52 protein-coding genes and 1 pseudogene (2 of these 53 only partly in view) are annotated in these 57,671 nt (G+C 37.8%); 42 read left to right on the top strand and 11 right to left on the bottom strand.

Annotated elements, in window-relative coordinates:
- Nucleotides 1-409: the 3' end of a glycoside hydrolase family 5 protein gene (locus AC1TO5_RS11965; protein ID WP_482063028.1), read on the top strand. The gene continues 1,151 nt to the left of window position 1, outside the view; 409 of the gene's 1,560 nt are visible here — the last part of the coding sequence; its start codon lies beyond the left edge, outside the window; its stop codon occupies nucleotides 407-409.
- Between the two features lie 141 nt (nucleotides 410-550).
- Here AC1TO5_RS11965 and AC1TO5_RS11960 read toward each other — a convergent pair whose 3' ends face one another.
- Together AC1TO5_RS11960 and AC1TO5_RS11955 are read right to left on the bottom strand one after the other, a co-directional pair.
- Nucleotides 551-1,741: an NAD(P)/FAD-dependent oxidoreductase gene (locus tag AC1TO5_RS11960; RefSeq protein ID WP_482063027.1), complete on the bottom strand. Its 1,191-nt coding sequence runs from the start codon at nucleotides 1,739-1,741 to the stop codon at nucleotides 551-553.
- A gap of 41 nt (nucleotides 1,742-1,782) precedes the next feature.
- Entirely contained in the window at nucleotides 1,783-2,208 is a 426-nt protein-coding gene (locus AC1TO5_RS11955; protein WP_482063026.1) for a helical membrane plugin domain-containing protein, read from the bottom strand.
- 739 nt (nucleotides 2,209-2,947) lie between these two features.
- On the opposite strand from AC1TO5_RS11955, the gene AC1TO5_RS11950 reads away from it, so the two are divergent.
- The 9 genes from AC1TO5_RS11950 to AC1TO5_RS11910 all read left to right on the top strand — a co-directional run bounded on the left by AC1TO5_RS11950 (nucleotide 2,948) and on the right by AC1TO5_RS11910 (nucleotide 18,018).
- Entirely contained in the window at nucleotides 2,948-5,608 is a 2,661-nt protein-coding gene (locus tag AC1TO5_RS11950) for a choice-of-anchor Q domain-containing protein (RefSeq protein WP_482063025.1), read from the top strand.
- Between the two features lie 201 nt (nucleotides 5,609-5,809).
- The gene (locus tag AC1TO5_RS11945; protein ID WP_482063024.1) at nucleotides 5,810-7,990 is read left to right on the top strand and encodes an NAD-dependent epimerase/dehydratase family protein; all 2,181 of its coding nucleotides are present in this window, start codon (nucleotides 5,810-5,812) and stop codon (nucleotides 7,988-7,990) included.
- Between the two features lie 5 nt (nucleotides 7,991-7,995).
- The gene (locus AC1TO5_RS11940) at nucleotides 7,996-8,889 is read left to right on the top strand and encodes a hypothetical protein (RefSeq protein WP_482063023.1); all 894 of its coding nucleotides are present in this window, start codon (nucleotides 7,996-7,998) and stop codon (nucleotides 8,887-8,889) included.
- Nucleotide 8,890: 1 nt separating this feature from the next.
- Nucleotides 8,891-10,726, top strand: a complete 1,836-nt coding sequence (locus AC1TO5_RS11935; protein ID WP_482063022.1) for a DUF2194 domain-containing protein — start codon at nucleotides 8,891-8,893, stop codon at nucleotides 10,724-10,726.
- An 8-nt stretch (nucleotides 10,727-10,734) separates the two neighbouring features.
- Complete coding sequence (gene pelF / locus AC1TO5_RS11930) at nucleotides 10,735-12,147, top strand: GT4 family glycosyltransferase PelF (RefSeq protein WP_482063021.1); 1,413 nt, start codon at nucleotides 10,735-10,737, stop codon at nucleotides 12,145-12,147.
- Nucleotides 12,148-15,255, top strand: coding sequence for an exopolysaccharide Pel transporter PelG (gene pelG / locus AC1TO5_RS11925; protein ID WP_482063020.1), 3,108 nt, complete (start codon nucleotides 12,148-12,150; stop codon nucleotides 15,253-15,255). It begins immediately after the preceding gene.
- On the top strand, nucleotides 15,256-15,966 hold the full coding sequence (locus AC1TO5_RS11920; protein WP_482063019.1) for a polyphosphate polymerase domain-containing protein: 711 nt from the start codon (nucleotides 15,256-15,258) through the stop codon (nucleotides 15,964-15,966).
- A gap of 36 nt (nucleotides 15,967-16,002) precedes the next feature.
- Nucleotides 16,003-16,671: a DUF4956 domain-containing protein gene (locus AC1TO5_RS11915; protein ID WP_482063018.1), complete on the top strand. Its 669-nt coding sequence runs from the start codon at nucleotides 16,003-16,005 to the stop codon at nucleotides 16,669-16,671.
- A 462-nt stretch (nucleotides 16,672-17,133) separates the two neighbouring features.
- The gene (locus AC1TO5_RS11910; protein WP_482063017.1) at nucleotides 17,134-18,018 is read left to right on the top strand and encodes an HAD family hydrolase; all 885 of its coding nucleotides are present in this window, start codon (nucleotides 17,134-17,136) and stop codon (nucleotides 18,016-18,018) included.
- A gap of 125 nt (nucleotides 18,019-18,143) precedes the next feature.
- Here the strand turns inward: AC1TO5_RS11910 and AC1TO5_RS11905 are convergent, their stop codons facing one another.
- The 3 genes from AC1TO5_RS11905 to AC1TO5_RS11895 all read right to left on the bottom strand — a co-directional run bounded on the left by AC1TO5_RS11905 (nucleotide 18,144) and on the right by AC1TO5_RS11895 (nucleotide 20,435).
- Nucleotides 18,144-18,476 carry an AzlD domain-containing protein gene (locus tag AC1TO5_RS11905; RefSeq protein WP_482063016.1) on the bottom strand — a complete coding sequence of 111 codons (333 nt, stop codon included), beginning with the start codon at nucleotides 18,474-18,476 and terminating at the stop codon, nucleotides 18,144-18,146.
- The gene (locus AC1TO5_RS11900; protein WP_482063015.1) at nucleotides 18,473-19,195 is read right to left on the bottom strand and encodes an AzlC family ABC transporter permease; all 723 of its coding nucleotides are present in this window, start codon (nucleotides 19,193-19,195) and stop codon (nucleotides 18,473-18,475) included. The genes AC1TO5_RS11905 and AC1TO5_RS11900 overlap by 4 nt, the downstream gene beginning before the upstream one ends.
- Before the next feature lie 79 nt (nucleotides 19,196-19,274).
- Entirely contained in the window at nucleotides 19,275-20,435 is a 1,161-nt protein-coding gene (locus tag AC1TO5_RS11895; protein ID WP_482063014.1) for an MFS transporter, read from the bottom strand.
- Nucleotides 20,436-20,570: 135 nt separating this feature from the next.
- On the opposite strand from AC1TO5_RS11895, the gene AC1TO5_RS11890 reads away from it, so the two are divergent.
- From AC1TO5_RS11890 to AC1TO5_RS11870, 5 genes are all read left to right on the top strand, one after another.
- Nucleotides 20,571-21,272, top strand: a complete 702-nt coding sequence (locus AC1TO5_RS11890; protein ID WP_482063013.1) for a Crp/Fnr family transcriptional regulator — start codon at nucleotides 20,571-20,573, stop codon at nucleotides 21,270-21,272.
- Nucleotides 21,273-21,320: 48 nt separating this feature from the next.
- Entirely contained in the window at nucleotides 21,321-21,758 is a 438-nt protein-coding gene (locus tag AC1TO5_RS11885) for an Rrf2 family transcriptional regulator (protein ID WP_482063012.1), read from the top strand.
- Between the two features lie 365 nt (nucleotides 21,759-22,123).
- Complete coding sequence (locus tag AC1TO5_RS11880; RefSeq protein ID WP_482063011.1) at nucleotides 22,124-22,594, top strand: GNAT family N-acetyltransferase; 471 nt, start codon at nucleotides 22,124-22,126, stop codon at nucleotides 22,592-22,594.
- A 10-nt stretch (nucleotides 22,595-22,604) separates the two neighbouring features.
- Nucleotides 22,605-22,829, top strand: coding sequence for an S-layer homology domain-containing protein (locus AC1TO5_RS11875; protein WP_482063119.1), 225 nt, complete (start codon nucleotides 22,605-22,607; stop codon nucleotides 22,827-22,829).
- Between the two features lie 447 nt (nucleotides 22,830-23,276).
- Entirely contained in the window at nucleotides 23,277-23,930 is a 654-nt protein-coding gene (locus AC1TO5_RS11870; RefSeq protein WP_482063010.1) for an SGNH/GDSL hydrolase family protein, read from the top strand.
- Between the two features lie 162 nt (nucleotides 23,931-24,092).
- On the opposite strand, the gene AC1TO5_RS11865 is transcribed toward AC1TO5_RS11870, so the two are convergent.
- Nucleotides 24,093-24,845, bottom strand: coding sequence for a MerR family transcriptional regulator (locus AC1TO5_RS11865; RefSeq protein ID WP_482063009.1), 753 nt, complete (start codon nucleotides 24,843-24,845; stop codon nucleotides 24,093-24,095).
- Between the two features lie 119 nt (nucleotides 24,846-24,964).
- On the opposite strand from AC1TO5_RS11865, the gene AC1TO5_RS11860 reads away from it, so the two are divergent.
- The 8 genes from AC1TO5_RS11860 to AC1TO5_RS11825 all read left to right on the top strand — a co-directional run bounded on the left by AC1TO5_RS11860 (nucleotide 24,965) and on the right by AC1TO5_RS11825 (nucleotide 34,195).
- Nucleotides 24,965-25,930 (top strand): ABC transporter ATP-binding protein, encoded by a 966-nt coding sequence (locus AC1TO5_RS11860; RefSeq protein ID WP_482063008.1) that lies wholly within the window; start codon nucleotides 24,965-24,967, stop codon nucleotides 25,928-25,930.
- A gap of 162 nt (nucleotides 25,931-26,092) precedes the next feature.
- The gene (locus AC1TO5_RS11855) at nucleotides 26,093-27,304 is read left to right on the top strand and encodes an ABC transporter permease (protein ID WP_482063007.1); all 1,212 of its coding nucleotides are present in this window, start codon (nucleotides 26,093-26,095) and stop codon (nucleotides 27,302-27,304) included.
- A 1-nt stretch (nucleotide 27,305) separates the two neighbouring features.
- The gene (locus tag AC1TO5_RS11850) at nucleotides 27,306-28,508 is read left to right on the top strand and encodes an ABC transporter permease (RefSeq protein ID WP_482063006.1); all 1,203 of its coding nucleotides are present in this window, start codon (nucleotides 27,306-27,308) and stop codon (nucleotides 28,506-28,508) included.
- Complete coding sequence (locus tag AC1TO5_RS11845; RefSeq protein WP_482063005.1) at nucleotides 28,509-29,198, top strand: response regulator transcription factor; 690 nt, start codon at nucleotides 28,509-28,511, stop codon at nucleotides 29,196-29,198.
- A 107-nt stretch (nucleotides 29,199-29,305) separates the two neighbouring features.
- Nucleotides 29,306-30,334 carry a sensor histidine kinase gene (locus tag AC1TO5_RS11840; protein WP_482063004.1) on the top strand — a complete coding sequence of 343 codons (1,029 nt, stop codon included), beginning with the start codon at nucleotides 29,306-29,308 and terminating at the stop codon, nucleotides 30,332-30,334.
- A gap of 256 nt (nucleotides 30,335-30,590) precedes the next feature.
- On the top strand, nucleotides 30,591-31,274 hold the full coding sequence (locus tag AC1TO5_RS11835) for an ABC transporter ATP-binding protein (protein WP_482063003.1): 684 nt from the start codon (nucleotides 30,591-30,593) through the stop codon (nucleotides 31,272-31,274).
- Nucleotides 31,271-33,931: an ABC transporter permease gene (locus AC1TO5_RS11830; RefSeq protein ID WP_482063002.1), complete on the top strand. Its 2,661-nt coding sequence runs from the start codon at nucleotides 31,271-31,273 to the stop codon at nucleotides 33,929-33,931. The genes AC1TO5_RS11835 and AC1TO5_RS11830 overlap by 4 nt, the downstream gene beginning before the upstream one ends.
- Before the next feature lie 39 nt (nucleotides 33,932-33,970).
- On the top strand, nucleotides 33,971-34,195 hold the full coding sequence (locus AC1TO5_RS11825; RefSeq protein ID WP_482063001.1) for a hypothetical protein: 225 nt from the start codon (nucleotides 33,971-33,973) through the stop codon (nucleotides 34,193-34,195).
- A gap of 401 nt (nucleotides 34,196-34,596) precedes the next feature.
- Here AC1TO5_RS11825 and AC1TO5_RS11820 read toward each other — a convergent pair whose 3' ends face one another.
- Nucleotides 34,597-34,893, bottom strand: a complete 297-nt coding sequence (locus AC1TO5_RS11820) for a hypothetical protein (RefSeq protein ID WP_482063000.1) — start codon at nucleotides 34,891-34,893, stop codon at nucleotides 34,597-34,599.
- Nucleotides 34,894-35,023: 130 nt separating this feature from the next.
- Here AC1TO5_RS11820 and pepV point away from each other — a divergent pair, with 130 nt between their 5' ends.
- The 4 genes from pepV to AC1TO5_RS11800 all read left to right on the top strand — a co-directional run bounded on the left by pepV (nucleotide 35,024) and on the right by AC1TO5_RS11800 (nucleotide 39,677).
- On the top strand, nucleotides 35,024-36,445 hold the full coding sequence (gene pepV, locus AC1TO5_RS11815; RefSeq protein ID WP_482062999.1) for a dipeptidase PepV: 1,422 nt from the start codon (nucleotides 35,024-35,026) through the stop codon (nucleotides 36,443-36,445).
- 302 nt (nucleotides 36,446-36,747) lie between these two features.
- Complete coding sequence (locus AC1TO5_RS11810; protein WP_482062998.1) at nucleotides 36,748-37,203, top strand: MarR family winged helix-turn-helix transcriptional regulator; 456 nt, start codon at nucleotides 36,748-36,750, stop codon at nucleotides 37,201-37,203.
- A gap of 41 nt (nucleotides 37,204-37,244) precedes the next feature.
- Entirely contained in the window at nucleotides 37,245-38,552 is a 1,308-nt protein-coding gene (locus AC1TO5_RS11805) for an MFS transporter (protein WP_482062997.1), read from the top strand.
- Nucleotides 38,553-38,768: 216 nt separating this feature from the next.
- Nucleotides 38,769-39,677 (top strand): nicotianamine synthase family protein, encoded by a 909-nt coding sequence (locus tag AC1TO5_RS11800; protein ID WP_482062996.1) that lies wholly within the window; start codon nucleotides 38,769-38,771, stop codon nucleotides 39,675-39,677.
- Between the two features lie 275 nt (nucleotides 39,678-39,952).
- On the opposite strand, the pseudogene AC1TO5_RS11795 reads toward AC1TO5_RS11800, so the two are convergent.
- Nucleotides 39,953-40,456 (bottom strand): annotated as a pseudogene (locus AC1TO5_RS11795) (DUF2179 domain-containing protein); the annotation flags it as partial.
- A gap of 455 nt (nucleotides 40,457-40,911) precedes the next feature.
- Here AC1TO5_RS11795 and AC1TO5_RS11790 point away from each other — a divergent pair.
- Nucleotides 40,912-41,151, top strand: coding sequence for a hypothetical protein (locus AC1TO5_RS11790; RefSeq protein WP_482062995.1), 240 nt, complete (start codon nucleotides 40,912-40,914; stop codon nucleotides 41,149-41,151).
- 330 nt (nucleotides 41,152-41,481) lie between these two features.
- Here the strand turns inward: AC1TO5_RS11790 and AC1TO5_RS11785 are convergent, their stop codons facing one another.
- Entirely contained in the window at nucleotides 41,482-42,582 is a 1,101-nt protein-coding gene (locus tag AC1TO5_RS11785) for a collagen-like protein (RefSeq protein WP_482062994.1), read from the bottom strand.
- Between the two features lie 203 nt (nucleotides 42,583-42,785).
- Between AC1TO5_RS11785 and AC1TO5_RS11780 the strand changes: the two genes are divergently transcribed.
- From AC1TO5_RS11780 to AC1TO5_RS11735, 10 genes are all read left to right on the top strand, one after another.
- A complete protein-coding gene (locus tag AC1TO5_RS11780) occupies nucleotides 42,786-43,595 on the top strand; it encodes a DUF4097 family beta strand repeat-containing protein (RefSeq protein WP_482062993.1) in 810 nt (269 codons plus the stop codon).
- Between the two features lie 158 nt (nucleotides 43,596-43,753).
- Nucleotides 43,754-44,608 (top strand): alpha/beta fold hydrolase, encoded by an 855-nt coding sequence (locus AC1TO5_RS11775; protein WP_482062992.1) that lies wholly within the window; start codon nucleotides 43,754-43,756, stop codon nucleotides 44,606-44,608.
- Between the two features lie 391 nt (nucleotides 44,609-44,999).
- Complete coding sequence (locus AC1TO5_RS11770) at nucleotides 45,000-45,707, top strand: DNA alkylation repair protein (RefSeq protein WP_482062991.1); 708 nt, start codon at nucleotides 45,000-45,002, stop codon at nucleotides 45,705-45,707.
- A 110-nt stretch (nucleotides 45,708-45,817) separates the two neighbouring features.
- A complete protein-coding gene (locus AC1TO5_RS11765; protein ID WP_482062990.1) occupies nucleotides 45,818-46,780 on the top strand; it encodes a helix-turn-helix transcriptional regulator in 963 nt (320 codons plus the stop codon).
- Nucleotides 46,781-46,893: 113 nt separating this feature from the next.
- Entirely contained in the window at nucleotides 46,894-47,517 is a 624-nt protein-coding gene (locus tag AC1TO5_RS11760; protein ID WP_482062989.1) for a type 1 glutamine amidotransferase family protein, read from the top strand.
- 32 nt (nucleotides 47,518-47,549) lie between these two features.
- Nucleotides 47,550-47,843, top strand: coding sequence for an ArsR/SmtB family transcription factor (locus AC1TO5_RS11755; protein WP_482062988.1), 294 nt, complete (start codon nucleotides 47,550-47,552; stop codon nucleotides 47,841-47,843).
- A 117-nt stretch (nucleotides 47,844-47,960) separates the two neighbouring features.
- On the top strand, nucleotides 47,961-48,977 hold the full coding sequence (locus tag AC1TO5_RS11750) for an NADP-dependent oxidoreductase (RefSeq protein ID WP_482062987.1): 1,017 nt from the start codon (nucleotides 47,961-47,963) through the stop codon (nucleotides 48,975-48,977).
- 246 nt (nucleotides 48,978-49,223) lie between these two features.
- Nucleotides 49,224-49,415, top strand: a complete 192-nt coding sequence (locus tag AC1TO5_RS11745) for a cysteine-rich CWC family protein (RefSeq protein WP_482062986.1) — start codon at nucleotides 49,224-49,226, stop codon at nucleotides 49,413-49,415.
- Between the two features lie 74 nt (nucleotides 49,416-49,489).
- Nucleotides 49,490-49,693 (top strand): hypothetical protein, encoded by a 204-nt coding sequence (locus tag AC1TO5_RS11740; protein WP_482062985.1) that lies wholly within the window; start codon nucleotides 49,490-49,492, stop codon nucleotides 49,691-49,693.
- 220 nt (nucleotides 49,694-49,913) lie between these two features.
- On the top strand, nucleotides 49,914-50,222 hold the full coding sequence (locus tag AC1TO5_RS11735; protein WP_482062984.1) for a hypothetical protein: 309 nt from the start codon (nucleotides 49,914-49,916) through the stop codon (nucleotides 50,220-50,222).
- A 19-nt stretch (nucleotides 50,223-50,241) separates the two neighbouring features.
- On the opposite strand, the gene AC1TO5_RS11730 is transcribed toward AC1TO5_RS11735, so the two are convergent.
- Entirely contained in the window at nucleotides 50,242-51,018 is a 777-nt protein-coding gene (locus AC1TO5_RS11730) for a CPBP family intramembrane glutamic endopeptidase (protein WP_482062983.1), read from the bottom strand.
- 111 nt (nucleotides 51,019-51,129) lie between these two features.
- On the bottom strand, nucleotides 51,130-51,939 hold the full coding sequence (locus tag AC1TO5_RS11725) for a MerR family transcriptional regulator (protein WP_482062982.1): 810 nt from the start codon (nucleotides 51,937-51,939) through the stop codon (nucleotides 51,130-51,132).
- Between the two features lie 351 nt (nucleotides 51,940-52,290).
- Here AC1TO5_RS11725 and AC1TO5_RS11720 point away from each other — a divergent pair, with 351 nt between their 5' ends.
- From AC1TO5_RS11720 to AC1TO5_RS11705, 4 genes are all read left to right on the top strand, one after another.
- The gene (locus AC1TO5_RS11720; RefSeq protein ID WP_482062981.1) at nucleotides 52,291-54,027 is read left to right on the top strand and encodes a sensor histidine kinase; all 1,737 of its coding nucleotides are present in this window, start codon (nucleotides 52,291-52,293) and stop codon (nucleotides 54,025-54,027) included.
- Nucleotides 54,024-55,586, top strand: coding sequence for a response regulator transcription factor (locus AC1TO5_RS11715; RefSeq protein ID WP_482062980.1), 1,563 nt, complete (start codon nucleotides 54,024-54,026; stop codon nucleotides 55,584-55,586). The genes AC1TO5_RS11720 and AC1TO5_RS11715 overlap by 4 nt, the downstream gene beginning before the upstream one ends.
- Nucleotides 55,587-55,731: 145 nt before the next feature.
- Nucleotides 55,732-57,081: an ABC transporter substrate-binding protein gene (locus tag AC1TO5_RS11710; protein WP_482062979.1), complete on the top strand. Its 1,350-nt coding sequence runs from the start codon at nucleotides 55,732-55,734 to the stop codon at nucleotides 57,079-57,081.
- Between the two features lie 33 nt (nucleotides 57,082-57,114).
- Nucleotides 57,115-57,671, top strand: partial view of a carbohydrate ABC transporter permease gene (locus AC1TO5_RS11705; RefSeq protein WP_482062978.1) — the 5' portion only. 355 nt of this gene lie beyond the right edge of the window; 557 of the gene's 912 nt are visible here — the first part of the coding sequence; it begins with the start codon at nucleotides 57,115-57,117; the stop codon falls past the right edge of the window.

Below are 57,671 nucleotides of genomic sequence, written 5' to 3'. Positions count from 1 at the left end.
TGTTAATACTTATGCGGCAAGCGCAGAGGAACAAGAAATTAAGAATTTTGTCTTACCGAAGGATAAAATAAAACATAGATTAATTGTACAAGTTCATTATTATGGTTCTAGTCAGAAAGGAATATTGGCTGTAGTAGAGCGATTGAGTAAAAGCTTTGTTAGTAAAGGAATACCTGTAATCATAGGTGAGTCCGGAATGAATCACAAAAGTTCTCAAGCAGATAGAATTAAATATGCAAAGTTTTTAGTATCTACCGCTAGAGAGAAAAATATAACGGTATTTTGGTGGGATGATGGCAATTATGCAAATAAAGCAGGAGCATTAAGTAACTATGGTTTATACGATAGATTTGCAATGAGATGGTATTATCCGAAAATTGTTAAGGCTTTGGTGAGCGCTTCACAGTAAAAGCCCTCTTTTCGAAGTTCCGGACTGACGAGAAGCTCAAATAACTTTGGGCTTCTCGTCAGTCTTTTTTTGTTCCTGAAAATCAATTTGAGTAACAAAAAGACCGCCTTATTAATAATAAGACGGTCTTCCATATAACTACTACAGCTTAGTATGAACTGCTGTACGTAGAGAGTGGATGTGAGACAGGTAACGAATGTTACTTGCTTCTTTCATCAATGTTGCAGAAATACCTTTAAGTGCAGTGTTGCTAGCACCTACAGTTGCAACTGCGTCTTTACGACCAAGTGATGCAAGAGTACCAGAGTTAACTGGGTGGAATTCATCCATAGCCTTACCATTGAAGTAAGCATAAAGATTGAAGCCTACCAACTCACCCATTTGCCAAGCATTTTGTGCAGTTGGAGCATGAGGGCGTCCGCCGTCAGCAGGGAAAGCAAGCGCAGAGTCACCAACTACGAATACATCAGCATGTGATTTGGATTGTAGGAATTCGTTAACAGCAGCTTTACCGCGGTCACATTCAAGACCAGAATCAGCTACTACTGGAAGAGCAGCTACGCCACCAGTCCATACGAATGTATTAGCTTCAATTGTTTCGCCAGTTTTAAGCTCGATTTTGTTACCAACAACGCCAGTAACAGGAACGCCAGTGATGAACTCTACACCACGAGCGGCTAAGCTTTCTGTCGCACGCTCGATCAAATGATCTGGAAGAACAGGAAGAATTTTCGGTCCTGCTTCGATCAACTTAATTTTAAGATCTTTAGCGCTTAAGCCATATTGTTTCGCGATTTTAGGGAAGTTATCCGCAATTTCACCAACAAGCTCAACACCTGTAAGACCGCCACCGCCAATAACGATTGTAGCATCAGCTTCGTTTTTAGTTTTAGCATAAGCTTTAATACGGTCTTCGATATGTTTGTAAATTTGGTTAGCGTCATTAACTGATTTCAGAACCATACTGTTTTCTTCAAGACCAGGGATACCGAAGTAACCAGTTTGGCTACCAAGACTTACTACTAGAGCATCGTAAGAAAGAGTAGTGCCATCAGCAAGTTTAATTTCTTTGTTTTCAACAGAGAAAGATTCAACTTTAGAAATTTTCAAGTTAACGTCAAGACCTTCGAAAATTTTCTTTAAAGGAATAGCAATAGCCTCTTCATTTAAAGTACCGCCAGCTAGGCGATGTAGTTCCGTAATAATTTGATGTGTTGCGAATTGGTTGATTACCGTTACTTTTGCTTGACTTTTGTCCATGTATTTGCGAACAGTTTGAGCAGTAAGTACGCCACCGTAACCTGCACCCAATATGACAATGTGTTTAGACATAGCTAGTCCTCCGTCCATTACTTTAGATTAATTCAATTATTTTATTTGGAACGTTCGTTGCTCACTTCAAGGTATGCATTAATAAAACGGAACATTTTTTGTGCTTGAGGGTCTTTAAGCATTTTCATAAGTCCGAAAATACCAATAACTTCTTGACTTGTTGCAGCGCGATCTTTAGCTTCAATCGCATTGATTGCCATTGATCTTGCGCCTTCAATAACTGGACCAACAATTTCTGTAGTCGCGCTTATGATGTCATTTTTGAAAACTTCATCAGTAGCTAAAGTTTTAGTGACATCGTAAGACTTTGTTAAGCAACTTACTAATTCGGTTAACTTTGGCAATTGTTCTACTAAAGTAGAAAGTGATGCTTGTACTTCCGGCTGCAACAATTGCTCAAGTAGAGCTTGCTGCTGTTGACTCGGAGTTACCGCTTCAGATTGCGCTTGTGTGTTTGTTTCTGACATATCCAGGTCTCCTTTGAATAGAACTACTTTTGACCGATTAATGATCGGCATGAAGCGATTCCAGATTTCTTGTTTTAATTATACTACGTGCTTGGATGAAAGTATTGTGATAAATTTCACCTAACTCGAAAGTATGTGACATGACTGCTATTTATAAGCAATCTAACAGATTCTAACTTTGCTCACACGAAATTAGCAAATGCTAAATTGCAATTGCCTATAACGAAAAATGAGTGAAAATAGAATCGAAATCCAAAAGGGCTTAAGTTGTTATTTATATTATAGCCTAATATTATGAAATCGTCTCTATACTTACACAATATTTCTCGTTATTACTTGTAATTCACGGAACTGCTCCAAATTCATCAAGAATTGAATAATCGTTTCATATTAGGAAAGGAGATGACTTTTGGCACATCCTAAGTGATGAGAAGGTCATTGTTCAAGTGAAATTATCCTGAAGTCGACGATAGTATATGCAAAATCGTTACATATTATTAACAATAAGAGTGTAAAAAGTCGCAGTTAATTAACAAATGACTATCTATGCTAAATAATCATGTGGTAAAATGTAGCAAATAAGGCTAGAGAATTAAATTCCCTTCGTTATACGTTTGTCCATTTTCATACCATATTCTTAATGTTAAACTCAAAATATGGAATGAAAACTCTTGTAGACAATGGCTGTAGCGATTGTTATACGGGGCCAAATTAAATACGGAGGGGGCTGCTCTTTGCTATGAATACACAGGAAAAGCATGTGAGGATCATAAAAAGAGTGAAATTCAGTTTTCTTTCATTTCTAAGTGTTATGATTTTATTTACGTACCTACCAATAGGCGCCAGCTCAACGGATCATTTCCCTGGTAAAGTATTTTATGTCTCAACAAGCGGTTCGAATGATAATGATGGGTCTGTCGACACACCATGGCGTACCATTCAGTATGCAGCAGATACGATGAAAGCAGGGGAAACTGTACTAGTACGTGATGGCATATATGAAGAAGCTATTACAATTACTAGCTCTGGTTCAGCAAGTGCAGGACATATTACGTTCCAGGCTTATCCTGGGGAACTACCGGTTATTGATGTATCTAACGTACCAGATATTTCACATATTGTTCAGTTCACCAATTCACATTATGTTGTGTTCGATGGTTTTGAGCTAACTGGACTAGTATCCGATAGTTCTTCGAAGTATTTGGCTGGTATAAAAGTAACAAAGAGTGGATCCAATCTTTATATTATGAATAACCATTTGCACGATATTGCAAATTATAATGTAAAAGGCAATGCAAACGGTATTATTGTATATGGTAATGGAGCTCAAGCAATAAAGAACATTACAATTTCAGGTAATAAAATTCATGACTTAATACTTGGATCAAGTGAAACAGTAACTGTTGTTGGTAATGTAGATGGATTTACGATTTCGAACAATCTTATATACAACGTGAACAATATTGGGATTGATGTAGCGGGTCATTATGGTACTTGTTCAAGTCCATGTATTGACCAAGCAAGAAATGGGGTAGTAAGCGACAATATCGTGCATAGTGTCGATACAATTACTAACCCGGCCTATCGAGGGGTCCGCGCTGCAGCAGCAATTTATGTTGATGGCGGGACAAATACAATCATCGAACGTAACGAAGTATACAATAATAATTATGGTATAGAGATTGCGAGCGAGAAATTCAATAAAACGACGAGTAACATCGTCGTAAGGAATAATTACATTTATAATAATCATCAATCAGGACTTATTATGGGCGGATCGTCTACAAAAAACGGCGCTGCATCTAATAATATTATTATGAACAATACATTCTATTTCAATAACACTCTTAAAACTGGTGATGGAGAAATTACATTCCAAAATCAAGTGACAAATAATTCTTATCACAATAACATATTTTATGCAGACTCAATGACGCCATTTTTCTATGATAATCGAACAGGAAATAACGGGAATTTTGTAGATTATAATATGTATTATGTATCGGGAGCTATTTCTAATCATTGGAGAGTGAATGGGACCAAATATAACTCATTCGAACAGTATGTAGCCGCGACAAAAAGAGATGTGCATTCCATATTTGCAGATCCATTATTCACAGATGCCCAATCAGGTGAACTTTCAATACAAGAAAACTCTCCAGCAATTGATGCGGGCACAATAGTATACGGTTCAGGTGGAAATCTCGACATTAGATCGCAACAGCGAATAGTCGGAGTAAATATCGATTTAGGTGCATTCGAACAGAATGAACTAGTAGAGAATATTCCACCTGATGTTCCGGAGTTAACGCCAACACCAGAAGTTCCAGTGATAACACCGAAACCATCTGCTCCCGATGAAGCTGGTATTAATATTACAATTGATGGATTAACTGATGACTGGACTTCTTACTCAGAATTAGCAAATAGTGCATCTAATGTGAAAACATTGCAGGGGATTATTGCAAATGACACATTATATGTATTAATAACAGGAAATTTATTAACTGAGAAAGGTCAATTGTATATCGATACGGGTTCGGGTGATGCTACTTCATTTGCATCTACTCACTGGTCTAATCAGTTTGCATCGTATTTGCTAGAGAATGGAGCGCTGTATCAATATGCAGGGAAAGGTAAAAACTGGGATTGGAGCAGGGTTACTGCCTACAAAAAAACTAATATAGCGATTTACTCATCAGTAGTTGAATTAGCGATTCCTTTAGAATTGCTTAATGCAAAAGATAGTAGCAGTATTGAGATTGGGTATATTTGGAAGGATTCCTCGAGTAATCAACTGCCATCAGGCGGGTCAATGGCTACAGTAACTACTGTGGCAGAAACACCAGAGCCAACACCGGAGCCAACGCCGGTAGCAACGCCGGAGCCAACACCAACACCAGAGCCAACACTAACACCAACAGTAGATAAAATAACTGTGGATGGTAAAGTTAAGGATTGGTCAGATATCGGAACGATTGCTACAAGTAGTAAAAATATAAAGAGTGTGAAAGTAACCAATGATGATGCTAACTTGTATATCTTGTTGGAGGGAAGTAAGTTAGGTGGTAAGGATCAAATTTACTTTAATTCTGATAATGATAGTAACACTGGTTATAAGATTTCAAAATGGAGCTCATCTGGAGTAGATTACTTGCTCGAAGATGGTAGATTGTATAGTTATAGCGGGGATGGGAAGTCCTGGTCGTTTACAATAAGTGAAAATTTGATAACGAGTAATAGGTACTATACTTCCGCAAAAGTAATTGAAATCGCTATTCCGTTAGACACGCTCAACCTAAGTAAATCAGATACGATTCATTTTGGAGCTATGCTTGATGATAAAAATTCGCAAAAACTTCCCTCAAGCGGAGACATGATTAGCTATACTTTGCAATAGAATAAATAAACACTCCCTAGAGCAAGTTCAGCCGAGATGGGTCGGTGCTTGGCTCTAGGGGTTTTTTGGAAGTTGATTATTAAAAATATCCATAATATGAATATATTATCAAAATTATAGTTTGGATTATTTGCATGTGTTTAAAAAGTTAATGTTATTAATGAGTTTAAACCGGATATTTTTAGGAAAGTGGTGATTTGTGTGAAAGTGTTAATTACAGGGGGATACGGCTTCATTGGTTCTCATGCTGCCGATCGTTTCTTTAAGGAAGGTTACGAAGTTTTTATTATTGATAATCTAGTGTCTGGACGCAAAGGAAATGTTCAATTTAAGCATAAAAGTTACATACTTTCGGTTGATGATGCAAAGTGCGAGGAAGTTTTTAAAGCTAATCGTTTTGATGTTGTCGTACATTTGGCAGCACAAGTAAGTGTTAAGAAATCATTAGTTGATCCTAAGCTAGATACAGAAACCAATGTACTTGGGTTTGTGAATATGTTAGATCTATCTAGCAAATATAATGTTAAATCATTCATTTATGCTTCTTCTGCGGCTGTTTATGGACCACAGGATCAATTGCCTTTATCTGAAGATTCTATCTGCAGTCCAATTTCGCCATATGGAATTAGTAAACTTACAAATGAGATGTACAGTAATAAATGGAATGAATTATACGGATTATCTACAATTGGATTTAGATTTTCAAATGTATATGGTCCAAGGCAGAATAGTGAGGGCGAAGGCGGAGTTATATCGATATTTATGGATCGACTTACTCAAGATAAATCCATTATTGTTCATGGTGATGGAACACAGACGAGAGATTTCATTTATGTCGAGGACGTAGTTGATGCGATATATCGTAGTGTAAATAGCTCAGCTAAAGGGGTATACAATCTATCGACGAATATACAAACTTCTCTAACCGATATTATTGAATCACTTAACACGATCAAACCAATTGAGAAGATTGAATATGTTAATAAGCGCGAGGGAGACATTGATCATTCCGTTCTAGATAATACTAGAATTATGAAAGATCTAGATTGGTCGCCATTATATTCGATACAAGAAGGTCTTGAACGAACAGCAATTTTCTTTTTTAAAAAGCACTCTGAGGAACAAGTAGCAGCCACAGTAGTTGAAAAAAAACCACCAAGAATAGACTTGAGCTCATTCAAGAAAACAATACTCCCGTATGCAGAAAATCTTCTAGCGTTTGTCCTTACAGCTTGGATTACTCTTAATTATGTACATAGTGCTTATGGTGTAGTTGATGTAAGTATATTTTACATAACTATAATAGGTATCCTCTATGGTAATAGACAGGCTGTACTATCCGTCGTACTATCCATTGGATTATTTACATATGAGAAATTAAATGATGGTAGAGATATGATATCACTTACTTACGATACGGACTTTTTTTTCCAAATAGCCATTTATATATTTATCGGTTTAGTAGTAGGCTATTCCATTGAAAGAAAAAATGCACGCATTTCGCAGCAAGAACAAAAAATTTCAGAAGTTAATGAACGTTATGAATTTCTTGAGCATGTATATACTGAGGTTCGTGAAGTAAAGGATGAGTTACAGCTACGAATTTTAAATTCTGGTGATAGCTATGGGAAAATTTATAATGCTACTAAAGAACTTGAAAGTTTAGAGCCTGAATTAGTGTTTAATGCAGCCGTTAACGTAGTGAAATCGATTATGAAAGTAAATAAAGTTAACATCTATACTGTCAATAAACATCAAAGCTATTTACGTTTACTTGCGAATTCAGGTTATAACGATACGGAAGTAGCGAAGTCATTACGAGTACAAGATTATCCGCATTTATCTGAGCTACTATCAAATGGACAAATGTACATTAATAAAAATTTAACCGAGGAAGCACCACTAATGATGGCTCCAATTTTCCATAAAGATCGCATCTCGGCAATTATTACTATTGATGACATGTCTTTCGAAAGTTTCTCACTATACCATCAGAACCTATTTCAAATTACGGTAAATTTAATTTCTTCTGCATTAAGTAAAGCGTTTACTTTCATCGATGCAACTGAAGGCACACGTTATATTTCGGGTACAAATATTCTTCAAAGTGATGTATTTGGAGAGATTTTGGAATCGAAATCTTTGTCAAAACAACAGAATCACGTACCTTATTTATTATTAAGAAGTCAACTACAAGGATTAACGATTGAAGAGGCTTCTCATTATATAGCTCCTTTGTTACGTGAAACTGATTATATTGGCATGAATGAGCAACAACAATTAATGGTGCTATTATCCAATACGAGTGAACTTGATGCAGAAATTGTTCTTCAACGTTTATCTCATTCATCGATTACATTCGCAGCAGTCAGTGAGGAGTGAACATAATGTACTTGCAATGGTATGGAATTTATCTAATTGTTTCTTGGATCGTAATTATTATTTTAAACTGGAAAAATAAACGTAATATCGCAATGAAAATCATTGTTGTGACCTTTTTACCCGTAGTTGGATGGATTTTGCCGATGGTGTGGTCGCGTATTCGATTGGAAGATTCAAGTAAAGAATTTACTGACTATATCGAACGTCAACAAGAAGAGCATAAAGTTAGAAGAATAGGCATATATAACGAAGTTGAAAAGAACAAAGAACTTAATGTTATTCCAATTGAGGATGCACTTGTTGTAAGTAAACATCAAGAACGAAGACAAGTTATGATTGATGTCTTGAAGCAAGATACGATTAATTATATTGAAATTTTGCAACGAGCTGTAAGTAATGAAGATACGGAAACATCGCATTATGCAGTTAGTGCAATTATGGAGTTAAAGCGTAAACTACAAATATCTATGCAAGAGCTGACGGTTAAATATGAGAACGAACAATCCAATTTACATGTTGTCATTGCATATGCTGAAGTATTACGTGAGTTTATGAATAGTGGCTTCTTAGATCATAGAACACTTCGCAAATACCAATTTACGTACTTATCTGTTTTGAATCGTTTGATTGTTTTAGCTGAAGAAACAGAGTGGGCTTACATCGCTAAAGTTAATATGGAAATTAAGTTAGAACTATATGGTGATGCTGAAAAATCCGCACAACTATTCATCGAAAATTCCCCTCACAATGAAGATGCATATTTGGCATTACTGAAAGTGTACTTTGTTACGAGATCCAAACAAAAGCTGCATTTTACGTTAAATAAGTTGAAAAATTCACCAGTGAGGTTGTCGAATCAAGCATTAACAACAGTAAGGTTCTGGTCTGAAGGGGCATAATATGGATAAGTCTATTAAGTTTCGGCGTAACGTCTACATCATTCTGATCTGTATTCTATTATTTGCAATAGTGTCGCAGATTGCTCGATCAAGTTTGATTCTGAAATTTACAACAAATAATAAATTTGTTGAAAGAACAGAATGGATTGAAATGATGAACCAAGTTCAAAGTGCTGAGACGGTTTCAGCATCATCAGACAATCATTGCATGGTTACTGATTCAGAAGATTCATTGAGTAATGAAATGGAAGAAAACTTTGTAGAAGTGTACCGTTATATTAAACAACCATATACGATTCAAGATGTGAGCAAAGAAACGATCACAATGTCTTCATGTTCAGCAGTTATAATGATCTCTTCATTGGAGAAAATGGGAGATTACATTGAAGATATTGAACATTATGTTGATAACGGTGGACATTTCTTCCTTGCAAGAATGGATCATCCTGGTAATGTACTAACACAAATATATCGTAAGCTTGGTATTAATAATTATTGGTTCGTTATTGGAAATACTGATGTTCGATTTACGTCCAATCTATTAATTGGACAGAAGGATGTAGTATTTGCAGATGACTATTTTTATAATGATTCCTTATCTTTGGAATTGGATTCTGCTAGTACTTTATTAGCTACAGGAAAAGATCAGACGCCTTTAATATGGGAAGTGGACTATGGTGAAGGATCGTTCATGGTCTATAACGGAAATAACTTGGGTATGAAAGCTAATCGTGGATTAGTTGTTGGTTGTATTAGTTTAATGATCCCGAATTATATTTATCCTGTGTTTAATTCGAAAATATTTTATATCGATGATTATCCTGCACCTATGAGTCAAGAGATAAACACACAACTTTACGCTGAATATCGCAAAAACATCGCTTCATTCTTTAAGGATATTTGGTGGCCAGATATGATAAAAGCTGCGAGAAAGTATGATCTCAAATACACTGCCGTAGCCATTCAAGATTACAACGATGACGTTACGTATCCATTCGGCTCTATGCATAAAGATGATTTTACTAATCTTATTGTTTATGGTAGGGAAGTATTGAAGAGTGGTGGAGAAATTGGGATACATGGTTATAATCATCAACCATTACAATTTCGTAAAGATATAGCTGATTTCTATGAGTATGAAAAATGGGAATCGATTGATGATATTGAAGCTTCCATTGAAGAAATAGTGGAGTATATGGCGCAAGCATTTCCAAACTACTCACCGGTTAGTTATGTACCACCTTCTAATATCATTAGTGAAGAAGGTAGGAAGGCATTAGTTGAAAAGTGGCCAGACTTCCGAGTGATTTCCAGTCTATATGAAGAAGACCCATTAGATTATGCTTATGTGCAAGAATATGAAATTGCTAGTGATGGGATAATAGAAATGCCTCGGGTTACATCTGGTTATGCTGATGCGGCAGATACAAAATGGCTAGAAGCAAATGTAATGACATCTTTAGGAATCATTTCTCACTTCATTCATCCGGATGATATTTTTGATACCCATCGTAGCGGTGATAAAAATTGGAGTCAACTATATGAAGGCTTCGAATCGATGTTAAACAGAATGGAAGTAACGTATCCATGGGTACGTGCTCAAACTTCCAGTGAAGCGGCATTAAGTATGGGATATGTATTAAGTAGTCAAATTACTAGAAACACTTCTGAAAATCAAGTTGTTGTTAGCATTACAAATCAAGCGGTTACCCAATATTTCATTCTAAGAACGGAAAAAAAGATTGGAAAACTTGTAGCCTGTGAAGTCAATAAAATTGACGAAAATACGTATCTAGTTACGGCTGATTCAGAGCATTTCACAATTGAATTGAAGTAGGTGTATTTATGAGGATTTGTATAATTGCAGAAGGTTCATATCCTTATGTAACGGGCGGAGTATCAAGCTGGATTCATGAAATCATAACGCAGATGTCAGAACACGAATTTGTTATTTATTCGATTGCCGCTCAAACGAGTCAAAAAGGGATATTCAAATACAAACTTCCAGACAACGTTGTAGAGATAAAAGAAACATTTCTCGATACTTACTTAACGGAAAAGGGAGATTGGGGAAAAAGATTTAAATTAACGGATCAGCAAAGACAAAATTTCATGAAACTACTCGGTGATCATGGTGATATTGAGTGGGATAATTTATTTACCTTATTAAGAAATCGGCAATTCAATCAAGTATCAGATTTTTTAGCAAGTAAAGACTTTTTCGATATATTAGAAAAATTGTGTCATGAAAGATATCCATTGGTACCGTTTACGGAGATGTTTTGGACTGTTCGTTCGATGATCTTACCGTTGTTCTTGACCATTCGAGATGAATTACCTGAAGCAGATTTATATCATAGTGTATCAACAGGGTATGCCGGAATTGTCGGAGCAGTTGCCAAACATATTAATAATAAGCCATTCCTCTTAACCGAACATGGAATCTATTCCCGTGAGCGTGAAGAGGAAATTATTAAAGCGGACTGGGTTAAAGGGTATTTCAAAGATATGTGGATTCAATATTTCTATCGTCTATCTACATGTGCCTATGAGAATGCAAATTGGGTAACTACTTTATTTGGACGCAATAAAGAGATTGAGATTGAACTGGGTTGCGATGAAAATAAGATAGAAATTATCCCTAATGGTGTAGATATTAAAAATTATGTGGGACTAAATCAGACTAAGCCGAGCAATCAAGTATACATTGGAGCAATTATACGCGTTGTACCGATTAAAGATATTAAGACGATGATACAAAGTTTTACATTAATTAAAGAAGAAGTACCTAATGCGGTATTTTTCATTATGGGTTCCTATGAAGAGGATGAAGAATACTACTGGGAATGTCTACAATTAGTTAAAGCATTAAAAGTTAAGGATATAAAATTTACAGGGGCAGTTAACGTTAAGGAATATATCGGAAAAATGGATGTTCTTATGCTGACTAGTATTAGTGAAGGACAGCCACTAGCTATATTGGAAGGTATGGCTGCAGGAAAACCTTTTGTAGCAACTAATGTTGGTAGTTGCAAAGAATTACTAGAGGGGCTTGATGATGGAATTGGACCGGCAGGCATTGTTACACCAGTTATGCACTATGAACTACTTGCTCAGGCAGCGATTAAATTGTGTATGAATGTGAAATTAAGAACTGAGATGGGACAAAATGCACTTAAACGTGTTCAATTGCATTATAGACAAGAAGAGGTAATCTTAAATTATCGTAGATTATACTTCGATTTGGGGGGGATTTGAATGGCAGGGATCGGGTTCGAGCTGCGCAAACTCTTTCATAAAGAAGGGTTAATAAACAATGTTAAGGCGTACGCATATTCCTCACTCACAACAGTAGGTCCAATGATATTATGTATGTTACTCATTATTGGTCTACAAAGGGTGATGTCCTATAACGGGAGTAGTTATTTAGAATGGGAGTTATATATTGCAACTGTTTCTTATTGCTTTATATTTTCCATTGTAGTTACTTCAGGGATGTCAATGGTGTTAACTAGATATATTGCAGATATGTTATATCAACGCCAATATTCAAAATTAATGTCATCCTATTATGGTTCATTGATGATTATGATCCCAGTATGTTCCGTAGTAGCTGCTACATTTTTAAGTGGTGTAAGTGCTGAGTTTTCGTATAAAGTAGCTGCTTATTTCTTCTTTATGCTGTTAGTTATTATATGGATACAGGGTGTCTATTTGTCAGCATTAAAAGATTATATTCGTATTGCACGAGGATTTATTATTGGTGCGGTACTTGCGTTAATTGTCGGATGGTTAGTCATGTACTTTTTTAATATATCTACAGTAGTAGGAGCTTTAATTGGGTTAGATGTAGGTTTCTTAGTTATTGCAATATTATCGGGCCTTCACTTCCAACAAAAATTTCCCAATGCAGATATAAAATCATACTTTGAATTTTTAACTTATCTCAAAAAACATCCCTCACTATTTTTCGCAGGATGTTTCGTATATTCAGGAGTATATTTGCATAACTTTGTATATTGGCTAAGTGATCATGGTGCAGTAATCGGAGAACAATTTAGAGTATATATGTTCTATGATGTCCCGGTCTTCTATGCATTTTTATCTGTAATGCCAACACTAGTAACTTTTGTCGTATCGGTTGAGACTTCTTTCTATGAGAAGTTTAAAGTCTACTATTTAAATGTACTATCTGGTGGTACTATTCAAGATATTGCAGTAGCAAAGAAACAAATGCAAAAAACATTAACGAGAGAGATTAGTTTTCTAATGGAAATTCAACTGTTGTTTACTATAGTATCTATTGGTTTAGGTATTAAGTTTTTACCGGCTATTGGGTTTACAATGGAGCAATTAGATCTATTTATTATTTTAGCACTAGCATATTTCTTATTTATTATGTTATTCGTATTTATTCATGTACTCATGTACTTTGATGATCAAAAGGGTGTATTTTGGACGGGACTTATATTCTTTATACTAAATATTGTTTGTACGTATGTCATGATGAGTGTAGGATATGATGGCCTTGGGATCTTCATAGCTTCCTTTATTTCCATCATCATTGTTATTTCTAGATTACTACATGTCTTGCGAAATGTTGATTACTTTACATTTTGTTCGCAGCCTATAAATACTGTTGAAACGAAATCAAGTAGTTCCATTAAGCATAAGTCAGGGATTCTATTATCTAGTCTTATGATTTTCATTGTAGTACTAACGGGATGTAGCTATTTGGAAATTGAAGCGGTTGATGTACAGGTACAAAGTACAGCCAACTTAGCTACGATACCTCAAGAGATCGATACCACTTTAGTTGAAGACAAAAGAATCTATGAACGAGATGACGATGGATCGCTTAAGACGTTATATATTACGGTATTGCCTTACAGAGAGCGTGATGGAGAATTTGATTGGTATGCCCTTAATCGTCAACAAGATAAAACAACGGGTAGAGAGTTAGATGTTATTGTTCAAGAGGGATTAAGTGATGGTCTAGGACCTAAAGCAGGTATGTTTGGCTATGGTGCTTCTGTAGCAAACGCATCGATTGGTGTAAGAGGGAACTCTGCATGGGATCGGGTTCAAAAATCATATAAAGTTGAATTATTTGCTGAAGCCGGTCAGTATATGGACCAAGAGCGACTTAATCTTAATAAACATATCGATGATTTATCCAGATTGCGGAATAAGCTAGCCTTTGACTTGATGGAAAAAATACCGAATATGACGAGTTTAAGAACGCAATTCGTACAAGTGTATGTTAAAGATTTGTCCAATGGACAAACAAATGCAACGTATGAAGATTACGGTTTGTATACAAATGTTGAACAGCCTAACAAGCAATTTTTGAAGTCTCATCTATTGGACCCTAACGGTAACTTATATAAAGTTAAGTTCTTCGAGTTCAATCGTTATGCTGAACAGATTAAAGAAGTAACGGATGCAAACTACAGTGTAGCCAAATTTGAAGAGATCTTTGAGATTAAAGGTAGAGAAGACCATTCCAGATTAATTGAAATGTTGGAAGCAGTGAATAATTATAGTATTCCAATTGAGGAAACGATAGATAAATATTTTGATTTGGATAATTTCCTAACTTGGACCGCTATGAATATTATGATGGATAATATGGATACTGATGCTAACAACTTCTTTTTGTATTCTCCATTAAACATTGATAAATGGTACTTCTTACCGTGGGACTATGATGGAGGCTGGGAGCTACAGCGTAATCTTAATTTCATTAGACCATACCAATCAGGACTTAGTAATTATTGGGGTGTAATTCTTCATAATCGCTACTTCAGAGATGAAGCTAATATTGATTTATTGAAAAATAAAATGGATGAATTATCACAATATATTAATAAAGATACGATTCAGACTCAGCTTGATAAATATCGAGATGTTGTAGAACCATTCTTATATCGTATGCCTGATATGAAATTCCTGCCGGAACAAAATTCTAATTTTGAAAATGAACTAGCTACAATTCTTGCTACTCCTGAAAGAGGAATGGAAAGGTTCTTAGATGATTTAGAGAAACCTAAACCGTTTTATATGAATGATGTTATTCAGGATGGACAAACATTACACTTCGATTGGGGTGTATCATTTGATCTACAGGATGATAAATTACTTTACACACTTACCATAGCGACAGATAAATATATGGAAAATATAGTGCATGAGAAGACGGGGATCAAAGAAATTCAATACGAATGGAATGGCTTAGCAAAAGGTACTTATTTCTGGAGTGTTGTCGTTGAAGATGAACATGGCAACAAACAAGATTCATTTGAAATCTATATTGACTCTCAGGAAGAGCTCTTCTACGGTATAAGAGCATTTGAGGTGAATTAGTTGTTATTTAGAGGGAAAAGGTTACGCACAGAGCAGAAATATTATTTACATTTGCATGATTATATCTCGCTAAGAAGTAAGCTAGCAACGACGCTTTCACTAGATTCACACTCTATTGACCATGATGGTTATAATATCCGAAGCTTGTATTTTGATGACCCGAAAAACACGTCATTAGAACGCAAAAATGATGGGATATTCAAGCGGGAAAAGTTTCGGATACGTATTTATAACGATTCGGATCAATTTATCGCTTTAGAGCGAAAAACGAAATTAGGGGAATATGTTTGCAAAGAATCCAAACAAATTAGTAGAGCAGAATATGATCAAATGATGCGTGGAGAATATGAGTTTCTTAAGCAATCCAATGAACCACTTATGATGGACTTTTACGTTGCAATAAACACGTATGGTTATAAACCGATGTCGATCGTAGATTATTGGCGGGAAGCTTATATTTATGAATATGGAAATGTAAGGATTACTTTTGATAAAAGATTAGCTGCAGGTGTGAACACGATTGACTTATTTGATCCGCAGTTAGCTTTAGACGAAGTGGTTACTACTTCATCTACGATAATGGAAGTAAAGTATGATGAAATACTTCCTGAGCGTGTGAAACAAATCATTGCTCCAGCAAGTCATGTTCGTTCTAGTATTTCAAAATATGTTCTTTGTAGAGAAAAAATATTGCAGCACTATACGCAATAAGTATATTCCATTACGCATGAGAGTCGGAGGAAAAAAATGAATTTCAATGATATTATTAAACAAAGTGTAATTACACTAGAGAACTTCCGTTCAGTATCCTATTTCGATATGGTATTAGGATTATTGCTTTCATTTCTAATAGGAATGTTTATTTATTCCATATATCGCAAATCTTTTCGTGGTGTCGTGTATAGCTACAATTACAATGTATCGTTCGTACTTATGACAATGATTACTGCACTCATTATTATGACGATTAGCACGAATATCGTATTATCATTAGGTATGGTTGGCGCACTAAGTATTGTACGTTTCCGTACTGCGGTGAAGGATCCACTTGATATCGTCTACATGTTCTGGTCCATCTCTGTCGGAATTGCTGTCGGCGCCAAAATTTATCCGCTAGCGATTGGCGGATCATTAATTATTGGTCTTGTTATTTATTGGTTAAGTAAAAAGAAAATTCGCGAGGAAGCATACCTATTGATTATCCGTCATTCTGACACGGCAACTTCCGAATTACGTATAGAATTGAGAAAGCTAAGTGGCAAACTGAAGTCTAAAACGGTACGTAAAGGCTATACAGAGGTTACTTATGAGATTAAATTAAAAGATGATAACACTTCATTTCTCCAAACGATTGCGGAGCTTGAAGGGGTATCAGATGCTTCGTTAGTGAATTATACTGGTGACTACGCTCAATAAGTGTGGAAGTTGAAAAATTGGACTTTGATAACGATGATTGACTTTGTAGTATATTCGACATCGCATCTGAAGCGAACTTGGAAAGTACGGTTCGCGTGTACGTAATCATGTACACTTGCGCTTCCGCCTTTCTCAAGTAACGCTTCACCTGCTCGATTCTGAAAGCCCAATTTTTCAACCTTGATTGGAAAGTGGAAGTTGAAAAAATAGACTTTGATAAAGATGATTGACTTTGTAGTATATTCGACATCGCATCTGAAGCGAACTTGGAAAGATATCAACCGTTTTGTGCACTGTGATTCAGCTGCATAGAACGGTTTTTTTGTTGCACGAAGACGGTGATGAAGTAGTTCACTGATACTAATTTACATAGAGATGACCAATCTCTTGCTAATATCGTATATAATGGCCTATAAGTAAGCAATGAGTTAGATTAATGACAACAACGAATGGGGGAGCATTATGAGATTAATAGCATCGGACATGGATGGTACATTGTTGAATCAGCAGTGGCGCATCAGCGAGGACAATAAGCAAGCTATTTTAGAGGCACAGCAAGAAGGTATTGAATTCATTATAGCAACAGGGAGACCTTACACAAATGTAATACCTATTCTCGAAGAAGCGGGAATTGCTTGTCCAGTTATTAGCTTAAATGGAGCAGAAACTCATGATATAGAAGGTAAACTAGTAGCTAGTCAGCCATTAACTAAGGAACAAGTACGTATTGTCCATAATATATTATTGGAAGAAGATATGTATTTTGAGCTTATGACTAATCAAGGTGCATTCAGTCTTAGTGAAGAGCGTTGTAGAGCCATATCTCGTCATATTGCGTTACGTGAATTACCTGATCTATCTGAAGCAGAGCGTGAACTGATTGTGGATAAGATGTTCAAAGAACGGGTTCGCAGTGAAAACTGTCAATTTGTAGATTCATTCGAACCGATACTAGCTGACGATGATATTGTTATTTTGAAAATATTTTCATTAACGACGGATGAGGATCGACTTGCCAAAGCCAATGTAAGATTACGTCAATTAGATGGACTAGCGATTACAAGCTCCGGTCATGAGAATTTGGAAGTGAACAATTTGAATGGTCATAAAGGCTACGCTTTACTTGAGTATGCGCAAAGTAAAGGCATTGATGCATCTGAGATTATGGCAATGGGAGATAGCTATAATGATCTTACGATGCTCACATCTGTAGGACGAGGCGTAGCTATGGCTAATGCAGTGGAACATATTCGTAAGCAAGTAACATACACAACCAAGCATAATACAGAGTCAGGCGTTGCCCATGCGATCTATGAAATGCTCGCTGAACGCAAACAAAATGTATAAGTCGTTATATGAAATAAGAGGAGCTGCCCCAAGTCATCGTAAAATGACCTAGTGCAGCTCCTTTTGTTATACATATAAACTAAACCTTACTGATGATGAGAATTGTTGTTAATGCTGCGAAACATCTAAGTAAAGTAACGTATCAAGGCCATCGCAATAACACCGACCAGTACAGTTAACGACAGGCTTCTACTCCATATTGCTGCAATTATTGTTGGAATTAAAGCATATATGAAGGGGAGATCAACTGAAATCGCCGCGAACCCCTTCCCATCTATAATCCATATATGCTCTACAATTAATGCAGTTAATATACATATCGGAATATAACTTAACCATCGCATGAACACTTCAGGCAACTCAATCTTTTTAACCAAAATAAACGGTATGATCCGTGGTATCCAAGTTACTAGTCCACAACCGATAATAATCGCTATAAATGCTGTCGTTGTACTCATCGCTCGCTCCACACTCCAATTGTTGCTGCTAATATCGTAGCAAAAATAACGGCAAGATGTGATGGCAGGAAGAGCATCAATACAAACATAAATAAAATCGTATAGCCTACAATAAGTAGCATAGGTTTCAGCTTAGCGGGTGCAAGCTGCTGCAGCTGTAATATAAGTAATGCTACGAACATTGCCGTTAATGCAAAATCTAACCCTAGCATTTCTGGATCGGCGATCCACCGTCCTAAGCTTGCTCCGACCACGCTAGAGATGATCCAACATAAATAAGCAGTTAGATTAAGTCCGTTCATCCAGCTTGCTTGTAGCTGTTGCTGTCCCATTAACTTTGTTGAAGCAACACCGAATGTTTCATCTGTTAACAATGTAGCGATTCCAATATTGCGCAAGGTAGAATCCGTTTTGAAGGCTGGTGCAATCGTTAGTCCCATTAAGAAATGTCGCAAGTTGACAATAAAAGTTGTGAAAATAATAACGGATATCGGTGTTCCTGTAACTAACAACGCGCAAATAATAAATTGTGCTGAACCCGCATATACGAACACGGAAAGTAAGGCGATTTCAAGCAACGAAAGATTCGATGCCGAACCGACAATACCGAAAGCTGCGCCAATTCCGATGTAACCAAGTAAAGTAGGTACGCAATCTTTAACGCCTTGCCAAAATAACTGTTGCTGGGAAGGCGTAGGTAGTATAGTTTCATTCATCATAGCTTGTTCGCATTCCTTTATAGAGGTAGTTCAAATAGTACTAAGTTGTTATATTGTAAGGGAATGGTGACGCTGTTGTCTATGCTTTGCTGGTTGCTGTAACTGGTCTTGTTGTTGAGAAAATAGCTAATCCCAGTGCAATTGCCATTACGATACATGCAGCCCAACTGTTCGCCGTTACATCACCTGTTCGATCAATTAGAAAACCACCTAGCGCTGAGCCTCCAGCAATTCCGAATTGAAGTGCGGAGTTGTGAATGCTTTGTTGAATATCTCCAGTTTGCGGACTAGTTTGAATAAGGTAGGCTTGTTGTGGTGGCGATACTGCCCACGACATAATTCCCCATACAATAAGTAATGGAATAAAGAGATAAAAGCTATCACGTGTCAATGAGATGAATAGTAGCGTTATTAGGAATATCGTAACAATCGTCACAACAGCCCGCCGCGGATTGATCTTATCAGATAGTGCACCACCCAAAAATCCTCCAGCAATAGCAGAGAATCCAAATGCGAAGTAGATCATACTGACTTGACTTGCATTTAATCCATAATATTGCTGAACGTAAGGAGTTAAGTAAGCATAGAACAAATAGTGTGCACCAATTGCGAACATCATCATCAGATGTGCTGAAGCGATTTTGATTTGTTTAATGGCATGAAATTGTTCACGGATCGTAATAACTTTACCACCAGGTACTTTATCGATAAATAAGACAATAATGAAGAAAGCAATGACGGTTAGAATAGAAGCGATAAGAAAGATGATACGCCAGGTCCAGAAATCACTAATTAATACTCCAACAGGAATACCGATCACGATCGATGAACTAATTCCCATCGATACAAACCCAATCGCTCTAGCTTGATAGTGCTTAGGTACAACTTTAATCGACAAAGTTAAGGCGAGTACAATAACTAACGAGCCAGATGCGGCATTTATAATTCGTGCGATAAGTAGCACGAAGTAATTAGGCGCTAGAAAGGCAATGATCGTACCAACAAAGAAAATCACTAAGGAAACTAATAAAAGTTTTTTGCGCTCGATCTTGGACGTAGCGCTCAATAGTAACGGACCTGCAATAGCAAATACAAGTGAAAATATTGTAATAAGTAAGCCAGCGGAGGAAATACTAACATCTAGATCTGTAGCGATCTGTGGAAGAATACCTCCGATAATAAGCTCAACTAATCCGACAACAAAAGCTGCAATCGTTAATGCGATAACTCTAATATTCATCTAACTACTCATTCCTTTTCCTCATGCTGTTATAATTAAGGTTGTTCTCATGTTCCTTGTATATTATAGGGAATAATATTAATAGACAAAAGGACATATGTCCCTTTTTGATTATCAATTAAGGAGGAATGATGGATGGCTCATGATGAGGAACGGATACTGATAAGGCAATGGTTAGCTGAAAATAATATGATACAGCTATTTCATGAAACAACTTTTGCACAGATGAGCTTGCGGAAATTTCAGCCTGGTGAGTTGTTAGTCGAAAATGGTGAGCAGCTTCAGCATTTATATATTCAAGTGGAAGGTAAATTAAAAATATCTACAGCGTTACCTAATGGTCGCACATTGCTACTGCGCTTTTGCCAGCCGATCTCATTAATTGGCGATATGGAGCTTATTAATGGTGAACAAGCAATGGTGATTGCAGAAGCGATCAATTCATCGACAGTTATTGCGATTCCATTTCGAGCATTACAAGAGTATGAGATGAAGCATGCCCAATTTCTAAGATATTTACTAGATCATGTTGCTCATAAATTAAATAGCATTTCTTTATCGGCAAGTGTGAATGTACTTACTTCAGTTGAAAATCGCTTTGCAAGTTATTTGATCTCTATTGCGCAAAATACAGAACATCTGAAATTCAAACGTGGTGAACTAGAGACGACAAAGCTAACTGAAATTGCGGAATTATTAGGGACTAGCTATCGGCATTTGAATCGTGTCATTAAGAAGTTCGTTGAGCAAGGGTTAATTCAAAAGAATTATAATGGTATTGTTATTATCGATATGGCAGGTTTACAAAAATTAAGTAATGGCAGTCTATATCAATAGCTACTGATGTAATGATGTAACTATAATAAATACATTGAGGTGAGACAAATGGTCAATCATCGTATGTCTGTCGCAATCCATGTGATGACTCTCATTGCTCTAACGGAGCAAAAAGAATTACTGACATCTGAATGGATTGCTGGTAGTGTCAATACGAACCCAGTTGTCATAAGGAGAATTACATCCGCCCTTAAGAAGGCAGGACTATTGCGTTCAGGTCGAGGAACGAAGGGAATGTCCTTAACGAAGGCTGTTAATGATATTACACTATACGAAATCTATCCAACTGCAAGTAATCAAGGACGCAACCTAGAAGACTTGAAAGCTTTAAGCATTAACTGGACATTCTTGAGCCCTGGTGGTCTCTTCGATCCAGAAGGAAAACGCAGCGGTACTTATAAAGTTGGTGGCGATCAGTTAATTCTGAACGATCAACATGCGCAATGCATCATTTCCGCTGGAAAGCTGGAAATAATCGTGGTATGATAAAAAGCCTGCTGTACATATGTGGATGAATATCACATATGCACAAAGCGGGCTTTTGTTATCCCCGTAACCCACAGCTTACTCACATAATCACCTCTTAATAAGCAGTGAAAATCTTATCCACATGTGCACAACATAATTAAACAGTTATATTACTAAAGTATTGAAAGCGTTTAATTTTTTAGGGAAGTTATAAATGAAGCGTTATTGCATAGGATATCTTATCTCACTTGAAACCCTGTTTAATAACCATTTTTTATATTATTTATATAAGTTATGTTATAAAAGATGAAGGAAAAAGGTGCTTAATGTCGAAATGTTTTAAATAGCATTAAATGGATAAAAATCATTAGAGAGGAAAACGTATGACTCAATTTATACTATACGATTCGATGGAAGTGGATGAACCTTTTATGTATGGGGTTTATGCCTCGACTCGAGAGGAAGAAATGAAAGCATGGGGATGGGGAAGTCAAGAACAAGCTGCATTTTTGCGAATGCAGTATGACGTTCAGTGTCGTTCTTATTTATTACAATATTCGAGCTTGGAAAGGAAGGTGATTATTTACGAGAATGAGAGAGTTGGCAGGCTTCTGACTGCGCTCACCGAGGATGGGTTAACAATCGTTGATATTGCGATATTGCCTAATTATCGAGGGCGACGGATAGGTACAGCTATATTGGAGCAGGTATGTCAAGAAGCAGAATTATTCCATATTCCCATTCGTTTGAGTGTACGTTATGACAATCAGGCGATCCGTTTATACTACAGGCTTGGGTTTAAGGTTGTGAGTCGGAATGAAATGACGGTGTTTATGGAAAAAAAGTCGTTATAATGAGGTAGCTATTTTTATAGTAATCGAAGATCTGACAGACGCTCCAGCTGATCCGAATCGACCGATTACACGGGCTGAACAGTACATTCATACAGTCACGAGCATGAAAGTAATGAACGGTTATCTGGATCAAACATTCCGCCCTAACCAATCGTTGACAAGAGCCGAGGCTGTAACAATCGTCAATCGCTTATTAGGACGTGGACCGTTCAATGAGGAAGCTTTACCTGTGTAGTTAGATGTTCCTTCAGATTTCTGGGCATATCGAGATATTCAAGAAGTCTCTACCAATCACAAGTCGATGAAGCAGGATGACGGAACTGAAAAAGCTGTTTTGGACACTAATCTAGAATAATAGTAACGGTAACAATAAGGCTCCTGGAAATACTTAATTTCCGCTGGAAAGCTGGAAATAATCGTGGTATGATAAAAAGCCTGCTGTACATATGTGGATGAAGATCACATATGCACAAAGCAGGCTTTTGTTATCCCCGTAACCCACAGCTTGCACACATATTAACCTGTTAATAAGCTATAAATACATTATCCACATGTGCATAACCGAGAAAAATAGTTATACTGCTGTGGATATTGAAAGCGTTTAATTATTTTCTTAACAACTCTAGAGATTTCATAGTAAGATTATATATAAATAACATCATTAATATGGAGGAATTAGGCTATGAAATTAGCAAGTGGACAGAAACTATTATTTATTGGTGATTCAATTACAGATTGTGATCGTTCAAAGCCTGAAGGTGAAGGCTTGTTTCATGCGCTAGGTCGAGGGTATGTATCATTTGTCGATGGACTGCTACAAGCTACATATCCAGAGCTAGGTATAAGAGTTGTTAACAAAGGGACAAGTGGACATACTGTTCGTGATCTGAAGGCACGCTGGCAGGAGGATGTTATTGAACAACGGCCAGATTGGCTGTCGATTATGATTGGAATTAACGATGTATGGAGACAATATGACACACCTTATATTACAGATTATCATGTCTATATTGATGAGTACGAGGCAACATTACGCGAGCTAATTAGCGAAGCGCAGTCAATCGTGCCGAACATTGTACTTATGACACCATTTTATATCGAGCCGAATGAGCACGATGCGATGCGTGCAACGATGGATCAATATGGTGCTGTCGTGAAGGCACTCGGTGCTGAGCTATCACTTCCAGTAGTAGATACGCAGGCGGCGTTCAATAAAGTGCTAGCGCATATATATCCAGCGACGCTAGCTTGGGATCGTGTCCATCCAGGTGCAGGTGGTCATCTACTATTAGCAAAAGCATTTCTGAAAGAAGTGGACTTTGTCTGGGACCGCTAAAGCGGTAGTTCAAACAGCAGACTTATCCACAATAGAACAATATTGATAAGACCAGTAATAAGCCTTCGGCGTTGTACGTTTGTACATATCGCTGAAGGCTTATTTGTTGTCACAGTGTTGTAAAGAATACTCATGCTAAAACTAAGTGGCAGGTAATAATAATTAGATTTGCTCTAATTTCATCTTCTTACCCCAGTGCTCCATCGCATCACACATATATTGCGCTAATCCTGCTCCATAGCGATCGATGTTGTTGCTAAAGCGTTCATCTAGTACATACATTTGACCTAATCCAATAAAGGCATCATAGTTATAAGTTCCAAAGTTATTGTTGAGCATGTGGAACCATTTCGCTGTAAGTTGTTCCGTCTCTGGACTATCTACAGCTGTGCCGATTCTACTTGCAAGCTGTCGATATAGTTGTTCCCATTGCTCACTGATAGCCGTTTGTTGCTCGGTACTGAATGCATTCATTTTCTTTTGGCTATGATCAACAGCTTCATTGCCCCATCTCTCTCTTGCTTCTTGCTCGTATGGGTTATGATCCCATTGTAATCCATCAAATTGTTCTTTTGCTGACATTGTTTTCTCTCCTTTCAAATGTGCAATGGTGTGCTCAATCGTCGCAATCATTTTGTCATATTGACTACGCTTGGCGATTAGGCTTTTACGTTGTAGCTCCAAAGCATCAAAGGTATCGAAGGTAGATCTCTGAATCATCTCTTTAATATGCTTTAAGCTGAACCCTAACTCTTTGAAAAACAATATATGCTGAAGCGTCTGTAAATTATGAGGTGAGTACTGACGATAACCGGCCGCTGTAAGCTGATCAGGCTTCAATAAACCAATTTCGTCATAATGATGTAAAGTGCGTATGCTAACACCGACTAATTGAGAAACTTCTTTAACATTCATGATCTTCAGCTCCTTCGATAAGTTCACTATAAAGCATACCGTAACGTGAGGGTCAATCAGAATTTAATGAAATAGTCGAATTTTATATATGGAATATTAACCTAGTTAATGATAAGATTATGTATTATTTGGAAGAGGTGATCGGGTTGCTACATATTGACCAACTCCATAAAAGTTATGGACAACAAGAGGTTGTGAAAGATCTATCATTACATATTGAAAAGGGCGAATCCTACGGATTACTAGGGCCTAATGGTGCGGGGAAATCTACGACAATTAGTATGATTAGTGGGCTATTGAAGCCCGTTCAAGGTAGCATTATAGTTGATGGTATTAATATGATTGATTCACCGAAGAAAGCCCAACAGCTACTTGGCGTAGTTCCACAAGAAATTGCTCTTTATATGCCCATGACAGCGAAGGAAAACTTGATGTTTTGGGGAAGAATGTATGGATTGAAAGGCGAATTTTTGAAGCAGCGCGTACAAGAAGTATTAGCTATTATTGGATTGACTGATCGTGCGAATGATAAAGTAGGTACATTTTCTGGCGGTATGAAGCGCAGAGTTAACATTGGTGCAGCAATATTACATAATCCCAAGCTTCTTATTATGGATGAGCCTACTGTCGGGATCGATCCTCAATCTCGCAATCATATATTAGAAACGGTTAAAGTATTGAATGAGCAAGGCATGACGATTATTTACACTAGTCATTACATGGAAGAAGTAGAGTTTCTATGTCATCGCGTTGGTATTATGGATCAAGGACAGTTAATTGCTGAAGGCACGATCGAACAATTACAGCAGGTGGTAGGGAATAAAACATCGCTAACGATTACATTACAAGAGCCGATTCCACATACAGATGTTTTGATTCAGGCATTACAACATATTTGTCCAGGTGAAAGCTTCACCGTTCAAGAGCAGAAGTTAACTGCGATGAGCGCAGATGCGCAACGCATTATCGTTACTATACTACCATTTCTAGCCGAGCAAGGCTTGTCTGTTATATCCATTGATCTGGTTCAACCTAATCTAGAAAATGTATTTCTACATCTAACAGGACGTAGTTTGCGCGATTAGGTCTATGCTTTCGAAGTAACTTTTCATAATTGAAAAGTTTTAGTCTATGCTTTCGTAGTTACTTTTCATTTGCAAGAAGTTGTATCAAGCAATTAATGAAAAGTTTTAGTTTATGCTTTCGAAGTAACTTTTCATAAATGAAAAGTTTTAGGGGGAGTTAAATTGCTAAGTATTTGGATCGTGCAGAAGGATTTACTTCTGCTTATACGCAATAAAAAAGCACTTATTACGTTATTACTTATGCCATTAATATTAATCGCAATATTAGGTTCTGCTTTTAGTAATATGTTCGGAAGTAATGAAGATAAAACGGTAGCAATGTTTCATATCGGAGTAGTGAATGAGGATGGCTCTGAGCATAGTAATCGATTCGTTCAAGATGTATTACATAACCAGTTGAATAAATTTATGACAATAGAAGAGCTATCGCGTTCTCAGATTGAGCAGGCAATGGAAAGTAAGCGAATTAGTGTTGCCCTACTTATACCTCAAGGATTTGGTGATCAACTGACGAACAATAATTCACCGCAAGTTGAGCTGATTTCTGCAGGGGATAGCAGTATTCAAACGTCTATTATAGAGAGTGCATTAATCCAATATCAACAAGTGAACGCTGGAATCACTGAAACTATAGCTATATTAACCAATCATTACATGAAGTTAGCTCAAAGTGGTGAAGTGATCGACAATGAAATGTATGATGGGAACACGGAACTGTTAACATTAGCTCAGCCCATTCATGAGGTAACCGTTTCTGGTACAGAGAAGACGATCAGCTCCTTCCAATATTACGCGGTAGCGATGGGGGTCATGTTTCTTACGATGACTGTTGTAACACTCGTTGGAACGATGATTGAGGAGAAGGGTGATACGGTATATGCCCGTCAATTGACAACGAAATTGTTGGTGGGACAGTATATTGTTGGTAAATTTGTTGGTTTATTAATCGTTAGCTTTGTCCAACTCAGTCTCATTGTAGGTGGTACATCATTGCTATATGGGGTCAATTGGGGAGATTCGATTGCTGCTATTTTATTAACGATGTTAAGCTTCACATTAAGTACTGCGGGTCTAGGCGTATTCGTAGGCTCATTAATGAAAAATGAAGAGTCATTTGGTTCTATTGGGATGATTGGCACACAAATTTTATCTGCACTTGGTGGTAGTTTTGTGCCCATCTATATGTTCCCTGACTGGATGCTCGTTATATCCAAAGTGCTTCCTAATGCACTTGCGCTGCAAATGTTTATAGAGATTATGACAGGCGAGGGAGTTACAGCCATTATGAATGAGGCATTTATTGCTTCTGGTGTAGGGGTGCTCTTACTAGCATTAGCATGGGTGCGCCTATCGCGTAAAGGAGGCATCGCATAACATGAATACATGGCTACATATTGTTATATTTCGTATCCGTTATATGTTAAAGTCTCCAGCGAACATTGTCTTATTATTTATAATGCCACTTGTTTTCAGTCTCATTTATGGAAATTTGAATTTTGGTGAAGGTAGTACAGCCGCGCCGAAAGTAGCTATAGTTGTCGCTCAGCATGAACTTGGGCAGGAGACAGCACAGTTATTGACTCGCAATCCGCAATATGATTGGATAGTAGCTGAGGATGAGGAAGCGAGGGAGCTTGTTGCGGACCAGCAGGCCATTGCCGCAGTTATTGTTCCCGATGATTTGATTGATCGATTACATGACGGGAAATCCCCTTTTGATATTATTGTTAATAAGAAGGCCGAGCAATATATCGCGCTAGCAAATGCTGTAAGTAGTACATCGAATAATGTGTACAATTTATATGAGCAACTGAAGCCTATTGATGAAACAGCGTTAATCGATGTGATTAAGGTGATGAATAGTCAGCATATCGTACAGCTCAATGAAGTCAGCTTTGGACAATATGTTGCCGCGCAAAATAGCAGTAGTGGAAGTGGTGGAGAAGATGTCGCTAGCGAAGCTGCAGCGGAAGATTCCTTATCGATGAATGCGACACTTGCGATCGGCTTCTCGATTATGTTTATGATGTTTGCATTATCTGGCTCAGCAGCAATTATTCATAATGAACGAAGAGATTATACTTGGCATAGATTAACGACAACAGCGGCTACTCGTCGTAGCATTGTAGGAGGTTATATTACTTCATTCTGGTTGATTGGATGGTTGCAATTCGCAATTATTATGATCTTCATGTGGACAGTATTTGGAACAAGCTGGGGTAATCTAATATTGTTAGTGCCTTTCGTGTCCATCATTATTCTAACTATTGTTGCGTATAGTATGATGATGGCAACAGTGGTCCATTCCAAGAAACAAGCAGATGCATTGAACTCTGTTATTATAGTGAGTACATGTATGCTCGGCGGGGTCTATTGGCCAGTTGAGATTGTTCCTCAATTCATGCAGTATATTGCAAACTTCATTCCCCAATATTGGATGATGCAAGGATTGGAGTCCATTATGTTAGACCAGACAAGCGGGTCAACGAGTTGGCAGCCATGGGCGATACTAGGTGGAATAACTGTCTTATTGCTTAGTATTGCCATTAGGCAGCTTACAAAGGAGCAACGAATTTAGATGAAATTAATGATTGTAGAAGATGATCGAACCATCGCAGCGGGCTTACAATATTCTTTAGAGCAGGAGCAGTATGAAGTGGTGCTATGCCATGATGTTGCATCTGCTAAGCAAGCTATAGAGGAGCAGTATCAGCAACTAGAGCTATATATTTTCGATCTTAATCTACCTGATGGGTCAGGCTATGAATTATGCAAGCTAGTGAAAAATTTACATGATGCGCCTGTTATTTTCCTATCTGCGATAGATGAAGAGGTCAATATTGTGATGGGCTTAGATATGGGAGCAGATGATTATATTACGAAGCCCTTTCGCGTGCGTGAACTACTATCTCGGATGAAATCTGTTATGCGCAGATATCAAGTACAGGCGCCAGCTCGCAATATTATTACGCTACAGCATATTACGATCAATACAGCAGAAGCAAAAGTGTATAAAAAAGATCAAGAGCTTATTCTTACGGCGCTTGAATATCGCTTACTGCTAATCTTTGCTAATCATCCGAATCAAATATTGTCACGGACGCAGCTGCTTGAAAAAATATGGGATGTAGCGGGCGACTTTGTGAATGATAATACATTAACCGTATATATTAAACGTTTGCGAGAGAAGTTAGAGGAGGATGCGGCAGATCCTCAGCTTATTATGACCGTTCGAGGGCTTGGGTATAAATGCGTGCTGCCGCAGTAACTACTTATCATTGTAAGAGCATCATCAATGAAAAGATTTAGATTATGCTTACGAAGTAACTTTTCATTTGTGAAAAAACTCATAAATGAAAAGTTTTAGGAGAGTTTATGTTTAGAAATAAGGAATTTTCGTTGTTTATTATAGCGTCCATTGTAGCAACTTGTATTTTGCTAGCTATTGCCTACGTAATTTCATGGGCAGCTTTCATAATGGTGGCGCTGACGGTCATTATTGTTGGAGTTATTTTTGTTGTTTATACACGTTGGAGATACAAAGAAATTGAAAAACTGTCTTGCTACTTACGTAATATTAGTAATGGCAACTATGGACTTGATGTTCGAGACAATCGCGAAGGTGAACTAAGTATTTTACGTAATGAAATATTCAAAGTTACAGAGCGACTCTCGCAAAATAGTGAATATCTTAAGCGGGATAAGATGAGAATGGCGGATGCGATTGCTGATATATCCCATCAGTTGAAAACACCGCTAACTTCGATGCAGGTAATGCTTGATCTACTGGAACAGCCTACTTTGCCTTGGGAAAAGCACGAAGAGTTTCTAAGGAGTTTGCAACTTCAGCTTGAACGGATGGATTGGCTTATTACTTCATTGCTGAAGCTATCTAAGCTTGATGCTGGGACGATATCATTCAGCAGAGAGCAGGTAAAGGTAAGCTCATTGATCGAGCAGTCGATGCAACCTATTGCGATTCCGCTCGAGGTGAAGGAACTTCAAGTAGAGTTACAAGGTGATCTCGAGGCTATCTTTCATGTGGACCGCAAATGGACAACTGAGGCACTAATTAATGTACTGAAAAATGCTGTAGAGCATACGCCACCACATGGTCGCATTGATATAACGATTAACGACACAAGTCTGTATACAGAAGTGAGTATAGCGGATAGCGGTGTCGGGGTTGCCAAGGAAGATCTACCTCATCTTTTCAAACGTTTTTATAAAGGGAAGCATTCCGGAGAATCTAGTATTGGCATCGGGTTAGCGCTATCTTATAGCATTTTGCAAGCTCAAAATGGGATCATCGAAGTGTGTAATGGTCGTCAAGGAGGAACAGTATTTACGTTGAAATGGTATAAAGTAGAAGTTAAAAAATCGGGCTTTGATAATGATGAATAGGCTAACGTAGCTGATTCGACATCGCATCTGAAAGCCCGATTTTATAACCTTTATTGGAAGTAGAAGTTAAAAAATCAGACTTTAATAAATGAAGTAAGCTATTAGCATCGTTAATAATAACGATTCGATATTATTAATACATCGAATAATAGTCATCATAAATAATTAAGTGACTGAAATGTCACTTAAGAGTCACTAACCCGTCATATGGCGTAGCTATACTACAATTAACAACCATATTACGGAGGTATTATTAATGGAAATATTAAGAGTTGAGAATTTAGCGAAAATATACGGTAAGGGCGAGCAAGCCGTACACGCATTGAATAATGTAAGCTTTTCGGTTAACAAAGGGGAGTTTGTTGCCATTATTGGACCATCAGGCTCGGGCAAATCAACGTTATTACATATGCTTGGTGGCGTCGATGATCCATCTAAAGGGAAAGTATTCGTAGACAATACGGATATGTACACTCTGAATGAAACACAGCTTGCTGTCTTCAGGCGTCGTCAGATCGGCCTAATCTATCAGTTTTATAACTTGATCCCTGTACTAACCGTTGAAGAAAATATAACATTGCCGTTATTACTAGATGGTCATAAAGTGAATAAAAAAGAGCTTCAAGATATTGTGAACACATTGAGTCTTGAAGGTCGTCTTGATCATTTGCCGAATCAGTTATCTGGCGGTCAGCAGCAACGCGTGTCGATTGGTAGAGCGCTAATTAACCATCCATCGATTATTCTTGCTGATGAGCCAACTGGTAATTTGGATAGTAAGAATAGTAAGGAAATTATGGATATGCTTATTCTATTCAATAAGCTATATAAGCAAACATTGATTGTGATTACACATGATGAGCGTATTGCATTGCAAGCAGATCGCATCATTACAATTGAAGATGGCTTGCTTGCTAAGGACGAGGTGATTCGTCCGTGAATATCGTCAATAAGCTAACATTAAGACATATGAAGCAGAATAAACGTCGTACACTTATTACGATTATTGGCGTTATTATTTCTGTAGCGATGATTACTGCAGTTATGACACTAGGTATTTCCTTTCAAGATTTATTGAAGCGCCAAGTAATAGCTGAATCAGGTGAATGGCATACTCTGTATTATAATGCTAATTCCGAACAAATAGATGCTATTGCTAATGATGAATCAACGAAGATGTTAATGCTATCTCATATGAAGGGCTTTGCTTCCCTAGCGGATATGGGGCTTAAGGGAATGTACAATAAGCCTTACATTACTGTAAAGTCCTATGATAGTAATGGATTAAGCAAATTTCCGATTAGTGTAGTAGAGGGTAGACTTCCGCAAAATGAACATGAAATTGTGGTACCGCAGCATTATTTGAATGATGTAACAGGTTCCAAAATTGTTCCTGGTGATGAAATCGAGCTATCGATTGGAACAAGATATCTAATTGAGGGTACTCAACCTTTTATGGAACAACGATCTAACTTCGATGAATACTCACCTACTTTTATGACAGACAGTAATACGCTAGATGAGTATCTCGAAATTGATAAAACTATTACGTATACGGTAGTCGGTATAATAGAGCAGCCGGTATGGGAAAGCTCATGGTCTCCAGGCTATACGTTCATTACTTATCTTGACCAAAGTCTATTAGCAGCAGATGAGAAGGTCAATGTAAGTGTTATCGCTAACAAAGTTGATAATAGTATTACAATGAACACTAAGACATTGGCAGAGAAATTGAATTTGGAACACAACATTAATTTTGAGCTGTTAAGATATGATTTTATTAGCAATATTAATGGATTTGCAGCAACGATGTACACGCTAACGGCAATCATAATGGCGATTGTTATCGTCGGTTCTGTATCGCTAATTTATAACGCGTTCGGGATTTCTGTAGCGGATCGCTCGCGTTATCTTGGAATGTTAGCGAGTGTTGGAGCAACTCGGAGACAGAAGCGGAACTCGGTCTTTTTTGAAGGGTTTGTCATAAGTATTATTAGTATTCCGCTTGGTTTCTTAGGTGGATTGTTAGGTCTTACGATTACCTTCTGGTCGATTAATACAATGATTCAAGATTTATTCGGCGTATCCGAAACGTTGCTTGTAAAGGTTACACCACTTACGATTATTGTCTCGGTGGCGATATCATTACTAACAATCTTCCTATCTACATGGTGGCCAGCGAAGCGTGCATCGAAAGTATCTGCGATTGATGCCATTCGCCAGACACAGGATATTAAGCTATCGAAGAAAAAAGTGAAAACATCAAAGCTTGTTCGTAAACTATTCGGTATTGAAGCGGAAATCGCCCTTAAAAATTTGAAGCGCAATAAGCGTAGATACCAGATTACTGTATTTTCACTAGTTATTAGTATATTGCTATTTCTAACGGTGTCATTCTTTACGAATACGATGAAGCAATCACTAGATATGACTAATGACGGCATTAATTATGATATTGTACTAGGAAGTCATAACGGCGAATTAACTAATACGATAGATAAAGTGACGCAGTTAGAGGATGTTACAGCATTTAATTATTTACAATCGTTGTTTGTTGAAGCGAATATCCCGTTATCACAGCTTCCACCAACTGCATCCAAGATGGTAGAAGAAAGTCCTGAGTACCTTGAAGATGGAAAAATGCGCTACTCCGTCTATCTATATACGATGTCAGATGAAGCATTGACGAAGTATGCACAGGATAATGCTATCGATGTCGATGCACTATTCCATGAATCTGAGCGCAATGTGATATTGCTGAATGTGAATAACTTCTATTCTCAGTATTTAGAGAAAAAGGTAAGTGAATTGCCTATTTTGAACGGTAAAGGAACAACTTTAGATCCGATTGTGCAATTAAGTATCCCAGAGGAGCTTGATAACGGCGACTATGAATATCACGTAGAAGAAGTAGCATTACCATCTCTTCATATTTCAGATGTGACTACCGAGTATCCGATGGGTATTTCAAAGGGGCAAGGTGGATCTTCATCGATGATTTTATTAGTGTCACAGAAGGTTTTGGAGCAATTAGTCGGAGATCAAGAAGAAATTCATATTCGTCAAGATCTGTATTTAAGTAGCTCCAATCCAAAAGAAACAGAGAAGCAGATATCGGAAATGGATAATATAGAAGGTCTTTATATTAGCAATGCTTATGAAAGTAGACAGTCAGAACAGCAAATGCTTGTCCTAATCGGTGTATTCACTTATGGATTTATCGCATTAATAACGTTGATTTCCATTGCTAATATATTGAATACAATATCGACGGGGATACAATTGCGTAAGCGTGAATTTGCGATGCTTCGTTCGATGGGGATGACGAAGAAGGGCTTCTACCGCATGATTAATTATGAGAGTATCTTTTACGGCATGAAAGCATTGCTATATGGCTTACCGCTTAGCTTGCTCGTAATGATTCTCATTTATAGAAGTATGGGTAACGTTATAGAATATAGCTTCCAGCTTCCATGGGCAAGTATTGTGATCGCTATTGTCGCTGTATTTATTATTGTGAGTGTATCGATGATATATTCTGGCTCAAAGGTGAAGAAGGGCAGCATTGTTGAGGCGCTCAAACAAGAAAATATTTAGTAACGACAAAGAGAGAAGTGTCATGATGAGGAGAGAACCATGTCTACGAAATCTGAGTTTTTAAGGCGATATGAGCATACGATATATCGTATGGCTATCATTCTATTACAAGATGAGACAGAGGCGATCGAAGTAACGAAGAATGTGCTTTGTCAGCTTTGGCACGACGAAGGTTTTGCCTGCCTGGACGAACGTAAGCAGCATAATGTGATGATTTGGCTTGTGAGTAATGCTGCTACGACTACTACAAATCAGATTGCATAATTCAACTTTCAAAGCGTTATACTATACATAAAAGTGCTAGCGTGATCACGCTAGCACTTTTATGTTATATCTACCATTTACAATAGGGTTCAAGACAGTTGTTTCAGATGCGACGTCGAATATGTTACGTTAGCATCCACTTCGCTATCAAAGTTCACTTTTCGAACTACCTATTAAAATGAAGGTTCAAAAAGTGGACTTTCAGAGTCGAGCATGTGAAACGCTACTTGAGAAAGGCGGAAGCGCAAATGTACGTGTTTGGTACATGCGAACCTACAATGTTTCTACAAGAAACATACATCGGAAGCTTATACCGTACTTTCCAAGTTCGTTTCAGATGCGACGTCGAATATGTTACGTTAGCATCCACATCGCTATCAAAGTCCATTTTTCGAACTACCTTACATGCAAGCTTTACGCCAATTTGCACGATTGAACATCCCTTTTTCAACGGATATGCTTGTCCAAAATTGGTTTTTAAATTCTGGATGAATAAATTCGGGTGTTAGATATGTCCATGACTGACCAAGAAGTGATAAAGCATCTTTGAAGCTGTTAACAATGGTAGGATTAATATTTTGCGCTGCGCTATCGTTGGATCGATAAAACTGCCAACTCCCATTCTCCTCTTTACGAGCAAAGAGATTGATTTTACCAGCGGCTCCTTTAACGATCAGTATCGTTTGCCATTGCTCCATGATAGCTCGTACACTCCCTTCACGGTTTAGCGAATATATAGCAATTATACATCATTTACCAACAAGATTTCATTCCTTTGTTGCAATATGATACGATTAATAAAAATAAAGGAAAGACGAGGTGCGCCGAATGAAAGAAAAGCAGTTGATTGAGCAATATTTTCAAGATCACAAAGACGCGTTTATTGAACATATTCGCAGACTTGTACAAATTCGCAGTGTAAAGGGTGAGGCAAAACCTCATATGCCATTTGGAGAGGGGCCAGCTCAAGCATTAGATGAAACTTTAGTCATCGCACAACAACTAGGTTTACTCACGAACAATGTTGATAACTATGTGGGAACGATAAGTATTAACGAGCAGGAAACGAAGCTTGGTATTCTTGGACATGTCGATGTTGTAGGCGAAGGGTCGAATTGGAGTTTTGATCCTTATGAGGCGATCGTGAAGGATGGCAAAATGTACGGTCGTGGCACATCAGATGATAAAGGACCTGTCATTGCAGCGATGTATGCACTAGCGGCAATTAAAGATTTGGGCATTCCATTAGCATACAATACAAAATTAATCGTTGGCACAGATGAAGAATCTGGCTGTGAAGATATTGAGTATTACTTTAAGAAGGAGCAAGCTCCACCGTATGTATTTACCCCTGATGCGGAATTCCCGGTCATTAATATTGAAAAGGGTGCTATTCGTACCGCATTCCGAGCACAAGTTCAACCAACTGAACAATTACCACGAGTACGTTCGATCAATGGTGGCTACAAAGTCAATGTTGTACCGCCAGAAGCAGATGCAGTAATTGAAGGCTTAACTGTGGATGAGTTAGCGCCTTATGTTCAGGGAGTGACGGCAGCAACGGCGGTCCAATTTGAATGCAGTGAACAAGGCGAAGGCGTAGTTGCTATCCATGCAATTGGCGAAGGCGGTCATGCGTCTACACCAGAAAGTGCGAACAATGCGATTACTGCTTTACTGACTTTAATCGCTGCATTACCACTTAGTGAAAGTGAAGGACATCATATGCTGAAAGGTGTAAACTCGATTTTCCCACATGGTGATCACGGAGCAGAAGCGGCAGGACTTGCAATGAGCGATGCGGAATCAGGTTCACTGACCATGAACTTCTCGATTATTGCTTATGATGGTCAGTCGTTCGAAGGGTATTTCGATAGTCGCGTACCGCTATGTGCAACAGAGGAAAACACATTTGATGTGTTAGAGCAAAAGTTTACACCTTATAAGCTTGTGTTGGAGCGAGATAATTTTGAACCGCCTCATCATACGCCTGCAGATTCACCATTCGTGAAAACATTGCTTCATGTGTACGAGCAATATACAGGGCTTCCAGGTGAATGTATTGCGATTGGTGGTGGCACATATGTGCATGATATCGAAGGTGGAGTAGCTTTTGGTCCAACAATGCCGGGTATCGACACACGTATGCACAGTAATGATGAATTTATTGTTGTGGATGATTTATTATTGGCAGCGCAAATCTATGCACAGGTCATCGTAGAAATCTGTGGCGAGCAGAGTAAGTTCTAGTGAAATTAAATCTTATACACAAATTATCAACATGATGTGCATAAAGGTCGTAAAGTTAGTGGATTATTACAATATATAGAGATGAAAGTGGGAATGAATGAAACTTATGCAGTAGCTATGCACATCTTGTGTAAAGCTGCTGCATATTTTTTTGTGTTTGACGATAAAATAAGTTATCCATACACATTATTTGTTATGTTAATTAAAGCTGTTGCGATTATTAATAATCATTATAAGGTTGAAATAATCATTTCAGAAGTATATGATTGTCTAGACAACTAATTTCGGAACGGAGTATTAATATGGAAAAACAAGTGAATAAACCGCTCATGTCAGTTGGTTTCCTTCTCGGAGCAACGTACAACAAACTTGCTGCATTACTTATGCATCGGTTGAAGGCATATGATATTACTCCTGAGCAATGGTCAGTGTTGTACCATGTGGTAGATGATGAAGGGATGATACAGAAGGACATTGCCGCTCGTACGTTCAAGGATAAGCCGACGGTGACGCGCATTTTACATCAGCTTGAGCATAAGGGGTTCATTGTTCGGAAAGAGGATGAAGTAGATCGTCGATCGCTTCGAATTTATGCTACCGATCAAGGAAGACAATTAATTGCAGAGACCATTCCGATTGAAGAAAGCATTTCTGAAGAAGTAAAGGCTTGTATTGGTATGGAATCACACGATCAGCTAAAGCAGTATTTAATGGAGCTAAATAGTTATTTCAACAAAGTGTTAGAAACTAAAGTATAGATAAAGAAGAAGCTAGAGCGAAAAGATGGAGATGAAGCAACTTGAACGGACAACGGATGACTTTGAATAACGGAGCGATGGCAATTGAAAAGCCACGCCTATGGACGAAGCAATTTATTACTTTATCATTAGCTTCGTTTTTATTATTTCTTAATTTACAGATGTTATTATCATCATTTTCAATCCATATTAAAGGGAATTTGAATGGTGGAGATATGCATGTTAGTCTTGCGACTAGTGCATTTGCGATTACAGCGATTATTGCGAGGCTTTTGACCGGTCGCTGGATAAAGCGTTGGTCGAAAGAGATCGTATTAACTGCAGGATTAATTGTTGCGGCGGTATCAACAATATTATGTGCATTGCCTGAATCAGTGGCCCCATTATTATTGATGCGCGCGGTATATGGCTTTGGCTTTGGTGTTGGTAGTACAATTATCCCCACATTAGTTACGCAAATTATACCGCCCAAACGAATGGGTGAAGGTATAGGCTATTTTGGACTTTCGACCAGTCTTGCGATGTCAATTGGTCCATTGACTGGGATGAGTATTATGAATGCTTCGGGATTTACAACATTAGCGAGTATTGGTGCTGGAGCAGTCGTTTGTATGTTCCCGATGCTCTTTATCGCAGGGGTGTATAAGCTGCGATCCAATAAAGCCAATTCGATAACAGAATTAGCAGATCGTCCAGATAACAAGCAATTAGAGAAAACAACACTAGATAAAACTACTTCACAACAAGTCGTTCATACTCATGGACAGCAGCAAGTAAAGAAAAGCGGTATGCGAGATATTATGATCTTCCCTATTTATTTCCCAGCGATACTTAATGTACTATTATCCGTTACTTACAGCGGTATATTAAGTTTTATTGCAGTATATGGTGAACAGCTGAAATTATCTCAAGTAGGACTTTTTTTCTTGTTCAATGCGTTAACGATATTGATGGTTCGTCCGATAGCGGGTAAAATATTTGACCGTAAAGGACCGATTATAGTACTTATTCCAGCTGCAATCTTCGTTATTGTAAGTATGATTGTGTTATCCTATACAACATCAATGAGCATGCTTATTATGTCAGCGTTATTATATGGGGCAGGATTTGGCTCCATTCAACCTACATTACAAGCATGGATGCTGCGATCCGCTAGCAAAGAGGATTATGGTACAGTGAATGGTTTGTTCTACAACGCTACTGATCTTGGGGTATCACTTGGGGCAATTATTCTAGGGATCATTGTTACGTTCACTTCTTATGAGATGATGTATCGCTTATCATCTATTTGTATGATTCTATTTGCAATTGGTGTAATTATCTATGCAATGAAGCGTAAGAAATCATAATAAATACCGTGATGGAATCTGTCCCCAACTATAGTATAAGCATGCAACGAGAATCAAGAAATACGGTAGGTACTAGTAAACAGTACCTACCGTATTTTTGTTTTTTACTCGTTTCTATAGAACGATTCGTGCATCGAATATCCTTCTAAATCTCTGACCATATGAATATAGTTGGTAGTAAGAAATAGGAAGTAGAGTGAGGGAGGAATTAGGGAAATGAAGGCTTATTCAACTGGCCAGACTATACATACAGTTAATGTACCAAGAATACAAATGGTTGACAATCTTATTGCGTTTATCCGTGAAGCAAATGAATTTCTTCAGCAGGAATTAGATCTATCCCCAGCTAATCAATTAGTGACGAACATCATTAGTCAACTTTCACTTCAGTTACGTTCCCGCTATTTACCTGAGGAGATACAATCCGTTCTAAGTAACGAATATACTCGAATGAACCGAAGAAAATTGCAGGATAAGTTGTCAGAAGCTGAATTTCTAGCAGAGTTAAGTGATTCTCGTAATATTTCCAAATCTGACAGTTTCGTCTTGGATACCTTAAAAAAGTTGCCTATCTGGAACGTTTACAAGGCGCTAGTTAGTCAGGAACTATCCATACTTCGGCAGTTCATAGGGCAGGATGATTTTACAGAGAAGTTGCCGATTATATTTGTAGGTAGTGGACCGATGCCGCTAAGTGCTATTATTCTACACTTATTAGGTGATGTGAAAGTTATCTGTCTGGAAATGGATTCTGTGGCTTATGATGCATCATGCTTTTTACTTGAACGCTTGGGCTTAGCCGATAAAGTTACTGTTGTAATGGAGAATGGATCAGAATTCGACTACAGCTCTTATAGCCAAATCTTTGTGGCTAGTCTCGTTCGCAATAAGATGGAAGTGCTTGAACAAATAATTCAAACTTCTTCAAATCCGCTAGTAGCCATTCGCACAGCAGAGGGGATGAAGCAAATTATATATGAAGCGATTGATGAATCACAGTTGAACAAGCAGGGGTGGCTGATTCTAGGACGAACATCTCCTGAAGAAAATCTGGTCATCAATTCGACTTTGTTTCTGGAACGGGTAACTCCGCACATGTCGAGTGTTGCTTACTGCAAGTTATGAAAAACTAATAGTTGAGATGTATTGGTGGATATAGCAAAGAGAGGCGGCGACGCCTCTCTTTTTTTGTTGGATTGTTATCGTGACCAGAATAGGGCTCTCTTCTTCATCTCTATTTTTAAGTTTAGTTATAAAAGGCATCAAGCGGATATGGATGTCTATTCATTAGATTTTATTTTATCCGTAGAATTTATGGCATCTTGAACAGATTTTTCATTTATTCCAGGTAGATGATCTTCATTTACTACAGTAATCTTTTCACCTTGTAGGTGAGCTTGTTTCTTAAGGCCTTTCACCCAGAACCCGCCGTGGAAATGTTTAGGCTCATGGGAAATAATAAATGCTTTAGAATCGAAAGCTAGTATATAATTATATAGTTCCTGCTGAGTTTTCCTTCTAGTTAAAATATCCATCATAAGTCGAGGGCCATCTCTACCTTCGCCCATCCAAGAAGTGACACCAAAGCCCTCGTCCCTTAATTTATTCGGCAAAGACTCATCATATCGATTAGTAATGACTTGCACCGTTACATATCCTAGTGCTAACCACTCTTCAATCTTTGTACCTACCAAAACACCCAAAGCATAGCCAACCGCATAAGCAATGAGATTTTGAATTTTATTCAGATTATCAAGTACTAATCCTAGCCCGACAATATATATGACGACCTCTATTGTACTTAATGCCGCTGCTAAATACTTTTGGCCCTTTAACGTAAGAATCATTCGAATGGTAAAGAACGAAACATATACTATATTAATAGCAAGAATAATTAAGACCATTAAAATAATGCCCACCTCCAAATAAAGAATAATCAGTAGTTTAATAACTACTGATGTCTTCAAGTTTAACATAGTTAATGATAATATTGACGATGCGTTCTATGATTCGCCAGCTCTACACTCAATTGGATAAGAAAAGTTAGTTCCAACCTATGTGCTACTTGTATAATTAATAGTGTTTCCAATAATTCGAACTTCTACTATTGATAAATTCCGCGCCTGCTTAGGGCTCTTCTGTCGTTATATTGGATGAGAACAATCGGATTATCGCTTCAAGTGCGAGTAGCGAGTTAACGGAAAATCTTATGTATGATCGTTTAAGTACGGATAGAGGCATGCTGTATAGCAATGAAGGAAATAGTGAGCTGATGGTCTCCTATACGACCTCATCCGTGACAGGCTAGAAGTATATAACACTGACGCCTGCCAAGGTATTCAATCAGAAGATGGAGGATATGAAGCGCTTAATTTATTTGAGCGTAATTTTATGTCTTGTTGTCGGCGGCTCTAATGAATATTCATTTCTAGAAGAGACGATTAAAAGCGCTTTTCATGAAAAGGAAGAAATCAGCAAGCGCTTGAAGCGTCATAACGATGTGGTACGCTCGCATTTTCTATCTGGTCTGCTCAAGGGGCGAGTGGAAACTAGCGTGCCGCTCCATGATTCGCTTTCAGCGGTCCATTGTACGCGGTAATTTTATTTTACATTGAAGATCATGGGAAATACGGAAGTGATGAAGAGGCGCTTGAAGGCTCTTCGAAAAAACGGCTGCTCCATTTTTTTATCACGAATGTGGTGGAAGAGACCTCAAGAGGAAACAATGATGCTTATATGGTTGATATGGATGACTCCTTAGCCTGTATTATTAATTTCCGTGGGGATAATGATAAGTATGTAATGCGAATAGTGAACATAAAAATACATCCCAATTGTTAGTGGAATATAACAATTGGGATGTAGAGATTAATGATGCTACTTTGAAAGTTAGTTTTACTTTTTACAGATGTTCTTCAGAATTATTTTATTAAACAGCAGTAGAGATATATAGTGAGTAAACGGCATTTTGTGTCACGTTCATATCTAGATATATTGAAATTGCATCGTTTCTTGTGACAGGGTTTCCAACTATATTGCTGGTCCATGTGACAGTTGCGCTAGGTGTTACAGCATAAGCAGCACCATCAGAAACACGTACAGGTTGTGCTCCTACATCGGTAGGTCTAATGGAGAAGACTATGGTTCCGGAAAGTACAGCTGTAGTTGTTAGAGTAATTGTAGATATGATGTTGCCTACTACTGGTGCGGCTGCATTATTAATAACATCGAAACATACTTGGAATAGGTACGTTCCAACAGGTAAGTTGTTTACAGATATTGCTCCTGAAAAAGCAACTACGCTGCCATCTGCAGCATCCACATAAGGTATTGCATTGGAAAGTGCCCCAGGAGATCCTGCTATACGTTGAAATCCTACATTATTACCACCATAGTTAATAACTTTCGTGAAATTAGTCGGTGTTGGACCCGTAGCACCTGTCGATCCAGTAGCTCCATCAGCTCCTGTAGCACCTGCCGGTCCAGTAGCTCCATCAGCTCCTGTAGCACCTGCCAATCCAGTAGCTCCATCAGCACCCGTAGCGCCCGCTGATCCAGTAGCTCCATCAGCACCCGTAGCCCCTGCCAATCCAGTAGCTCCATCAGCACCCGTAGCGCCCGCCGATCCAGTAGCTCCATCAGCACCCGTAGCACCCGCCGATCCAGTAGCGCCGTTGGCACCCGTAGATCCCGCCGGTCCAGTAGCGCCGTTGGCACCTGTAGATCCCGTCGGTCCAGTAGCGCCATTAGCACCGTCTAAGCCATCAATACCGTTAGATCCTCTAAAACCTCTAGGTCCTCTATCTCCTTTTGGTCCTCTAAATCCTCTTGGTCCTCTCTTACAATCATTACATTTCTTACATCCATTACATCTTTTTCCGTTTTCACAACACTCTGATGTCGTATTAGAGGATATTGGTGTACAACTGTGAGAATGCTTTTTTTTCTTTTTTCTGCACATATATGAGTGTAGTTCCGGCCCATTGGCATAAACATTTCGTTTTAGTTTTATTTTTTTTAATTGATCCAATTATATTACCTCCTATTTGCTATGAATTAATATTATGAATTAAAACATACTTTGCTCACGGCGATGAGTGGAAATAAACGAATGTCCAGTAAAGGTAGGGTACCCGTCTAAGGTCTGGCTATAATCTAGTCGCGAGTCTGTTTTTCATTCTCTAATTCATGTTATAATGTAGAAAAATATGGTTGTAAATAGGAGAAGAGAGCATGAGATCATATCAAATAATAAGTAGATTACTAGTGGTTGTACTACTGGCGGTCAGCATGACAGGTTGCGGTTCATTTACTGAGAAAGTTGGAAATTCTGTCATTGGTGAAGGTTCTGGATCAGGCGAACTTATTAGCTTAGGGAAAGAGTCATTCAAGAGTGAGGATTTTGATGAAATTCATATTAAAGCGGATGCGATGGCAATATTCGTAATAAAAAGTACAACGGATAATGCTGAAGTGGAATTGCTTGTAGATGACACGATTGAAAGTCGATTTACTTTAGAGGCTTCGATTCAATCTAGTAAATTAAATATTAATGTAAAGGAAAAAGAAAAGATGGGTAGTATTATCAATAACTCAAAAGGTGAAAGGAAGCTGAATATCTCGTTGCCTGATAAAGTGTTTGATCAATTGGCGATCAACAATAATTTTGGAACAGTAGAAGTTGTTGATTTGAATGCGGAGAGTGTGGATATAACAGTTGACGCGGGTTCCATACAGTTGAAGGGTGTAATTGGAGAAATGAATCTTGAAGTAGATGCTGGTCAGATTGTAGTAGAAGAGTTTAGCCTGGAAAACAATTTGACTGCAAAAACGGATGCAGGAGCAATTAGAATTAATCTAACCGAATCTCCAAAATCAGCTGAAATTAATCTAGTTAGTGAAATTGGAGCCGTGAACTCGAATATAGAAGGAATCGACTATAGCGTTAATTCGTCAAATAAAAAGGTAGGGACGATCGGATCCAATGGTTATCATATAAAAGCATCTACATCGATTGGGGACATTCTAGTCAATTCAAAATAAGGATCAAGGACCTGTATTCGGTATTTTATCTGACTCAGGTCTTTTAATTTTGCAGCGACAGTAGAAAAAATGGGGAGTGTGGCTGTTTAGTGGGATCGATCTTTAGGAATGAAGCAGCTGAAAGTGAGTACTATCATTGTTACGAGAGAAGTTTAGCAATGTTTGAAATGGATTTCACCTCACTTAATATCCCAACATCATTCGGAGAAACGCATATACTTTGCTTTGGAGATACGAATAAGAAACCGTTGTTGCTTCTTCATGGAATGACTATGAGCAGTATAATGTGGTATCCCAATATGAAGCAATTGGTTCAAGAGCGTTCCGTGTATGCTATTGATGTTATTGGTGATTTTGGGAAAAGTAAGCCAGAGGCTGCCATGAAAAGTAGGAAGGACGCACAACTGTGGCTTCTTGAAGTATTAAATGGTCTATCGTTCGAAAAAGTAGATTTGGCAGGACACTCGATGGGCGGATTCTTATCTTTAAATTTTGCTCTAGTCTATCCGGAACGCATATCCAAGCTGATGCTTTATGCTCCTGCAGGATCTTTTCATAGAATAAGTCCAAAATTTTTCATGAAGATTTATCCGGCACTATTGTTTCATTCAGAGAGGTCGATCGACAATGCCTTTAAATGGTTCTCAGGCATGGGGGAGATCCTCCCACCAGTATTTCGCGCTCAAGTTATCGCAGGCTATCGTCATGCGAAACCGCTTATGCAAGTGATGCCATCCCTATTTTCCAAAGAGGAATTTCATGGCTACCAGATTCCTACTTTGCTCCTTATTGGAGACAAAGAGGTAATATACCCCGCAAAGAAGGTGATAGCAATCGCGAAAGAATGGATTCCAAATCTTGAGACTCATTTAATTACTGGAGCTAGTCATTCGCTAACGATGGAGCATGCTGAACTAGTAAACAAAATAACTCTTGAATTTCTAAGTAATGAAGGTGCAGATAGCGTGGAGACGCGTATCGAACATAGTGAAAGTGAAATAATGAGCTACTAGTCTAATAATGATAATAGTTAAGCAACCTTATACAATGAGCTGATGCTCACTGCATAAGGTTGTTTTTATTTACTTTTGTTTCGATAATCCCGATAAAATAAATGATTTTGAGCAAAATAAGTAGAAATTTCCACTTGCCGCTTGAAAACGAAATCGAAATAATCAGGGTAATATATATGATTACTTAATATTGTGAACAGCAGCTTTTGGCAGAGAAATATGCTAAAGTTGAAGCACCTATTCAGGTCATGGAGCAAGGTTTTACTACATGCTAGAGCAATTTATGCTTGTAGATCCAAAGCAATAAAAAAATAGGAATCCAGTAGCTCTGCTACTGAAATGATGGCTTTTACCCTAAGGATGAAATCTCTGAGACGAAGGAGTGTTAACTATGGATTTAGAAACGGTTATGCAGGAACTTGAAGCTCTCGGAAAGGAAAGAACGAAGAAGATTTACCAATCCAATGGAGCGCTTGAACCGCTTTTTGGCGTAGCTACAGGTCAAATGAAGCCTATTTTCAAAAAAATAAAAATAAATCAACCGTTGGCTGAGCAACTTTACGCTACAGGAAACTACGACGCCATGTATTTTGCCGGAGTTATTGCAGATCCCCAAGCGATGACTGAAGCGGATTTTGACCGTTGGATCGATGGAGCTTATTTTTATATGCTGTCTGATTTTGTAGTTGCCGTAACTTTAGCAGAAGCAGATATTGCCCAAGAAGTAGCTGATAAGTGGATTGCAAGCGGCAAAGAACTGAAAATGTCAGCGGGCTGGAGTTCTTACTGCTGGCTTTTGGGCAATCGCCCAGATTATGAATTTTCCGAAAGCAAAATAGCTAATATGCTTAAAATGGTGGAAAGTGCGATTCACGATGCTCCCGAACGAGCAAAGTACGCCATGAATGAGTTTATTTACACTGTAGCAGTGTCCTATTTACCTCTACATGAAATGGCGATCGAGACCGCGCAGACAGTAGGTCCTGTTGCGATCAAACAAGATAAGAAAAAAGACAAAAATTTGATCGCTTCAGAACGTATTCAAAAGTTCGTAGATAAAAGGAAGCCTGGTTTCAAACGTAAACATGTTAGATGTTGAGGATTTCTTCGAGGATTGTATTGAAGCATGAAGCTTGAGTTCAATGATCAACACTTAAAGCATACGAAGTATCTAATATTAAGTTTTAATAAAAGATGAGGGTTTATGTTATGCCAAAAAACGATAATATGCTGGCAATTCTTTGGATGCTGAATTCGGGCGTGAAAATGACGGCAAAACAAATATCAGAAAAGTTAGAAATAAATATAAGAACAGTTTATCGGTATATTGATGCATTATGTGCAAGTGGAGTGCCTATAATATCCGACGCAGGTCATAATGGGGGGTATAGCTTACTGAATAATTTTATTAGAGCACCTCTATTATTTGATTTTGAAGAGAAAAAGGCACTCCTTCATGCTTCAGTTTTTGCAAAAGAAGCCGGATACCCTTTGAGTGAGGCATTAGGCAATGCGACATCAAAAATAAAAATGTATTCTAATGAGGAGCAGGAAAGTTTACTTAATCATCAATTATCCGGATTTGAAGTTATAAACCACAAGGGAGATCCTTCTGTTCAGCTGATATTGGCGGAATTGGAGTATGCTGTAGCAAATGAAATCTCTGTAGAAATTGATTATCGTACAAGCCGTGAAGAACAACCCAAGAATAGGGTGATAGATCCTTATGGAATAGTTTATTGGAACAATAAATGGTATACGGTTGCATATTGCCACTTAAGGAATGAGATTCGCAGCTTTCGGGCAGATAGAATTCTTCAAATCAAGCGTGCTCATATTATGTTTAAGCGTCCCGAAAAATTTTCGGCCCGTGAATTTTTTATGCAAAATCTATTACCTGATTCGATGGGTAAGGATAGCTTAATTACTTTAATTATTAGAGGCAGGTCTGAGGCACTTGATGATTTATGCCTACATTGGTATTTAGGGCATTATCTGCAAGAACGGACGTCAAATCAGGCGATCTTTTTACTCGAAGATGAAGCAATTCATGCCTTTGTTCCTTATCTTTTCTTAACGTACGGGAAATCCATTCAAGTAATCGAACCGCAAAGTTTAAAGGGGAAACTTGTTACTATTGCGTCGGATTTACTGGAATATTATCGACTTTAATAGCTTCACTGACAGTAGATGTCAGTGAAGCTATTTTATAATGAAGATAATCAATGATTACCGATGAATGGTTCGTATCATTTGATGAATTGTAAAATAAGGGGAACTTTCAAATGAATAGTACGGTGTATCTTTATGTGTTTGACACAATGGCAGACTGGGAAATAGGTTACTTAACTGCCGAACTGAACTCGGGGAGATATTATAAAAAGGGGCTGTCCCCATCAAAAATAGTTACCGTGGGAATTGAAAAGACTCCGGTAACTACAATGGGCGGATTGAAGATACTACCTGACGTTAAGCTGAATGAGTGCAGCATTGAAAGCAAAGATATATTGATTTTACCCGGTGGAGATACATGGTTAGAAGAAATTCACCAACCCATCTTAAAAACCGCCCAGAGGTGTTTACAGGAAGGGATATTGGTTGCAGCGATTTGTGGTGCTACAATGGGTCTTGCCCAGACAGGATTGTTGAATTCACGCCCGCATACAAGCAATGATTTGGAATACCTTAAAATGAGCTGTCCTATGTACACTGGCGAAAAGTATTACAACGTGGAGTCTGTTGTAACGGATGGAAAACTGATCACTGCATCTGGAATAGCTCCGCTAGAGTTTTCTGTTCATGTCTTGAAAGCTCTCGGTGTGATCACTTCAGAAACATTAGATGCCTGGTACAGTCTTAATAAGACACATGAGTCCCAATATTTCTATAAGTTGATGATGAAAGTTTGACAATTAAAGCTCAATAAGAGTAGGATAGTTTTATGACTATTCAACAATTATTAGAAGAAGATGAGAAGCGAGTACTCATTTTTAAAGCTCTTGCAGAGAAAAAGCGAATTGAGATTATACGTCACTTACTTACCGAATCTAGCCGTAACAGCTGTGGCGAGATTGGAACAATAATGAATACGGATAAATCCAACATCACTTATCATCTTAAAATTATGAATGATGCTGGACTCATTAGAGTCGTTCGTGAAGGGCAGAAAAAAATGATTTATTTGCGAGATGAAGTATTTCAAGTGTATTTACCAGGTTTCTTGGACAGTCTATAAGATGTCAAGAAACCTTATTTTTCATTAAACAGTTTGAAAGTATTATAACTATTTAACAGCAATTCGACTACTACTATTATAGAATTGTTAATTTTATTAAGAAAAGAGTGATTGTATATGATGAACAAAATGATTACGTTACGTACTCGTCCGCAAGGATGGCCAACAAACGAAACGTTCGAATTTAAGGAAATGCCTGTAAACCAACCTGAAGATGGGCAGATTGTCGTTCGTTCGCTGTACTTTTCCGTTGACCCATATATGCGAGGTAGAATGAACGATGGAAAATCTTATATACCGCCTTATAAATTAGGTGAGGCCATCGTTGGCGGTGTAGTTGGAGAGGTTATTGAATCACGAACTGAAAAGTTTAGTCCTGGTGATAAAGTAATGGGATATTTAGGATGGAGGCTATATAACGTTGTTGATCCGACGGAAGTTCGCCTAATCGATGAGAATATAGCACCGTTGTCTGCTTACTTGGGTGTAATTGGGATGACTGGTTTAACAGCTTATTTTGGATTAATGGATATTGGTAAGCCAAAGGCTGGAGAGACTGTTGTTGTTTCAGGTGCTGCAGGGGCAGTAGGATCTATTGTAGGCCAGATTGCTAAAATTCAGGGAGCTCGCGTTGTAGGTATTGCAGGTTCAGATGAGAAGACTAAGCTACTTACTAATAAGTTTGGCTTTGATGCGGCAGTTAATTACAAAACTTCTTCTGATCTCCAAGCAGCAATCGCACAAGCTTGTCCAGATGGCGTTGATGTCTACTTTGATAATGTTGGCGGTGATGTAACTGATGCAGTTATGAGCTTGCTGAACGACTATGCTAGAATTCCGCTCTGTGGTTCAATCTCCTCTTACAATAAGGAGCCGGGTACTGATTTACGACCTAGCATATTAACGCAGCTAATTAAAACTCGTTCGATGATTAAAGGTTTCGTGCTTAGCGACTATTCAGACCGTCTAGGCGAGGGAGCTCAACATCTTGGAAAATGGATGATGGAAGGTAAGTTGAAATACGAGGAAACGATTATTGAAGGATTTGACCGAATTCCAGAAGCATTTTTAGAGTTATTCAAAGGAACGAATGTAGGGAAAATGCTTGTCAAAGTAACAGCTGATGAAGGTTAACTTCTAAAAAACTAACTAGAATAACGTCGATAAGAAAGTAACTTTTATGCGGGATTATGACGGGGGCATCATTAAAAATCAGAAACAAATGGACCACATCACAAAGATGTGGTCCATTTGTTGTAGTGCGCCACGCATGGGTAGATGTGTTTTCACAAAAATATTGGACACCTGGTATAATCTTAATAGGACTCATATAAAAAGAATAATATGCGAAGCGATATAGTGCAATAATGGGGTGATGGTATGACAGAAGTAACTGCTAATAAATGTCCAATTTGCAGTAATGATAATAAATGCGGCAATCTTACAAGTGAATCGAATGACAAATGCTGGTGTAGTGCAGAGAGCTTCTCCAAAGAGTTATTAGCAATGATACCAGCAGATCAATTGGGTAAATCATGTGTTTGTAAAGACTGCCTTATCAAGAAGAGTTGAGGTGATACAATCATCCAAAAGAGGTAACTTCTTGATTAATGTTATTAAAATTATTCCAAGGTTGCTTTTTTGTTATGTACATTAAACTTCAGACAGGAGCATTAATAATTATGAAAAAAATAAAGTTAGCATTAATGGGTTGCGGGCATTTAAATGAGATTGTTGCCAACGCTTTAGAAAACAATTATTTGCCACAATATGAGCTTGTTGGCGCAATGGGAAGGAATCCTGAACGGCCTCACCTCAAGCGATTAGAGATTACACCGAAATCATACTAAAAGGTGGTTCCAACTTGGTGGTATTATCTATTGGAGCATTTGCAGATGCTTGAAATTCACGGGGAAGAAGTACGAACGGGATCTCAATATTTATTCAAGAACCTCTAAAATAGCCGGTTGGAGCGTAGTTGCAGTACTACAAAATGCTGCATCACCAATTGTTTTTTAACAGATGTTAAATTAGATCTACTAGACTGTTACTAGTAATGGAGTGGTAGCGATGAGAGTAGGATATAGCATTTTAACGGAAATAAATATTAATTCTGATGATGTCGTCGCCACTAACTATGGATTAAAGGATATTGAGTTTGAACGAATGATTAAGCTGCTCGAAAAACAAGGCTATATTGAGCGCGTGTTAAGAGCTGGAGATAACTTTTCGTTAAAGCCAGCGCGGTTAACTGAAAAAGGTAAACATTTTTTAATTGAACATTCTCAGCTGGAGGACGAATATCCGAATACAAAAGAAGCATTAAAAGCATGGGTGCAAGTAGACAAGTTAAAGTATTCAAATGGGGCAGGAGCATAATGAGATGCCTTATATTCAATTAGTTATATAAGCACTTTTTATAATTAACTAGTACTAAAATTACAGCCACTATTAAATATAATCCAGAGGTAACTGTAAGGGTATTAAGTACGTCTCCAACTTGAATGGCCATAAAATAATTGAAAAGTTGGTGAATCATAATAGGAATAATGAGATTATGATTCAAGTTGTAAGATGCAGTTATGATGATTGATATAGCGACAATACCACCTAAGAAACAAATGATATATTGCACCAATTGTAATCCTGTGAACCCTGACATAAGCCATAATGGTGTATGCCAGAAACCCCAAGCAAATCCAACGATAATGGCTGATTTTAATGGACTGAATCTTTTTTGAAATTCAGTTAATACGAATCCCCTCCACCCTAATTCTTCACCGAGTGGTCCTAAAATTAAATTGTATCCAAATATGATAATAAGTGAAGTCCACGAAGCAGTTAATTGTTCATTTATGGGTACATTCCATATTTTATTAGTAATGATTAGACTACCAATCAAAATTAAAAATTGAATAAGAATAACACATAATACCGTTGATATTCTAATTTTTTCTCTAAATTGGCTTTTTACAAAGTCCCACAGCTTCCTTTGAGGATAGATTCTACGGAACATTATTACGAAAACAAATGTAGCCGTCCATGATGATAGTACGATTAATATGTTTGCTACAGGTTGAGACTTTAATAGAGTCATCGTCAGCCCAATAACAAGAAGAAAACCAAAGAACATGACATAGGTCCATAAAATATACTTTTTTACTACTCCGCTCAAATTAAACACCCTCCTAAAATATAAAAAACCAATAGAACAGTTTGCACTTGTTCCATTGGTATTAAAAATAAACTATGGTGTTACCCCCAGGTCAATATCAATAAAAAATAATTACTCGTCTTCAACTGGAATATATATTTCTAAGAAGGCACGTTCTTTGTCATCTAGATATGTTATAAGTCGAGTATTAACAAAAGCAACCCCTTTGGGCTGAAGTCCTTGCTTGCTTCCCCATTCTAAAGTAGCTGCAAATACTTTATCTTTAATATCATTATTTCCATTCTGATACCGGCCATCCTCAACGATCGTATAGATACATTTAGAATATTGTAAATAACATTCGCTTGTTTCGTTATGTATTGTTTCATGCTTTTCTACAATATACATCTTGGAATCTAGCAACCCATTTTCATCAAAAGTAAATGTTCTCATGATTTTGCTAAGAATATCGTCCTTCATCATATCTATATTTTCCAAAACGGAAGGATACTCTAGAAAAGCAAAAAAGTCGGAAAACTCACCGATTACTTCATAGGTTGGCAATTCCCTTATCGAGTAGTGGTTTAAATGTTCATTCAATTGCTCACAGAATGCTTTTGTTTCTTTTATTTTTTGAAGCATGTATATGTTATTTCGTATCGTTTCTTCTAATTGTTCGGCTTTTATTTCTAATAAGGTTTCGAGCTCTTCTATTGCTCTACCTTCTTGGAGTTTTCTAACTTCTTTCATCGATAAGTTTCTCTTTTTATAAAAATCTGCAACTAATAAGGTATAAATATCATATTCATTATACTGCCGATAATTATTTGTTTCATCATGGTTTGGGTTTACAATACCTTGTGCTTCGTAATACCTCAGTGCATCTCTTGATACACCTAGAAATTCTAACAATTGACTTGTTCTATATGTATTCTTTTCCATTTCATATTGACCTCCTAAAGGTATGCTAGTCATAGAGTAAATTTAAAAGATCCGGGATATAATTACGGTTTTTTAATTTTTATCAAGTGTTTCTACATAAACTTTACATTGATATTAACATAAATATCTAATTTAATTGCTAATTACACCGGAAGAAGACAATGAATCATCATAACACTCTAAAGTTTGTATTCTGTTCTCCTATTTTGACTGAGAAATAACGATAATAATAGAGTACGGATTTTTACAAGTTAAAGACGGTTTTTTATATGTTATTCCCGGGGAGGTGTCCCTTATGATGAGAAAATATAGACATAGTATCCTATTCGATTGAACAGGAGTGACATGACGATGAAAAATATGAATATTAAGCACAAGTTATTTATTTTTATATTTATTGGAGCCTTTCTAACGAGTGGACTAGGCTTATTATTTGTACAGATGTCACAATATTTATATAACGAAATTATTTATCGAGAAACAGCGGATAAGTTCTATTTATTTTCTAAGCGGATTGAAGATGAAATGAAGGCGGTCGATCAACTATCGCTAGTAATCATGTCAGATCCAGATGTCCAACAATATTTGAAAACGATCAAAAAAGGGGCAGATACTTATGAGGCATATATTGCCACAAATGATCTAAGGAAAAAACTAGAGGCTAATCAATCGTATCAATCCTCAGTAGTTTCTATTGAGATTTTAGACTGGTTTAATAACTCACATTCTGTTGGCCTAATTGCGACATTGACGGACCGTAAGCTTCGGAAGGAAATCCAAAATGGCGCAGAAGCTTATGAGGGGGCAGCTTACTGGGAAGGCGGCTTACTTAATGAAAATAATTTTTATTCGTTGCGGCAGATTAGGGAAACATCGATATTGAGTTTGCAGCCGCTTGGCACTGTTATTATGCATGTAGCTGCTGATAAAATGATTTATTCTTCGGCAAATGAAAAATATCGTTATGGTTCGACATTGCTTATTAAATCTGATGATAAATTTATCTATCCAGCGCAAAGTGGTTTTAACACCAGTGATTTTCAATATGACACGAGTAAGGATTATAGTTTCATTCAATTAAATAATGAACGGTATTTGAGTGCGCAATTCACCATGGATTATACGGGATGGACGTTTATTTACTTAGTTCCTTATGGTTCTATTTTTGAAAATGTACGAGTAATGAAGGTCGTGCTTATTAGTCTCTATACGATTATTTTGCTTGTTATACTATGGATTGGGTTGAAAATATCAAGAGGAATTACACGTCCTCTAGAACGATTAACAGCTAAGATGTCAGTGGTGGAGAAGGGGCAGCTAGAAACTGACCGTCTTGAAATTTTGGAACGTGACGAGATAGGCAAGTTGAGTCGGAACTTCGATCGTATGGTAGAAAAGTTAAACATACTTATCCAAGAGGATTATGTTAAGCAGATTATGCTTAAGGAAGCAGAATACGAAACTCTAAAAGCAAAAGTAAATCCACATTTTCTATATAATACGTTAGAGTCTATTAACTGGCTAGCGAAGATAAAGGGACAGCCTCAAATATCTAATATGGTTAAAGCGCTCGGAGATTTGCTGCGTAATGCGATCAATGAGAAGGAATTTATTTCGGTACATGAGGAAATTACGAATCTAGACAATTATATTATGATTCAACGCTTTAGATATGAAGAGAGACTGAACTATCATTTGGATATTCCGGATGAGCTGCATTCGCTATATATGCCGAATTTTATTCTCCAGCCTATCGTTGAAAATGCAATTAAATATAGCGTAGAGGATATTCAAGGTCACTGCGAGATCAAAGTTTCGATGACTGCCTCAAACCAGCAGCTTACGATTATAGTGGAGGACACCGGTCCAGGTATGGATGAGCATTACTTAACTAAGTTGAAAAATGATCATATTAAGGCAAGTGGTACGGGGATCGGATTAAGAAGCATCGATGAACGATTGAAGATGCTGTATGGAGCTACTTATGGAATCCAGATTCTTAGTGTATTAGGCGAAGGGACCACAATCGTTATTTCAATACCATATATGAAGCAACCATTTCCAGTAGAATCGGGGAGAACACTATGAGTAAATATACGGTTTGTTTAGCGGATGACGAACGGATGATTAGAGAAGGCATTGCTACTTTAATTCCATGGGAACAGTTAGACTTACAATTTATCGGATCTGCCTCGAACGGTTTACTTGCTTATCATCAGATCGCTGAGCTCAGACCAGATATTGTTATTACCGATATTAAGATGCCCGAGATGAATGGACTTGAATTGATCAAGCTGACTCTGGAACGTTTTCCTGATACGCAATTCATTGTGCTGTCAGGTTTTAATGAGTTCGAATTTGCCAGCCAAGCTATGCAATATGGAATAAAGCACTACTTACTGAAGCCATGCAACGAAGTCGAGATTATTCAAGTACTGCATAAGGTTGTTACGGAGCTAGATCAGACAAGAAGCAAAAGAAGCTATATGGTAGATATTGAAGGGCAGCTAGCAGAAGTACTGCCCATTAAGCAGGAGCAGTTAATTTTAGATTTTCTGCTGAATCCAATCTCCAATAGAACGAAGCAAGAACTATTTAAGGACACGTTACAAATGGAGTACGAACGGCTACGTATCATATTAATTCAGCTTTCGAAGGGTTATGAACAGGAGCAAGCTCAAGCTTTATATGGCATGATTGGCAAATGGAATGATCATTGTCGAGTTATATTTGGCAAGGCTATTGAAGATAAGTTTGTTTTGATGGTAGAGGATGAACCACAGATGGATCTCTGCGGTCTATCTGCGATCATTAAAAATGAATATTTAAGCGATTCTAATTTGCAGGTTAATTTTGTGATAAGTGAATCTTGCCGTATCAAAGATGTAGGAGAGACCTATCACGATGCGCTTGAAAAACTAAGATATCGTAATTATTTCGGACAGTCTAGTGTATTTACAAAGGAAATTGGCGTCAAGCTTCCATCGGGAGGATCTGAGCAATTAAACTTACTTGTTGATCAAATTGTAACAAGTATTAAACTTGGGGATATCGAATCGCTAATGGAGCGATTGACGTTATTTTTTGATAAACTGCGTGACATGCGTGAAGAAATTCATCTTACGATTGGCTATTGTATCGAGCTTATAACAGAAATTATACGGAAAACTGACCCAGATCCCTCGAATACGAGGATGCAGCAGATTGCCCCAATATTAGAGATGAAATCATTGGAGGAATTCCATCACTATGTACGGGATGTTTGTCTGGAGCGGACTAAGGAAGCGAAGCTAATTAGAGCAGACAAGAATCAGTTACTCGTTCAACGGATGGTGGAGCTCATTGATGAACACTTATCTGATAAGGAGCTTAGCTTGCAGTGGCTGGCTAAAGATATATTTTATTTGAATGTCGATTACTTAGGAAAGTTATTCCGTAAGGAAATGAATGAGAAGTTTTCTCAATATGTAACGAGAGTTAGAATAGAGCGAGCAATGGAACTGATTTTAGCCGATGCAGAATGTAAATTGTATGAGGTTGCAGAACAATCCGGCTTCGGCGATGACGCCCAATACTTTAGCAATGTGTTCAAAAAACAAACAGGAGTATCCCCATCAGAATACAAAAGAAAACGCATTCAATTGTAATTTCAGTACTGTTTTTTCCATGTTTGGTTTGGTTTATTCTATTAAATTAAATGAGCAGATGTCATAAGATAAATGTGTAGCAAAGAACGTCTTAACCGATTCGGTGGAGCGTTACTATACCTTATATTATAAAGGGAGTGTATGTATGAAAAAAAGAATGTCAGTTATATTATCATTGTTGGTAGCGGTTACATTATTAATCGCTGGTTGTGGGAGTTCATCCAATACGCCCAAAGATTCATCCCCCTCACCAGAAACGGAAGCAACCAAGAAGCCAGATGAACAGAAAAAAGATGAAAAAATTACGCTTCGTATGACGATTTGGGGTTCCTCTGAAATGACCATCAGTAAGAACAATGCCGTAATCAAGAAATATGAAGAACTATACCCAAATATTAAAATTGAAGTTGAGAACTATGCTGGTGATGTATATCCAGACAAACTAAGCGTCATGGCTGCTTCGAATAATTTGCCAGATATTATTCGGATGGACTACGCAGATATTCAAAATTACGCTAAGAAGGATTTGCTGCTACCGCTTGAGCCGTTCGTCAATGATAATACGATCAATCTTACGGGAATCGATCCAGCACATACGGATACCGGAATAATCGATGGAGTCTTGTACGGATTGAATATCGGAAATAATGCACCAGTCATGTTCTATAATCCTGAATTGTTGGAGCAAGCGGGAATTACAGCTCCTACGCCTGATTATACATGGGAGCAGTATGAGCAAGATATGCAAACTGTAAAGGATAAGCTTGGTGTCTATGGTGATACCCATATGGGTTCACAAATATTAGCAGTCTGGATTAGGCAGCATGATGCTCACCTCTATAATGAAGCACAAAATGCGCTAGGTTATGATGATGATAAAATTGTTACAGATTTCTTTGATATGCAACTTAGATGGCAGGAAAAGGAAATCATTTCACCTTTAAGTATTGAACTTGAAATTAAAGGTCTAGAAGATGGTCCTTATGCGAAAAACAAAGCAGCGTTCGGCTCTGGTCTAGGGTACTGGAGCAATCAAGCAGATGTATTTGTAAATGCGCTGGGACATCCGATTGGTTATGCAATGTACCCTGGCTCAGGGGATGGAAAGGGCATGTATATTAAACCATCATTCTTCCACTCTATTGCCAAAAATTCTAAGCATCCGCAAGAAGCAGCAGCATTCATCGAGTTCTATACGAACAGTTTGGAAGCGGGTAGAGAGCTAAATGGATATTTCGGAATACCTTACAAACAGGAAGTTATTGATGGGATGCAAGATATATTGTCAGATACACAGAAGAGCATTATCGACTATTTGGCAACGGTTAAGGATTACTCAAGCATTATCGATAAACCGGATCCACCAGGTCATAAAGAAGTAATGAAGCTGTTCAAAAATATTACCGATGAGATCTTCTTTGAGAAGATAACTTCAGCTGAAGGAGCTAAGAAGTTCCGTGAGCAAGCGAATGCTGTGCTGGCTAAAGAAAACTAAACTATTCATGATGATAGGATTGAGGTGAGAAAGATGCAAGAAACAAAAAGACCCAAGCTACGCAGATTTGAGACGGTGAACGGGTACTTGTTCATCTCACCTTGGTTAATTGGGTTTCTGTTATTCACGATGGCCCCAATGGTTGCTTCCTTATATTTTGCCTTTACGCGTTATAGCATTCTTTCTTCACCGGAATGGATCGGGCTGGGTAACTTCAAAGAGATGTTTACCAATGATGCACGTTATTTGGCATCCTGGAAAGCGACGTTAACCTTTGTTTTCGTCGCTGTTCCTCTCCGCTTAATATTTGCTTTGGCAGTTGCTGTATTGCTGAATACGAAGCTGAAATTTCTCGGTTTTTTCCGAGCAACGTTCTACTTGCCTACATTAATAGGCGGCAGCGTAGCTGTTGCGATTATGTGGCGGCAATTGTTCGGAATGGAGGGGGCATTTAATTCGATATTGTCCTCGCTATTCGGAATAAACAATCCGATATCTTGGATTACCCATCCATCTACTGCAATGTGGTCACTCATTCTTCTTTCAGTATGGCAATTCGGTTCTGCGATGCTCATTTTTCTAGCGGGGTT

It is taken from the genome of Paenibacillus sp. Y930, from assembly GCF_056786375.1.
Note: the sequence above shows the minus strand (reverse complement) of the source record. Positions and strands in the feature narration are given on the sequence as shown.

What these genes read in the sequence shown, in the direction of transcription:
- pelF (WP_482063021.1), top strand. Translation starts at nt 10,735, where the DNA reads ATGAGGATTTGTATAATTGCAGAAGGTTCATATCCTTATGTAACGGGC.
- AC1TO5_RS11880 (WP_482063011.1), top strand. Translation starts at nt 22,124, where the DNA reads ATGACTCAATTTATACTATACGATTCGATGGAAGTGGATGAACCTTTT.
- AC1TO5_RS11780 (WP_482062993.1), top strand. Translation starts at nt 42,786, where the DNA reads ATGAGATCATATCAAATAATAAGTAGATTACTAGTGGTTGTACTACTG.
- AC1TO5_RS11760 (WP_482062989.1), top strand. Translation starts at nt 46,894, where the DNA reads ATGAATAGTACGGTGTATCTTTATGTGTTTGACACAATGGCAGACTGG.
- AC1TO5_RS11910 (WP_482063017.1), top strand. Translation starts at nt 17,134, where the DNA reads ATGAGATTAATAGCATCGGACATGGATGGTACATTGTTGAATCAGCAG.
- AC1TO5_RS11820 (WP_482063000.1), bottom strand. Translation starts at nt 34,893, where the DNA reads ATGGAGCAATGGCAAACGATACTGATCGTTAAAGGAGCCGCTGGTAAA.
- AC1TO5_RS11810 (WP_482062998.1), top strand. Translation starts at nt 36,748, where the DNA reads ATGGAAAAACAAGTGAATAAACCGCTCATGTCAGTTGGTTTCCTTCTC.
- AC1TO5_RS11745 (WP_482062986.1), top strand. Translation starts at nt 49,224, where the DNA reads ATGACAGAAGTAACTGCTAATAAATGTCCAATTTGCAGTAATGATAAT.
- AC1TO5_RS11755 (WP_482062988.1), top strand. Translation starts at nt 47,550, where the DNA reads ATGACTATTCAACAATTATTAGAAGAAGATGAGAAGCGAGTACTCATT.
- AC1TO5_RS11890 (WP_482063013.1), top strand. Translation starts at nt 20,571, where the DNA reads ATGGCTCATGATGAGGAACGGATACTGATAAGGCAATGGTTAGCTGAA.
- AC1TO5_RS11950 (WP_482063025.1), top strand. Translation starts at nt 2,948, where the DNA reads ATGAATACACAGGAAAAGCATGTGAGGATCATAAAAAGAGTGAAATTC.
- AC1TO5_RS11905 (WP_482063016.1), bottom strand. Translation starts at nt 18,476, where the DNA reads ATGAGTACAACGACAGCATTTATAGCGATTATTATCGGTTGTGGACTA.
- pelG (WP_482063020.1), top strand. Translation starts at nt 12,148, where the DNA reads ATGGCAGGGATCGGGTTCGAGCTGCGCAAACTCTTTCATAAAGAAGGG.
- AC1TO5_RS11750 (WP_482062987.1), top strand. Translation starts at nt 47,961, where the DNA reads ATGATGAACAAAATGATTACGTTACGTACTCGTCCGCAAGGATGGCCA.
- AC1TO5_RS11835 (WP_482063003.1), top strand. Translation starts at nt 30,591, where the DNA reads ATGGAAATATTAAGAGTTGAGAATTTAGCGAAAATATACGGTAAGGGC.
- AC1TO5_RS11845 (WP_482063005.1), top strand. Translation starts at nt 28,509, where the DNA reads ATGAAATTAATGATTGTAGAAGATGATCGAACCATCGCAGCGGGCTTA.
- AC1TO5_RS11770 (WP_482062991.1), top strand. Translation starts at nt 45,000, where the DNA reads ATGGATTTAGAAACGGTTATGCAGGAACTTGAAGCTCTCGGAAAGGAA.
- AC1TO5_RS11885 (WP_482063012.1), top strand. Translation starts at nt 21,321, where the DNA reads ATGGTCAATCATCGTATGTCTGTCGCAATCCATGTGATGACTCTCATT.
- AC1TO5_RS11940 (WP_482063023.1), top strand. Translation starts at nt 7,996, where the DNA reads ATGTACTTGCAATGGTATGGAATTTATCTAATTGTTTCTTGGATCGTA.
- AC1TO5_RS11790 (WP_482062995.1), top strand. Translation starts at nt 40,912, where the DNA reads ATGAAGCGCTTAATTTATTTGAGCGTAATTTTATGTCTTGTTGTCGGC.
- AC1TO5_RS11865 (WP_482063009.1), bottom strand. Translation starts at nt 24,845, where the DNA reads ATGAATGTTAAAGAAGTTTCTCAATTAGTCGGTGTTAGCATACGCACT.
- AC1TO5_RS11775 (WP_482062992.1), top strand. Translation starts at nt 43,754, where the DNA reads ATGTTTGAAATGGATTTCACCTCACTTAATATCCCAACATCATTCGGA.
- AC1TO5_RS11840 (WP_482063004.1), top strand. Translation starts at nt 29,306, where the DNA reads ATGTTTAGAAATAAGGAATTTTCGTTGTTTATTATAGCGTCCATTGTA.
- AC1TO5_RS11870 (WP_482063010.1), top strand. Translation starts at nt 23,277, where the DNA reads ATGAAATTAGCAAGTGGACAGAAACTATTATTTATTGGTGATTCAATT.
- AC1TO5_RS11765 (WP_482062990.1), top strand. Translation starts at nt 45,818, where the DNA reads ATGCCAAAAAACGATAATATGCTGGCAATTCTTTGGATGCTGAATTCG.
- AC1TO5_RS11735 (WP_482062984.1), top strand. Translation starts at nt 49,914, where the DNA reads ATGAGAGTAGGATATAGCATTTTAACGGAAATAAATATTAATTCTGAT.
- AC1TO5_RS11715 (WP_482062980.1), top strand. Translation starts at nt 54,024, where the DNA reads ATGAGTAAATATACGGTTTGTTTAGCGGATGACGAACGGATGATTAGA.
- AC1TO5_RS11860 (WP_482063008.1), top strand. Translation starts at nt 24,965, where the DNA reads ATGTATTATTTGGAAGAGGTGATCGGGTTGCTACATATTGACCAACTC.
- AC1TO5_RS11935 (WP_482063022.1), top strand. Translation starts at nt 8,891, where the DNA reads ATGGATAAGTCTATTAAGTTTCGGCGTAACGTCTACATCATTCTGATC.
- AC1TO5_RS11710 (WP_482062979.1), top strand. Translation starts at nt 55,732, where the DNA reads ATGAAAAAAAGAATGTCAGTTATATTATCATTGTTGGTAGCGGTTACA.
- AC1TO5_RS11900 (WP_482063015.1), bottom strand. Translation starts at nt 19,195, where the DNA reads ATGATGAATGAAACTATACTACCTACGCCTTCCCAGCAACAGTTATTT.
- AC1TO5_RS11895 (WP_482063014.1), bottom strand. Translation starts at nt 20,435, where the DNA reads ATGAATATTAGAGTTATCGCATTAACGATTGCAGCTTTTGTTGTCGGA.
- AC1TO5_RS11825 (WP_482063001.1), top strand. Translation starts at nt 33,971, where the DNA reads ATGTCTACGAAATCTGAGTTTTTAAGGCGATATGAGCATACGATATAT.
- AC1TO5_RS11725 (WP_482062982.1), bottom strand. Translation starts at nt 51,939, where the DNA reads ATGGAAAAGAATACATATAGAACAAGTCAATTGTTAGAATTTCTAGGT.
- AC1TO5_RS11720 (WP_482062981.1), top strand. Translation starts at nt 52,291, where the DNA reads ATGAAAAATATGAATATTAAGCACAAGTTATTTATTTTTATATTTATT.
- AC1TO5_RS11850 (WP_482063006.1), top strand. Translation starts at nt 27,306, where the DNA reads ATGAATACATGGCTACATATTGTTATATTTCGTATCCGTTATATGTTA.
- pepV (WP_482062999.1), top strand. Translation starts at nt 35,024, where the DNA reads ATGAAAGAAAAGCAGTTGATTGAGCAATATTTTCAAGATCACAAAGAC.
- AC1TO5_RS11955 (WP_482063026.1), bottom strand. Translation starts at nt 2,208, where the DNA reads ATGTCAGAAACAAACACACAAGCGCAATCTGAAGCGGTAACTCCGAGT.
- AC1TO5_RS11740 (WP_482062985.1), top strand. Translation starts at nt 49,490, where the DNA reads ATGTACATTAAACTTCAGACAGGAGCATTAATAATTATGAAAAAAATA.
- AC1TO5_RS11915 (WP_482063018.1), top strand. Translation starts at nt 16,003, where the DNA reads ATGAATTTCAATGATATTATTAAACAAAGTGTAATTACACTAGAGAAC.
- AC1TO5_RS11960 (WP_482063027.1), bottom strand. Translation starts at nt 1,741, where the DNA reads ATGTCTAAACACATTGTCATATTGGGTGCAGGTTACGGTGGCGTACTT.
- AC1TO5_RS11800 (WP_482062996.1), top strand. Translation starts at nt 38,769, where the DNA reads ATGAAGGCTTATTCAACTGGCCAGACTATACATACAGTTAATGTACCA.